This is a genomic window from Sphingorhabdus sp. EL138 (assembly GCF_945890115.1).
Lineage (GTDB): Bacteria > Pseudomonadota > Alphaproteobacteria > Sphingomonadales > Sphingomonadaceae > Sphingorhabdus_B.
Window position 1 is genome coordinate 1 of the sequence record NZ_CAMDCK010000015.1, and the last position, 57671, is coordinate 57671.

Genomic DNA, 57671 nt, shown 5'->3' on the forward strand with positions numbered 1-57671 from the left:
CCCGAACCGATGAGCAAGATATTCATGTCCGCAAATGACCCCTTTGAAACTGCCGACCCGCAAGTCGCTCGCCTGTTAGCCGAGGAGCGGCCCGGCGACAATGCCCAGGCGATGAGCGTGTCGGAACTGTCGCTTGCCCTGAAACGCACGGTTGAGGATAGGTTCGGCCATGTCCGCGTGCGGGGGGAGATTTCCGGCTTTAAGCGCGCGGCGTCGGGGCATATCTATTTTTGCCTGAAAGATGATAATGCACGGCTTGATGCTGTAATGTGGAAAGGCGGCGCGGCGCGCCTGCCCTTCGCGCCGGAGGATGGGCTTGAAGTCGTCGCCACGGGCAAGCTCACCACATATGCGGGTCGTTCCAATTATCAAATCATTGTCGATAGCCTTGAGGTGGCTGGCGAAGGCGCGATGATGCTTTTGTTTGAAAAGCTGAAAGCCCGTCTTGCGGCCGAAGGGCTATTTGCGCCCGAACGTAAGAAAAAGCTGCCGTCGCTTCCCCGCACTATCGGCGTGGTTACATCGCCCACAGGCGCCGTCATTCGAGACATTTTGCACAGATTGGCCGACCGCTTCCCAACGCATGTCATCGTCTGGCCGGTATTGGTACAAGGCGAAGGATCGGCGGCCCAAATAGCGCGGGCAGTGAACGGATTTTCCGCGATGCCGCAAGATGGCCCGGCCACGCGCCCCGACCTTGTGATTGTCGCGCGCGGTGGCGGGTCGATTGAGGACCTATGGGCTTTTAACGATGAAGCCGTGGTCCGCGCGGTCGCCAATTGTGCGATACCGATTATCTCTGCAGTCGGGCATGAAACCGATACCACCTTGTGCGACTTTGCCGCTGATCTGCGCGCGCCTACGCCGACCGCTGCCGCCGAAATCGCGGTTCCGGTGCGCAGCGACCTGTTGCAACGCGTCGGGCAATTGGGTCTGCGCATGGCAAACAATGTACGCAAGCATGTGGACCTGGCGGCGGAACGGCTTGAGGCGCAACGGCGGCTGATGCCACGCCTGTCCGACCTTGCCGCACCGCATCAGCAGCGCACAGATGACCTTGCCGAACGCCTGCGCCAGTCTCTGCGCACGCGCGTCGGCAAGGCGGAGATCGCTTATTCGGGGCCAGCGATGATGCTGCACCCCCGCCTTTTGACCCGCCGTATCGAACAAGGCCAGCAACGGCTGGATGGGCTTACCCGCCTAGCCGACAGCCTGCACCCCGAGGCCCCGCTAAAACGCGGCTTTGCCCGTGTGACAGATGCAGAGGGCAAAACGATTATGTCGCGGGCGGCTGCCGTGACGGCGGGCGACGTGACCCTGCGGTTCGTCGATGGTGCAGTCGGCAGCGTCATCAATGGCTCTGCGCCGCCGCGATCTGCGACACCCAAACCAGCGCAGCCGACGGTTAATCAAGGCAATCTGTTCGACGGCTGACGCGACGCATTGCCCATTGCGCATCGATGCGCCATAATGCCGCCATGCTAATGTCTTCGAAAAACAAAGTCGCCCGCCTGCATTATATGGCCAATAGCTTCCGTATACTCACCGCAGGCGACCATGTCATATGCGCGGTGACTGGCCAAGCGATTGCCTTGGAGGAGCTGCGTTACTGGAGCGTTGTCAAGCAGGAGCCATATGTGAGCGCAGAGGCATCCACCCGCGCAGCATTGGCCAAGGGCTGAACATTTGATGCGCACCAGCCGGGTTTTGCGCGCAAACATCACGGCCTTCCTCGGTCTCGCCTGTGCGGTGCCTCCAGTTTCCGCGCAGCCACAGCTTCCTTCCCAAAACCCCCCAGCCGCATTCTGGATGTCCGGCGCTGCTGTTCAAGGTGGCTTGCTCATCGGCCGCGCGCCTAAAGGGACACGCAGCGTTTTTTTAGACGATGTGGCGTTAGAGCTTAGTCCGGACGGCTTCTTCCTGATCGGTTTTGACCGTGACGCACCGATGCAGGCACGGTTGGTCGCTATGCTGGCTGATGGCAGCAAGATGGAGCGCAAGATCGCCGTCGCCTTGGGCAATTGGCGCATCGAACATGTTGCTGCGAACATCACCGGCGGCGCGACAAGCTCCGTCGAATTTCAGGCACGGCGCAGCGCAGAGCTTGCACAGATTGCGTCCGCACGCGCCGTCCGCAGCGCTAGTGAAGGCTGGCGGCAAAGTTTCATCCGCCCCGTATCAGGCCGCATATCGGGTCTATTTGGCGCGCAACGCATTTATAACGGCATGCCGGGCAGCTATCATAATGGCATGGACATCGCCGCTGCCCGAGGCGAGGATTTCGTCGCGCCCGCCGACGGCGTCGTCACCCTTGGCGCCAATGATGCCTTCACCTTGGAAGGCCATTTGCTGATGATTGACCATGGCATGGGTTTGAACAGTGCGTTTTTGCACGCGTCCGAATTGCTGGTCAAACAAGGCGACGTTGTGCGGCAAGGCCAGGTCATTGGCCGCGTCGGGGCCACAGGCAGAGCAAGTGGGCCGCATTTACACTGGGGCATGAAATGGAACAGCGCGCGTATTGATCCAAAGCTGTTGTTGCCATCTGGTTGACCCGGAACGATCGGCAATCGAAGAACAAAACAAAGCACCCCGACGGTTAGGCCGGGGTGCTAAGAAGCTGGTCTAGAAAGGGGAGGCGACCAGCTGGTCAACATTTGTTTTTACCCATTTGCTGACCTTAAAACATCGTTTCGAAAAGCAAACTGGAGTTTCCCGACATTGTTCCCAAAAATCATGCCGCTTTTGAGTTTATGTCGGCATCCCGGTGCATCAGCAAAGCTTGGCCAATGGTGGCTATCACAGTTTCCGGTTCAAAAGGCTTAGTGATAAGATAGGTCGGTTCGGGACGTTCGCCCGTAAGCAGGCGTTCCGGAAAGGCTGTAATGAAGATCACGGGCACCGTTTGTTCAGCCAATATATCCTTCACAGCATCGATGCCGCTCGATCCGTCGGCCAGACTGATGTCGGCCAATATAAGATCTGGCCTTTCGTCCCGCGCTTTAGCCACAGCTTCTGCCCGGGTGCGGACAATGGCAATTGTCTCATGGCCGAGGCTTTGCACGATTTGCTTAATGTGCAGCGCGATGATCGATTCATCTTCAATGATGAGCACGCGCGCAGATAGCGCATCTTCGATCGCGCTGCGTGCAGCCTGAACATGTTCGTGCACATCGTCTTGGCCCATGCCCAAAATCACGGCCACATCGTCGACCGTAAATCCTTCAACCGTGGCCAGCAGCAAACTTTGTCGGCGCTTGACTGGAAAATGCGCAATCACACCGCTGCGACCGCGCGATTCGAGTGGTGCAATCATTTCGCTTTTCCAGATCCGGTGAAATGTCCTGAACAACTCGGTTTTGGCTGGGGCATTTTCATCCCATTCTTCAGGCGCTTCCAATAACGCTTCCAATGTTTCGCGTACAGCCGCATCGCCCAGTGACTGTGACCCAGTCAATGCCCTTGCGTAACGCCTAAGATATGGCAATTGTGATGCCAGTTGCTGTCTGAATGACATAGTTGCTCCCTTTGCTAGCGAAACTAAAACGTTCGAACTGCAATTTTGTTCCCGTCGGATGGAACAATATCATCTTTGGCGGCTTAATCGCCTATGATAAAAATCTTCGCCTGCCTGAATTATGGTATTGAGCCATGGGCATAACGACAGAATATGGTCATCCCGGGTCCGACATTTTGCAGGGCGTCTGGAATGATGGAGGGGGTCAATTGGGTAATAATAAAGGCAAAAGGCACGCGGGGGAGGCAATGGACCCGGAATTTGATTCCCTCACTGCAGCCTTACGCCAGATGCATGACAGCATCGCCAATGAACCTGTCCCCGACGATTTTCTGGATCTTCTGGACCAAATTGATGCCAAAATAGCGGCCTCCAAGAAATTGTCGTGAGCGCCTTGCCTGTGGAAACGCGCCCCATCTCTGAACGGCGCGATGCATCGGATGATTTTCGAGCCCAGATGGTTGCACTTATCCCGTCGTTGCGCGCTTTTGCACGCGGACTATGTGGCAATAGGGAACTTGCGGACGATCTTGCGCAAGAGGCTATGATGCGGGCATGGGCTGCGCATGCAAGTTTCACCCCGGGAACCAACTTCCGAGCGTGGATGTTTATGATATTGCGTAATCAATTTTACACCACGATGCGCAAAAATTCGCGGATGACGAGTTGGGACCCCGAGGCCGCCGAACGGCTGCTGGTGGAGGCGCCGCCGCAGCAACATCATATCCACATGACCGATGTTGAAAAAGCGTTGCGAAAGCTACCTGCTGAACAACGCGAGATACTGATGCTGGTTGGCGCAGGCGGCGCCAGTTATGAAGAGGCTGCGGTGATTACAGGCTGCGCCATCGGCACCGTCAAGAGCAGGCTAGCACGTGGCCGCGTGGCATTGGCGGCGTTGATTAACGGTCCCGATGAGGCCGTGTTGAAGAAGCCTGCCAGATCGAAGTCGGTTCGGGGCCCATTGGCCAAGCACCCTAATCCGACGCCAGGCATATGACGGTGCATTACCTGCCGCTGGGGAGGAGGCCGTGGACCCATATTTATTCCCTTCGCGGCACCGAAATGGCATCGAACCGTGAGAATTGCATTGATGGGTCCACTGGCTAAATGGTGTTTTTGCGACCAATGAAAATGCGAAACGGGCTTATTCTGATCGTGTTCGCCGCCTTGCTGCCTGTGACTGTTGTAAGCTTCATCCAAGGCAACGTGACTATGAAAAATACGCGAAATTTGGCCTTTGATCGGTTGCGCGATACGGCACGTGCAGTCGCCGAACGGCAACGCGACCCTTTCGTAATTGCACAGCATCTATTGCTGGCCCACACAACGAACAGGGACGTGGTCCGCATGACCGCCGATTGCGATACGGCGCTGCGCATATCTTTAAGCAATTATCCGCCCGTTACCAATATCGCCCGAACAGCAGCAGATGGCACGGTGCGTTGCTCTGCCATTCCTCTTTCCAAGCCAGTCAATTTTGCGCGCGAAGGTTGGTGGCGACGCGGAGTCAATGCAAAGGGTATGACCATTACAAAAGCGCCCGTTTTCGGGCTCATATCCCAAAGGGACGTGTTGTTCCTGATCTTACCGTTGCGCACCGCCGATGGTCAATCGGACGGCACAATCACTGCGGCCATTGACGTCAAATATCTGCGCGACGGGTTGCGCCAAGCCGCGCGCCGCAGCGCGGGCGCATTAGCCATCGTGACTCGCGACGGCGCGAAGGTGGCAAGTGGCGACCGGCCCTTGCCCTTTACGCCTGACGTCACAGCGCGCCAGAACCAACCCGTCGAGATCCGCGATAACAAAGGCACATTATGGATTTACACGCTGCACAAGCTCTACAGTTCTGACCTGTTTGTCGTCTATGCCGAACCACGCGATACGTTAATGGCCGCAGCGGTATCGCAAGTGCGCATCAGCATTTTGCTGCCTATAATTTCCATATTGCTTGCATCGCTTGCCATCTGGGTCGGAACGCACCGTCTGGCCTTGATATGGTTACGCGAATTGCGTGCCGTTTCAGGGCGCTTCGCCCAAGGCGACTTTACCGCAGACAGGCACAAGTTCGACCGCGCGCCCGAAGAAATCGCTGCATTTAGCGCAGATTTACACAGCATGGCCGATGCCATTGACCGCCGTAATACCGACCTGACGCATGCGTTGGAGGCGAAAACGCTGCTTACCCGTGAAGTGCACCACCGAGTCAAAAACAACCTGCAAATCATCAACAGCCTACTGACATTACAGTTGGGCCGTGCGCACGAAGGCGCCGCAAAAGAAGTGCTGGCGCAAACCCTAGCGCGGATAAGCGCTTTGGCGCTTATCCACCGGCTTTTGTACGAACAAGATAATGGCTATGAACGCGGCGAAGTGCCGATCAATAACCTGATGGCTGAGCTATGCGCGCAGTTGCGCGGTGCCAACCGGTCCATGACTCACGTTCAGTTGACCTGTCAGGCAGAGAGTTTCCCGGTGCCCATCGAATATGCTGTACCATTGACATTGTTCGTGGTGGAAGCGGTCACCAACGCCTTTCGCCATGCATTCCCCAAGGGCAGGCATGGGGCAGTAATCCTGCGGTTCAATCTGGATGGCGCGCGTGCCATTCTGGATATTTCGGACAATGGGCAAGGATATGTCGTCAGCGACGCAGCCGCGCAAATGGGTACCGAATTGATGCACGGCTTTGCCACCCAAGTGGACGGCGAATTGTCGATATCAAGTCGCACAGGGAGCGGAACGCAAGTTGTGCTGAAATTCCCGCTGGCTAGGGTCACGACCTAGGGTCAGGACATAGGCTCGGCACAAAAGAGGGCGCGTCAGTTTCCGGACGCGCCCTGATTATCATACAAAGACGGGACTATTTTTTGTCCTGTGCGTCTGCATTATCTTCCATGGCATCGGCCGTGGCGTCTCCTTGTTCGCGGACGGCTTCAGCTTTATTTTCAACGGCGGTTTCAGCCGCTGTGTCCTTGCCATCTGTCTTGGTGTCCATGGCATCAGCCTCAACTTCCATGATGTCAGCTTGCACTTCAGCATTGTCGCGGACGGCGTCGGCCTTTTGCTCTTGTGCATTTTCTGCACCAGAGTCGCAGGCACCAAGTGTCGCCAAAGACACAGATGCTACGAGAATTAAAATCGACTTTTTCATAAATTTTTCTCTGCGTTAATGATTAGCGGACACTGCCGCGGCGGAACATATTGACGATCGCCAACAGAACGACTGCACCCAAAAATGACGCGACCAACGAGCGGAGATCGAAATTGCCACTGGTGATTAGCGCGCCACCGATCAGGGGAGTGATGACAAAGCCAGCCAAAAAGGCGCCTACGATGCCAACAATAACGTTCAAGAAAATGCCCTGCTGTCCGTCCGTGCGCATCACGATGCTGGCCAGCCAGCCCAAAATGCCACCGACAATCAGAATGATAATGAGGTTCATGCTATTTCTCCCTTTCAGAGTGCGAAGGAAAACATCGCTCGGGCCATTTGGTTCCGATTTTGCTTAGGCCACTGCCTAATCCCCGTTCAACCGAGCAATTTGACAGCTGTTCAGAGGAACCATGCCGCACCCTTCGTCGTTACCTTTGCAGAATTAAACTTCGAAAAATGACGAAAGTGAGAATGACATGACGCAGTCAGTAAACCCCAAAAAAAATATGGCTAATGGGAGCGCAAAAAGTGCGAACGGATCAGCCCGGGCCAGCGCGAAGCCCGCTGGGAAGTCGAGCCCAAGGCCCATGCAGGCGCGTAAAGCGCAAGGCAGCCGCTCGTCTGCATATGCCGTGCCATCATGGCTTGGCGCGGTGGCCTCCGTCATTGGCGTCGGCGTTGCGATAGGCGCAGGACTATATGCGACGCGTGATCAATGGATGCCAAAGGCCGACAAATGGAAAGATGATTTTTCGGCCGCCTTTGCCGATGATGAAACCGATTCTGAGAATTTCGACCAAACCCGCCATGCCGGCGCGGCTTCTATGCGTGATCATCCGGGTAAGAATTGGAACAAGGTCGATGAGATGTCGGATGCGTCTTTCCCCGCCAGCGACCCGCCATCTTTCACGCGAGCGACCGCATCATGAATGAAGGTCAGAATGATGTCGCATTCCGATGGTGGCATTATTATTAATCTCTAAGGAAAAACGGGCTGTCCGCTTCATTGCTGACAGCCCGTTTTTTCTTCAGCAGCGTAATTCCGACGGGGGCGATTCCAATGGGGTTTCATCGGGAATGCGCCCAGGATAATCGGTATCGCCCAAATCACCCGGGGACACTTCGTCTGGACTAGTGCCTGGCACTTCGTTCGGCGGGCTGTAAGGCTTGGGATCGCGCTCGGCCCTATTGTGCATAGGCATCATTGCATGACTCCCCAATAGACGGCGACCATAGCGACCACCGCAAGAACCAATGATATTGCCAGAACATAGCGCACGCCCATGCCGGTCTTTCCGGCCCGCGCGTCTTGTGTGTCTATCTTCATGAAGCGTCTCCTTATGTACATTGTACAAAGGTAACGCCTGAAGCGCTGCTTGGTTCAACCGGCGCGGCACCGAAAGATTGCAGACCGCACCCTCGTTAGTGCACAGACGATATCCACCGCCACTTGCGCGGCAATAAAAAGGCCTCAGCACGCGAAGGTTAGATTTATGAGGTCCTGACCCTAATTGGGCGTTTCGAGATATGCGATTAGGTCCGCACGCTTTTGCGCATCTGGCAGACCCGCGTAGATCATCTTCGTCTGTGGAATGACGCGCTGTGGCTTTTCCAGAAACTGGAACAATTTTTCCTTGGTCCAGACGAAGCCGGCGCCCGCATTTGCCGCAGAATATGTAAATCCTGGAACTGTTCCAGCCGTGCGTCCGATAATATTATGCAAGGACGGGCCAATCTTGTTCACGCCAGCGTCGGTCACATGGCAGGTTCGGCATGCCGCGAATACCATCTTGCCATTGGCGGCATTGCCAGTGAAATTGGCAAAACTGGTGCCGTCAAGCGTGCTAACGTCAGTTGCAGCAAGGGGCCCTGCAGGTGCAGCTGGGGCAGATGCATCTGGCTGTACGGATGTATCCGTTTCGCCTTCCGAACCACCTGAGCATGCGGCAAGCATTACCGATAAAGCCACGAGGCCAGCTCTAGCTTTTGTGTTGACCATAAATTCTCCCATCGTGTCTTTATTGGCCACATAGCCAATGCCTTGCATCCGCAATTTCGTTGTAACTTTAGTCAACAACTACCCTCATGAAAAGGCCAATATGCAGTGATGTCAGGGCTTTTCGGTACGTTCATTTTCCGCGCCGCTTTCCATCAGCACCTTGTGCCTGAGGCGGTTTACCAAGAGGTAAATCAGCAACACTATGGGTAGGGTCACAGCGCCGACAAACATCTCGCTGATTGACCCGCTTTTGGTCGCGGCCACGCCCTTTGTCATATAGGCAATGAGCCCAACGAGATAATAAGCAGCCGCAATAACCGACAACCCTTCTACCAAGGTTTGCAGGCGAAACTGAAGCTGCGTTGAGCGCTCCATCGACCGCATCAGAACAAGGTTCTGTGCCTTTATTCGACTGTCAATGCGTACATCGAGCGTGTGCATGACGCCAGAGACGCGCTCGGCAATATCGCTCAGGCGTTTCCGGAATACGGAACATGTCCGCGATGCCGGGACCAGCCGTCGTTCCGTAAAATCGGTAAGGCTTTGGAAATTCAATATCGGCTGGACATCCAGCGCGGAAAGCCTGTCCGCCGCGACTTCGGCATACGCTGCCGTTGCACTGAGCCGGAAACCCGTTGCCGAACGAATAAGTTCAAGCTCGGACGAAATGGCCGCGAGATCATTGAGCAAGATTTCATCATCTTCATCTGCCGAGGCAACGCGCCGGGCATGGTCCGACAAGCGATGCTCCAACTGGTCAAGCTGAGGTCCATATTGCTGCACCACCGGGAACCCAAGCAAGGCAAGGTTGCGGTAATTGCCCAGCTCTTGGACCCGCTGAATGATGCGGCCACGCTCGCCCTCTCCTACATCACCTGCGGTGATGAGCAATCGGCCATAGCCGTCGCCATGAATACTGAAATCGGACCAAAGCCGAATGCCTGCGTTGATATCGCAACAGACCATTTCATCGGTCGAAATGCCGATTGCGGACAATTCCGCATCAATATTTTCTGCGCTGGGCACAATGCGTATTTGCGTCGCGCGCACAACGCCCCCGGGCCAATTTTCCAACCATTGAATATAATTATGACGAACGGGTTCAGGTGTTTTTTGCGGAAAAATAAGCGTTAACGTGCTGGCTTCGGTGTGGCGTTCCCACAGGAAGTGAATGCCGCCGAGCGTATGCCCCGAACCATGCCGTGGCGCGAGGGCCCAGTCATCAAATTCGGGCCGCGCGTTTATCAGCCAACGATCCTCCGCATTACGTTCATCTTGTTCGATGAGGCGCACAACCTGATAAACGTCGCTATGCGCGGTAACGGGGGCGAAACGACGCAACCGCATTTCGTCAACGGCCCAGCGGCGCAAGGGATGCTCAGTAAAGCTCATAGCTGAATATTCGCACATATTTGCCGAAAGTCCATAGGCTTGGACTACGGCGTAAAATAATCGCCAAACGCGGTTTTGCGCACGCGATTTTAGCGCATGCTCAATAGCGCGTTACGTGCTGCTGCCACCGTGCGTGCGACATCATCCGCATTTGTATTCCAACCGCACACGCTGATCCGCATCACCCGCTCTCCGTTCCAACTGCCGCCACTTAGGAAGGCTTCGCCGCTGGCATTGATAGACGCGATGACGGCGTCGCTGATATTTGCGCCGTCTTTCGCATCGAAACGCAATAAGCCCTGATTCATGGTCGGACGCGCGATGCCTGTGGCACCCTCAAGCTCTGAGATACCATCATAAATGGCCGCGGCATGATCGCAGCACCGTTCAATCATCGCGGCAAGGCCGTCACGGCCAAGCTCCATCAAAGCCGCCAGGGCAGGAATGGCTCGGGCGCGGCGCGACCATTCTGGCGTAAAGTCCATGGGGTCGCGCACCGGCCCGCCATTGGTCAGATAGGCAGCGGTCATACGCATCGCAGCCATATGCGCACTGGTGTGGCGCGTGATCGCCATTCCACAGTCATACGGCGTGTTCAGCCATTTATGCCCGTCGGTGGCCCAACTGTCGGCCAGTTCTACCCCGGCAACCAAAGCGGACAGACGTGGGCTGGCATTCGCCCAAAGTCCAAAAGCGCCGTCCACATGCACCCATGCGCCAGCCGCATGGGCAATTGGGCATAATGTCGCAAAATCGTCGCACGCGCCAATGTTGAGATCACCCGCGTTGAGAATGACGATCGTCGGTGCATCGGGCGTTTCGGCCAGCGCGGCGCGCAGAACGTCTGGCCCGACCAAACCGGGCCCGCCCCCATCCAGCGGCACAATACAATCGCTACCTAAACCCAAAAGGCGCAATGCTCTGGTCACCGAAGAATGGTGGTGGGCATTGGCGAGCACGCGGATCGCAGGCGCGCCTTGAAGCCCCTTCGCCTCAACATCCCACCCCTTTTGCGCCAGAACGCCGTGCCGCGCAGCAGCCAGCGCCGTCGCATGCGCCATCTGGCAGCCAGTGACAAAGGCGTAGCTGGCATCCGCCGGTAACCGCAAAGCGTCCAGCAGGAATCGGCCCGCGACCTCCTCAAGAACCGCGCCGGCGGGGCTAGTGGAGGCAAGTACCGCGTTTTGGTCCCATGCCGAGCACATAATGTCCGCCGCCAAAGCAGAAGGGAGCGCGCCGCCTTTCACCCAAGCAAAAAAGCGTCCGCCCGCATTGCCCGTCAGCCCGGGTTCAGCAGCCGCCGCAATGGCGCGCACCACATCATTCGCAGGCATTCCGCGCGCGGGAAATTGCGCGGGCAAAGGCAAACGCATCTCGTCCGGCGTCCCGCGCGAGGCGACGGGCCGTGTGCCAAGTGAATTGAGAAAACGGCGGGCTTCGGCAAAAGCGATATCAAGTGTGTCCATGACGCATCGGTAAAAGCTTTGTCAAAACGAGTCTATGTGGATGTTACTTGATGCATCCCCAACCGAGCGAGCCAGCTTACGGCAACGGAACGCTTGGGATTGTGGACGTCTCCGAATATTCATCTTCCGGCTCGGCGAAAAACACTTCCGAACCGACTGGCACGTCGGAGAGGTTGGCAAAGGCGCGGCTCTGCGCAATCGCTCTTCCAGGCGTTGCACTGATCACCGTTAGTCGGCGCGGTTCGATCGAGCGTTCACCTGACACCAGCACCGCTGCGCCCATGGGGATGATCGGCGGTCCGTAATTGAGCGCGATCGAACGTCCGTCGTTTGCGGTCACCCGTAAAGGCTCAAAATGAAACAGAACCTGACGGGCGACGGCAAAGCCAATTTGTTCCTGAAGCTGCGAAAAGACCGTCCGTCCTGACTGTGAGCTCTGGAAGGTTGAACGGCTGGTTTCGACCGCAGTGTCGGTGTTGAACCGCTTGGTAAAGGATCCACCGTAGACAACGTTGCCCTTCGCGTTTTTCACTTGGTAGGTAACGCTTGCAAGGATATAGCCATTTGCTTCGGCGACACTCGCAGACCCATAGGACGTGCTTTCGTAGCCAATGTCAGTCAGGAACCCGTTGACGGTAAATGTGCCATCGCCCGGATTGAACGAGCCGGAGGATGCCAGCGCCGAAGCCATGGTGGAACGGATACGTGGAAAGTTCTGGGAGCAAATCTCGTTCAGTTCGGTGCCCCATTCGCGCAGATAGGCACTGCTGGCTTGGCTTGAGGAGCGCCGCGCGCCTGCCGCACCATAGGGATTGGCAACCACCGCACTTGATGCGCTTGAAGAACCCGTTGCAACGGCAATCTCGCGCTCCCACTCGGTGACGTAAAAGCGGCAGCTTTCCTCCGCCTTGAAATTGCCGACTGACAGCGACCCTGCCTCGGCGGCGGTTGTGCCTAACATGGCAGCAGCCACAAGGATGCCGTGGTGAAGAAAAATTCTCATGATCTACATCCCTTCGATTTGTCTGCGGGCCCCTGGTGTTCATCAATGCGGGCGAAGCCCCCGGCTATCCAACTCTTGCCCGCTATCGCGATGACCGTTTTTGGTTTTCATCGATCCGGGCAATCGAGCCGATGGGGACCGCGACCGGTTTTTTCCCCTCCATCCTCGCGAGTGCTGCTTCCGCGTTAGCTTCCGAAACACGGGCGCGCCCAAGTTCAGAGCCAAAGCCGCCAAATTCGCCCGCCGTCGCAGGGCTAGATATCTTCACATAAGTGCCAATCGGAAGGAACGCGCTACCATAGTTCAAAACTATGGAACCGTCAGGCCGCACTGCCATAACCTTCATTGGGAAAACTTCAGCTGCAAACTTGAAAACAAGCTCGTTTGAAACTTCACTTGTGAGAACAGCCATGTCAACTAATTTGCAGCTTTTCTTGTAGCTTTTCGTGATCGGGGTCGCGTAAAGAAACTGGCCATTGCCATCTCTTACAGTAATGTTTACAATGATTGATACTGACTCAGTCCTACATGGCCCGGGATCGTAACCAAAAAGAACGATACCTGGTGTTTCCTCAACAGTTCTCGATGCAGCAGTGATCGAACCTTCGATTGCATAATCGACAGCTTCAAACTGCACGCTCGAATTGCTGGCATTGCGAGTTGTTTTTCCAGCACGACGGAGTTGCGCTTCTTCTTCGGCTGAAGAAAAATCCCGGGAGAAAACGCTAAATTTTTTGGTGTTCACCAGAGCAACTTGTAACTGTTCACGAAGCTGAAGGGCAATCCCGGAGTCTGTAGGATCCGTAAGCTTATACAAGGCCACTTTCGGCTGGCCCTGCGCCTGCGCTTCATCGCCCGCCTGCATCGCCAGCAAAGCAGCCACGCCGAGGAAAATGCTAAAAAACCCTCGATTCATGCTCGATTCCCCCAATGTTTCAATCATGTGAAGCAATGACACGGTGTTCGCCCCCGAATCACTGCATGTTCATTAGCTAGATCGTTTAAGTTAGACGATTGATGAACGCTAGCAACTGTCATCGCCGCATTCGATCGTGAAATCTTCGTCCTCATCGCCGGAATTGCGTCGCGGACGGCGCGGCGGTTCGCGCGCTGGGGCTACCGGCCGAGGAGGCGTCCCGGCACGGCGCTGGGACGGCACCACGCGGATGCGGCTTCGCTCGGCCTCGCGCGCTGCGGGCGAACGATCCGGGCCGCCATCCTGCACAAACGACCCTGCCGCCGCTGCCGCCGATCCCGGCGCTTCGCGCGGCCCGGTCGTGCCAACCCGACTGGCACGCGAACCACCGGGCAGCCCCGCCTCACGCAGCAGGGCCGTGCGGCGCGACAGATCGATCTGCTGGCCATCGTCGCCGCGCAACTTGCTCGGCACCAACGGAGCGCTCGTGCCGCTGGTCGCCGGGCCTGACGTTCCCGCGGCTCCGGGGCCAGTCTGGCCGGAGCTGCCCTTGCCTGCCCCGACGCGATCGGTCCCCGCCGCTGGCCGCATCAGACGATCAGCGGCCATCGCGCGCAGCATGAAGGCCTGCCACAGCCGCGCCGCCGCCTCACCGCCCGACATTCCATCAATGGCCGCTCCGCTATCATTGCCCAGCCACACCCCGACCACCAGTTCGCCGGCGTAACCGATAAACCATGCATCCCGGTTGTTCTGGGTGGTTCCGGTCTTGCCATAGGCTGGAACCGGAAGCTGCGCCGCCCGCCCAGTGCCATCGGTGATGACCCGCGCCAGCATTAACCGCATGTCGCGCAATGCCCTTGGATCAAGCGGTGCGGCGATGTCTTCGTCAACAAGGTAGCCACTTGTGGGCCCTGCTGACCGAGGAAGACCGATTGGGTCAATGCGCGCACGTCCGGCGGCGATAGCCGCGTAGGCTGCGGTCATTTGCAGCAATGATGCATCCGACGTGCCAAGCGCGAGTGACGAATTCATGTCCATCCGACTGCTGACGCCAAAAGCCCTCGCAGTATCAACCACCGCATTGGCCCCAACCTTTTCGAACAGACGCACGGCGGCGACATTACTCGAGGTGGCAAAGGCCTTGGCGAGGCTTATGGTATCGCCATAATTCCCGTTCACGTTTGTCGGCCGGTAATCACCTTGGGTTATCGGTGCATTGGATATGACCGTCTCTGGCCGCATACCATTTTGCAGCGCAGTAAAGTAAGTGAACAGCTTGAACGTCGATCCGGGCTGGCGACGCCCGGATACGGCAATGTTAAACTGCTTGCGCGCATAGTCTCTGCCCCCGATCATGGCGACGACTTCGCCGTTGGGGCGCATCGCCACCAGCGCGGCATCAGCACCAAACGGAGACTGATACCGGACAACATCTTGTGCGGTTATTTGCAGTTGGCCGTCCAAGGTGGTTCGGATCCGGTTCTCGACATAGCCTTGGCCGATGCGCGCCCGCGCCTCATCCATCACCCAGTCAGAAAAGTAGAAACCTGTTCGCAATGGCGGCTCAATTCTTATGTCCAGCTCTGCAATCTTCGGCAGGTTATCGGCACCATCAGGCAAATAGCCTGCATCTTGCATGGCTTTACTGACACGTACTACGCGCGCACGTGCGCGTGCCTCGTTTCTGGTGGGATCATAGCGGCTTGGAGCCTGCACCAAACCCGCAAGCATTATTGCCTGCGGCAAGGTCAGTTTCTCCGGCTGCCGGTAGAAATAATGAAGCGACGCCGCTCTTAAGCCATAGGTGTTCTTGCCAAAGAGGACATTCGAAAGATAGCGTTCGAGTATCTGATCTTTTGTCAGCCAAGCCTCCAGCCAGAAGGCAATAGCGATTTCGCGCAGCTTGCGGGAGTAACCTGGATAGGGAGCCCCAGTTTCCGGATCGATCAGGTATACATTTTTTGCCAGCTGCTGGGTAATTGTGCTGCCGCCTTGTTGGCCGCCGCCGCTCACGTTGTTCAACAGGGCACGCCCGATTCCGACTGGATCGACGCCAAAATGATACTCGAAGCGCCTATCTTCTATGGCGTAGAATGCCTGCGCTACGTATGGCGGCAAATCCTCAACCGCCACAGGAGCACGCATTCGGGGACCAGCAGCCGCAAACGGCACACCTTCACGGGTCAGTAAAACGATACGCGCAGGCACCAATGGTAAGGCTGATTTGTCTACCGGGATGTTCCACCAAAGCCATGCTGTGACAAAAGAAACAACCAACAGAAATGTAACACTGAAGATCAGAAGCGAACGTCTGATAAGGCCGGGAACCTTCAGGTAAAAGTTTTTCATCAAATTACCCCGGCCCATGGCTCTACGAATCGTCTCTCGGAAGTTTTAGTCTGCGCTTGTTGTTGCTTCACTTTATTTTGTAAAAAATACAATATGGTGACAGGTAATTACGGTGTAATTACGCCAACAGGTGCGTCATCCCCGAAATAGCTTTGCTTTGCGTCCACCTTTGTCTTGATGCGTAACATAATGCGAAGTCCCCCGGATCAACTGTGACAAAACACGCAGGATAATAACGGAATTACGGTGACAGGTGCACCTTCCCCGAAATAGCTTTGCTTTGCGTCTGTCTTTGTTTGGCTGCGTAACATGATGCGAAGTCCCCCAGATCAAATGTCAAGAAAACACGTTCGATAAGAGCAGGTTAACGAGATTTCGATATATGTCAATTTGGGGGTTAATGCACTTAACACCGCAACTCAGGCGCGATGTGAAACGCGCAGAAATTAGGAAGGGCCCTTTAGGTCCGTGCCCAGATGCCGCGGTATAGGGACAATATGGTTGGAGGCCCGAGCCGGAATCGAACCGGCGTGCAAGGATTTGCAGTCCTCTGCGTCACCACTCCGCCATCGGGCCCCTGAACAATAACCTGCCTGAACAGCAATGCCATTATGTGGTGAAGGCGGGCGTTTAGCGGCTTGACCAATTCAATGCAACCGGCAATCTGACGCCTTGTGCCCCGTCCGCCACAAGCGGCGGAAAAAGTTGTTATTTGCAACCTGAAATAGGCTGTTTGTCTGAATCTCGCTTGGCGTAAAGGACAAGGCTGGCTAGAACCAGAATCAAGGTCTGTATTGTATTTGCAATACAGTTGTGCCAGTTGGCCAGCAAGTTAATGGAAATATTTCCGATGGAAGCAGTGAATTTTCAAGAGATGCGGCGGTCCATGGTGGATAGCCAGCTGCGTACCAGTGGCGTAACCGATGCATGGGTGCTGGCGGCGATGGGCAGCATCCCGCGTGAGGATTTCGTTCCGCTCATGCACCGATCCACGGCGTATATGGACCGGTCGATTGCGCTGGAGGATGGATCTGTCCTCAACCCTGCCGTGTCTTCTGCGTTGCTGTTGCAGGCGGCGGATGTGCGTGCAGACGATCCTGTTTTGTTAGTTGGTAAGCCGGACGGGTATGTCGCCGCGATTTTGCGCGCGCGGGTCAGCGCTCTCACGACGGTAACGGCGGACAATGTTGCGGCAGCCCAATCGGCGGCGCCATATGCATTGATCATCATTGACGGCGCGGCAGAAGAGTTGCCCAATGCGTTGGTGAATCTGGCCGCCGACGGCGCGCGATTGGTGACGGGTGTTATCGAAGGCGCGGTAACGCGGCTGGCCAAGGGCTTTGTCCATAAGGGAAAAATAGCGTTGAAATCATTTGAGGATAGCGAGATTGCCCCACTGTCGGCTTTTGCCCGCAAACCGGAGTTCGTGTTTTGAGTGCGCGCCATTTGTTCATGGCCGCCTTGCTGGCGTCCACCGGATTGGTCGCGCCTGCTTATGCGGACACTTTGCGGGACGCTCTGGCGTCAGCCTATGAAACCAACCCCAATCTAGCCGCAGCACGTCAGGGACAGCGCGCAACCAACGAGGGGGTTCCTTTGGCCAAGGCCAATGGCCGCCCCGATATCACATTGCAGCCAACTTTTTTCGAAAATATACTTCAGGACAGCGGCGGTTCGGTGGTGCAGGCACGCGGAATCAACGTCAACGGCACGGTTTCAGCTCCCTTATACGCCGGCGGTGGCATTAAAAATGCGGTGCGCGCGTCGGAAAACCGGGTTGAGGCCGGCTTTGCCAGTCTGCGTGGTACCGAAAGCGCCATTTTTTCGGCGGTGGTCGGCGCCTATATGGATGTCATCCGCGATGAATCGATTGTCGATCTGAACCGCGCGCAGGTTGGCGTTCTAACGGTTAATCTGGATGCAACGCGTGACCGTTTTGAAATAGGCGATTTGACCCGCACCGACGTCGCGCAGTCCGAAGCGCGGCTTGCGCTGGCAACCAGCAATATGGAAACGGCGCGGGCCAATCTGATCCGTTCAAAAGAGATTTATATTCAGTTGGTCGGGCGCGAACCCGGGCAGTTGGAGGCGCCGCCGCCATTGCCCAATTTGCCATTAACGCCAGATAGCGCTGTGACCGTGGCGTTGGAAAGCAACCCGGATTTGATCTCGGCGCGCGAAACGCGTGAGGCCGCGCGTTTTGATCGCCGCGCTGCGAATGCGTCGCGCTTGCCCACCATAAGCGTCTTTACGTCCCCATCTTACTCCAATGCTTTAAATTCGATCTCATCGAATATTCCAGGCTTTGTTGCGGACAACAGCGCGTTAAATGCGCAAGCGGGCGTGCGTGCGACTATACCCCTTTATCAAGGTGGGCAGCCCGCCGCGCAAATTCGTCAGGCGCAGGCCCGGCTCGGCCAAGCGCAGGAACTCGAAATCGCCGCCGAGCGTGAAGTGATTGCCCAGACCCGCGCCTCTTACGCAAGCTGGCGCGCGGCGCTTGATGTCATCGCCGCCTCCGAACGCGCCGTGTCGGCAAACGAATTGTCGCTTGAAGGCACACGCGCCGAAAATGGCGTTGGCAACCGCACCATATTGGACATATTGAACGCGGAGCAAGAATTGCTGAACAGCAAGGTTCAACTCGTCGCCGCGCGCCGCAACGCCTATGTCGCCGGTTTCACTTTGTTGGCCGCAATGGGTAAAGCCGAAGCGCGCGATTTAGGCCTTGAAGGCGGCGCATTATACGATCCCGTCGCTGACTATCAAAAGGTTGATGGCGCGTGGAACGACTGGTCGTCACAGCCGGATCCCGTTGCAAAATCGACCCGTACCGTTGACACGGCCGCGCAAAAAGCCGAGATAGAGCCAATTGTTACCGACGGTAAAATTCGGTAATTTACGCAAGGGCTGAAAATATGGCTGACGGCCGGAACGAACCTTCGATGGATGAAATCTTGTCCTCGATCAAACGCATCATCGCTGATGATGACATTAATCGCCCCGTTACGAAGCGGGCGGCGAAGTCTGCTGTGCCGGATGTCGAGCCAGACGAAGTTCTTGAGCTGACCGACACCGATGACAATGCGGGCATCGGCGAAGTTTTGCTCGATGATGATAAGGCGCAAAGCCTGCGACACAGTTTTTCAACACTGCAGACCCTGGCCGAACCGAGCGCAGCGCCGCACATCATGCGGTCAGACGAAACGTCGCTTGAGGGCATAACGCGTGACCTGTTGCGCCCGATGCTGAAAGATTGGCTCGACACCCATTTGCCACCTATCGTTGAAGCGTTGGTCGAACGCGAAATCATGCGCCTCACCAAAAAAGGGTGATGGTTGCCGTGCGCCTGTGGAGCCGCAATGCCGAACTGGGCGCCGCGCCCAAACCCAGTCATGCTGAACTTGTTTCAGCATCTTAGTTTAAGCGCTGTTCAAAGCCTTAGGACCCTGAGCCACGTTCAGGGTGACCGCCAAGTTGCTATAAGGCCGACCCAAATATTTTTGGCGGCGCTTTTAACCCTGACGCCCGCAACAGTTTTTGCCTCCAACCTCTACATTGCCACAGGCAGGCTCATTGACGTCCAAGCTGGCAGAGTCCTCACTAATCAATGCATCAGCATCAGCGGCGACAGGATAACGGCCGTTGCGCCCTGCGGCGCGACACCACAGGGCGCAAAACGGCTGGATTGGACTGCGTTCCATGTACTTCCCGGCTTGATGGACCTGCACACCCATTTGGCGGATGCAGGTCAAAGCGCGGACCTTGCGCTGCCCATCAAAACATCACCTGCGGCCACTGCCTTAATGGGTGCGCATCATGCCCGAATGACGTTGGAGGCTGGCTTCACTGCGGTCCGCGATGTCGGCACCTATCGGGGACTTACCGATATCGCGTTGCGTGATGCAATTAACGCTGGGCATGTTCCGGGGCCGCGCATGTTCGTTGCGGGTGCGTATATCACCCTGCCCAAGGGTGGCGGCGAGTTGAACGGTGTTGTGCCCAATGAAGAATTGCCCGCTGACATGCGGCTTGGGATAGCCAATACGCCGCAAGAAGCCGCAGCGAAGACGGCGTTCCTGATGGAACAAGGCGCTGATTTTATCAAAACCATCGCCACCGGCGCGGTGCTGGCCATCGGCACGGAGCCTGGCGAACCGGAGCTGAGCGAAGCGCAGATGCGTGCGGTCGTTCAAACGGCAAAAGCGAAAGGCAAATACGTCACCGCACATGCCCATGGCGCGGTTGGCATTAAAAACGCAATCCGCGCTGGCGTCCGGTCCATCGAACATGCCAGCCTGATTGATGATGAAGCGTTAAAAATGGCGAAAGCCAGCGGCACTTGGCTGGTGATGGATATTTATAATGGCGATTATATTGACGACATCGGGACGCGCGAGAAATGGCCTGAAGAATATCTCCGCAAAAATCGCGAGACCACTGATGTCCAGCGCGCGCGGTTTACAGTGGCCGTCAAAATGGGCGTGAAGCTTGCTTATGGCACGGACAGCGGCGTCTATCCACATGGGCAAAACGCCAAGCAATTTGCCTATATGGTCCGTTATGGCATGACGCCGATGCAGGCCATTCAAAGCGCAACGATCCGCGCGGCAGAATTATTGAGCAAGGAAAGCGAGCTCGGCAGCATAGCGCCGGGGCGCTTTGCTGATCTGGTTGCGGTCGACGGCGACCCTCTTAAGGATATCACTGTATTGGAAAATGTTGCGCATGTGATGAAAGGCGGCAACATCGTCCGCTAAATGCGGTGCGCTATTGCGCCGAATGAGGTGGGGGAAGAATATGACGGACATAATGCATAATGGGGCAGCCAAAACCCATGAAGGGGCGGAATTGTCGCGCAGTTTGAAGTCGCGCCATGTCTCCATGATCGCGATTGGCGGCATCATTGGTGCCGGACTGTTCGTTGGGTCTTCAACCACAATCAGCCAGGCTGGCCCCGCCGCTGTCTTCTCCTTTGCCATTGCCGGGTTCATCATTTTGCTGGTCATGCGCATGATCTCCGAAATGGCGATAGCGGTTGATGGGGTGCAGACATTCCCGGACTTCGCCCGCGCGGGCCTTGGCCATTTGGCGGGATTCATGTCCGGCTGGCTTTATTGGTATTTTTGGGTTGTCGTTGTCGCGATTGAGGCGATTGCTGGCGCGCAAATCTTGCATGGTTGGTTTCCTGCCGTGCCCGAACTTGGCATCGGCATTGCCCTGATGGCGATTTTGACCGCCGTGAACCTGATGTCCGCGCGGGCATATGGTGAATTTGAATTCTGGTTCTCGTCGATCAAGGTTGCCGCGATCATCGTCTTCATTCTGGTCTGCGCCGCATGGGCCTTTGGCCTCACCTCCGGCAGCGGTGCGACCTTTGGCAATTTGACGGCCTATGACGGCTTTGTTCCCAATGGTTGGGGCGTCGTGCTGGCGGCGGCAACATCGACCATATTCAGCCTTGTTGGCGCAGAAATCGCTACCATCGCGGCGGCTGAGTCCGAAGAGCCTTCCAAGGTCATTGGCCGCATGACCGTGTCGGTCACGATGCGCATCCTTATCTTCTATGTGCTGTCCATATTCCTCATCGTGTCGGTCGTGCCATGGACCGAGATCGTGCCCAAAGTTTCACCCTTTGCCACAACGCTTGCCTATATGGGCTTGCCAGCAGGCCAGTTGATAATGGAGGCTGTGGTGCTTGTCGCCGTGCTGTCATGCTTGAACTCGGGCCTATATGTCACCTCGCGTGCGTTGTTCGGCCTCGCCAAGCATAAGGACGCGCCTTTGTGGTTGGTGCAGGTCAACCATCGCAAAGTGCCGGCGCGCGCCATCCTGATCGCCAGCCTGTTCAGCTATTTCGCGCTCGCCGCCGACGCGGTGTCGCGCGATGTGGTATTCAGCTTCCTCATTAATAGCTGCGGCGTGACCATGCTTCTTTTGTACCTGATGACATCCGCTGCACAGCTAAAGCTGCGCCGCCAATATGAGACGGAGGACCCGAGCCGCCTGCAAATCAAAATGTGGTTCCACCCCTTTGGCACCTATATCGCGATAGCAGCGATGTTGGTGATCTTGGTCGCCAAAGGCCTTGATCCTTCCGCCTCGAAGGAATTGTGGCTGAGCTTACTCGTAGCGGGCGGCTTTGCGGCAGCGTTTTTCATCTTTCGGCGGCGGGTGGCGTAGCCGCACCCCTGTCACCGTGAACTTGTTTTGGCATGACGCGCCGTGAGGGTTTCCCTTTTTGGCTAGGCTCGTTATGGCACCAATCCATGACTATCGACAAGACTTTCGACCCCGCCGCGATTGAGGCGAAATGGTATGCGCATTGGGAAACCACGGGCGCATTCCGCCCCGATCGCCCCCATGCCGAGCCTTATACAATCGTGAACCCGCCGCCCAATGTGACGGGCAGCTTGCACATCGGCCATGCGCTCGACAACACCCTGCAGGATATCCTCATTCGCCATGCGCGTTTGCAGGGCAAGGATGCCTTATGGGTCGTCGGCACGGACCATGCGGGCATTGCGACACAGATGGTCGTCGAACGTCAGCTCAATGCCCAAGGGCAGAAACGCACCGATTTCACCCGCGACGCATTTGTCGCCAAGGTGTGGGAATGGAAGGCGGAAAGCGGCGGCGAGATTACCGGCCAGTTGCGCCGCCTTGGCTGCTCAATGGATTGGGAGAATGAACGCTTCACCATGGATGAAGGCTTTTCAAAGGCCGTCATCAAGGTGTTTGTGGATCTCTATAACCAAGGGCTGCTCTACCGCGACAAGCGCCTCGTCAACTGGGACCCCGGCCTGAAAACCGCGATCTCGGATCTTGAGGTCGAAACGCGCGAGATTAACGGCAAATTCTGGCATTTCAAATATCCGTTGGAAGACGGCAGCGGTTTCATAAGCGTGGCCACCACGCGCCCGGAAACGATGCTGGCCGACATGGCGGTCGCGGTGAACCCGTCGGATGCACGCTATGCACATCTTGTCGGCAAAAATGTTCGCTTGCCGATCACGGGCCGTTTGATCCCGATTGTCACCGACGAACATGCCGACCCCGAATTGGGATCGGGTGCTGTAAAAATCACACCGGGACATGATTTTAACGACTTTGAGGTTGGCAAGCGCGCTGGTTTCAAGGCGAGCGAGATGTTCAACATGCTCGATGGCGAAGGCCGCGTCGTGCAAACCGCCGATGGGCTTATTCCCGCAGAATATATCGGGCAATATCGCTTTGGCATCGAAGGCGAGCCGACCAACGCGCGCAAGATGGTGGTCGCGGCGATGGACGCCTTGGGCTTGCTTGAAAAGGTCGAAGACCGCGTCATCCAAACCCCCTTTGGCGACCGTTCAGGCCAAGTGATTGAGCCTTGGTTGACCGACCAATGGTATGTCGATGCGCAAACGCTCGCCAAGCCAGCCATCGACGCGGCCCGCAAAGGCAAGGCCAATGGCGGTTTCGACATTGTGCCCAAGTCTTGGGAGAAAACCTATTTCAACTGGATGGAGAATATCCAGCCTTGGTGCGTGTCGCGGCAGCTGTGGTGGGGGCATCAGATACCGGCGTGGTTTGCCGCCGATGGCACATGCTATGTCGCCGAAACCGAAGAGGGCGCACAGGCGCTTGCGGGCGCAGGCATCGAGCTCACGCGCGACCACGACGTGCTCGACACTTGGTTCTCGTCCGCGCTTTGGCCGTTTGGAACTTTGGGTTGGCCGGATGCTGTATCCTCTCCATCGACTTGCGATGGGGAGGTGGCAGCCGAAGCGCCAGCTTCGGATGACGGAGGGGCCTTCGACGTTGCAGTCCCCTCCACCACCGCTACGCGGCGGTCCCCCTCCCCATCGCAAGTCGATGGGAAGGAAAAGAGCCTCCTCAACCGCCATTACCCCAATGACGTGCTGATTTCCGGCTTTGACATATTGTTTTTCTGGGATGCACGGATGGCGATGCAAGGTATCCACTTCATGAAAGAGGTGCCTTGGAAAACGCTCTATCTGCACGGCCTTGTCCGTGCGGCGGATGGCAGCAAAATGTCGAAGTCAAAGGGCAATACGGTCGACCCGTTGGGCCTGATTGACCAATATGGCGCAGATGCCTTGCGTTTCTTCATGGCGGCGATGGAAAGCCAGGGCCGTGATATCAAAATGGATGAAAGCCGCGTTGCAGGCTATCGTAACTTTGCAACCAAGCTGTGGAACGCCGCACGCTTTGCGCAATCCAACGGCATCGGTGGATCGCACAGCGTGCACGCGCCAAAGGCCGAATTGGCGGTCAACCGCTGGATCATTGGCGAAGTTGTCAGCACAGTTGAAAAATTGAACAAAGCGTTTGCCGAATATCGTTTCGACGGCATGGCGGATGTGTTGTATCACATGGTGTTCGACCAGTTTTGTGACTGGTATCTCGAACTGATCAAGCCAGCGTTCATCGACGGCGAAAAAGGCGAAATGGATGCGGAGTCCAAAATCGTCGCTGGCTGGGCACTCGACCAGATTTTGGTGATGCTCCACCCGTTCATGCCGTTCATTACCGAAGAATTATGGCACGCTTTGTCCGATGCAGATCATCCTCGTGGCTATGATATCATCCACGCCCAATGGCCCGAGCCCAACGCCACAGTTGATGCAGAGGCAGTTGCCGAAATCAATTGGGTCATCGACACTATCAGCAAAACCCGTTCGTTCAAGGCAGAGTTGAACATAGCGCCGGGCACGCGCCTGACCGCCAATATAGCTGGCCCACAGGCCGCCACGATTGCCATAATCGAGCGCCAAGGGGCGGCTTTGTCACGGCTCGGCCGCATTGACGATTTTGTCTATGCGCCCGTTGAAACCAATAATGTCGCACAGATCGTTGTGGGCGACGACACCATCGTTTTCGCGCTTGATGGCGTCATCGACCTCGACGCAGAACGCAGCCGGATCAGCAAAGCCATTGAGGCTGCCACTAAAGAGCGTGACGCGCTTGCCGGCCGTCTGTCGAATGCGGCATTTGTGGAAAAGGCCAAGCCCGATGCCGTGGACAAAGCGCGCGCTGACCATGCCGAAAAAACTGCGGAGGCCGAGCGGCTAACTGCGGCGCTAAAGCGGTTGGGGTGACTATCGTCCGAACCGCCAACACATTTTGTCATTCCCGCGAAAGCGGGAATCTATCGCCTGCGCGCGTGTTCATCCTTTCGGGGAGTTCACAAGAAGCGGCGGCCCCATGGATTCCCGCTTTCGCGGGAATGACAAATGCGGGCTCTTATGAAGCGGGCGTTTCAACATGACTACCCCCGCCCATCAACGCGACCTGACGGTCGGTCCAGTGGCTAAGACTTTGTTCCTGTTCGCGCTGCCCTCGCTTGGCGTGAACATTCTCCAGTCGCTGAACCATTCCGTCAATTCGGTGTGGATCGGTCAATTTTTGGGCGAAGAAGCGCTGGCCGCATCGGCCAATGCAGGGCTCATCATGTTTTTGATGTTCTCCACTTTGTTCGGCTTCACCATGGCGACGACGATCCTGATTGGTCAGAATATGGGCCGCCGTGATGTGGAATCTGTCCGCCGTATCATGGGGACGGCATTCGGTATTTTCCTTGCGGCAGGCCTTGTCACGGCGGCGGCTGGCTGGATATTTGCGCCGCAAATGCTGCGCCTTATGGCAACGCCGGAGACGGTCTACCCGCTGGCGCTTGCCTATTTGCGCGTCATTTTCCTATCCATGCCAACCTCGTTCGTGATGGTGCTTGTTGCATCCTCGCTGCGCGGCGTGGGGGATTCGGTGACGCCGTTTTGGAACACAGTGTTGAACGTGGTTCTCGATATCATCTTGAACCCGATTTTCATCTTAGGCTTAGGCCCCATACCCGCAATGGGTATCGCTGGGTCGGCGCTTGCAACCATCCTTGCTGGGGTCATCAGCCTCGGTTTATTGCTGCATAAGGTCTATGCGCGTGACCTGACCATCCGCCTGCGCGGGCACGAGTTGAAATGGCTTCGGCCCGATGCACGGTTCTTGAAACCGATTGCGCGCATGGGCCTGCCTATGGGCTTGTCGATGATCATCATGTCGGGTTCTGCCGTCGTGATGATTGGCCTCGTCAATCGTGAGGGCGTGAATACAACTGCGGCATTTGGCGTGATGAATCAGCTGTGGAGCTATGTGCAAATGCCCGCGGTCGCCGTGGGCAGCGCCGTCAGCGCCATGGTCGCCCAGAATATCGGCGCCAACAAATGGGACCGCGTTGGCCGCATCATATGGTCGGGCATTGGGATTAACCTGCTGCTGGCGGGTGTGTTGATCTTACTCATGACCGTGTTCGCTGCGCCATTGCTTGGCCTGTTTCTGTCAGGCGGCAGTCCCGCCATCGATATCGCGATTCACATCAACCACGTCATTGGCTGGACCTTCGTCCTGATGGGTGTGTCGGTTGTCGTGACCTTTGCGGTGCGCGCGAATGGCGCCGTCGTTGCGCCACTCCTGATCCTGATATTCAGTGCCGTTTTGGTACGTTTCAGTGTCGGCTTTGGCCTATATGACCGTTTTGGCGCAGATGCCATTTGGGGGTCGTTTGTTGCGACCGCGATTGCATCTTGCGTCCTGTCGATTGCTTATTATCTCCATGGCGGATGGAAAAAGGCAAAGGTAATGCCGTCTATAAGTGCGAGCGCCGTGCATGTGGCGCCCGAATAATCCGCTGTCTTATGCATGATGCATTGTGCCATTGGGAATAGCATGAAACGCAACGTCACCCTGTCGACAGAGTTTGTGAAGCCCAAGCATATCGCGTTGCGCATATGTCAGTTGCTGCTGGCGCTGTTTGTAGCGGGCAGCATGGCCCATGCGCAGGTTCCCACCCCTGCTGCACCCCAATATGTCCGCGCGTCGATGGAGGCGGAAACGCGCAACCCTGCGCCCGGTGATATTGTGACGGTCGCGATTGTCATGGACCCGAAACCTGGCTGGCATGATTATTGGGTGAACCCGGGTGATGCCGGAACGCCGCTTGAACTGGCGTGGACATTGCCCACTGGCGCACGTGCTGGCCCGATCCGTGCGCCCGTGCCCGAAACGTTGATCGTCAGCGGTTTTATGAACCATATTTACAAAATAAAGCACGCCTTTCTCGTGGATCTCAAAATCCCGCAAAGCGCGATTGTTGGGCAGAATTTAGATATCAAAGTCAATGCGCGCTGGTCGGCCTGCTCCGATTTGGTCTGCGTACCGGAAAGCGCGACATTGTCCGTACCCCTGACAATTGGCGCAGGGTCGATTGGCAAGTCCGACCGCGCGCGTTTCGATGCGTGGCGCAGCGCATTGCCCGTGCCGCTGGACCGCAAGGCGCTCTATGCCATTGATGGCAACCGCATTGACATCGCCATTCCCTATCCACGCAGCGCCGATGCAAGCCGGGTTTGGTTTTTTGCGCAGCGCGAAAATCTGTTCCGCTACGCTGCCCCACAAACTGCGCGGCGCAACGGCGATTGGTTGATTGTCAGCAGTGAAGTCAAAGCGCCCTTTGACGGCGAGATTGACGGGCTGTTGCGCTTTAACGATGCGCAGGGACTTGGAATACGCGCGACCCCCGGCATTGTCCCAACGGGCGGTGCAGCCATATCCGTTTTGGGCAAAGGCGCAGCGGCTGAGGGGGAAGAACCGCCGCTCGGTTTTGGCTGGATACTGGCCTTTTCGGTGCTTGGCGGCTTGCTGCTGAACCTCATGCCTTGCGTATTCCCGATATTGGGATTGAAAGCCTTGAGCCTTGCCAAAATGGGCGGGGATGAGGGCGCGGCGCGGCGTGATGCGGTTGCGTATACCGTCGGCATCATCCTGAGCTGTCTGGTGGTGGGTGGTATCATGCTGGCCTTGCGCGCCGCGGGCGAAGAGGTGGGCTGGGCATTTCAGTTACAGGATCCAGCGATTGTGTTGTTGTTGCTGCTGCTCATGGTGGCGGTCACGGCAAATCTGGCAGGGGTGTTCGAAGTCGGCGCTATCGGCGCAGGCGAGACGCTGACGCGCAAGGGCGGCATGTCAGGATCATTCTGGACAGGCGTGTTGGCGGCTGTTGTAGCCACGCCATGCACGGGGCCGTTTATGGCTGCTGCAATCGGCGCAGCTTTACTGCTGCCAACGGCTTTGGCATTGTTGATTTTTGCGGGGCTTGGATTTGGTTTGGCGCTGCCCTTCCTTGCCATTGCCTTCATCCCAATTTTGCGCAAGCGCATGCCGCGTCCTGGCGCATGGATGGTGCGCTTCCGTCAATGGATGGCGGTCCCGATGGCGCTCACCTCCTTGGCGTTGCTATGGCTGCTTTATCAGCTGGCGGGTTTTAGCGGTTTGCTCATTGGTGGTACGGCGGCGTTCATCATATTGTTGCGGCTGTTTCAACTGGGTCAGAAACAGAAAAGCGGGTCGCCGCGCAAAATCGTCATTGCGGCCATATTGGGCATAAGTGTTGCGGCATTGCTCATCATGGACAATGCAACCACGGTCGCGCCGGCCCCGCAGCCGATGAAAAACGGAAGCCTAGCTTTTGATGAAGCGCGGCTGGCCGCATTGCGTGCAGAGGGCAAACCTGTGTTTCTCTACTTCACCGCCGACTGGTGTGTGACGTGCAAAGTGAATGAGAAGGCTGCGATCGACCGCACAGAAACCAGCACGGCCTTTGCCAAAGCAGGCATCCAGACGATGGTGGGGGATTACACGCGCAGGGATGCCGATATCACCCGCTTTTTGGCGAAGCATGGCCGTTCCGGCGTGCCATTATATCTATATTATCCACCAAATGCCGACGCGCGGGTCTTGCCACAGATCTTGACCGTGAACGACCTGACGGCGCTTTCGAAGTAAAACCCGGGTGAATTTGCCATTTTAAAGTGGCGCTTACGGCCCCGCGCTGATGGGCTTTCGCGCCACAAGGTGCAACAAAAGCGGAGGTTGCGCGCCTAAAGCCTTTATCTGTGGGCAAATTGGCTGTATTGGCGGTGCCGAACATCACAAGGAGTATCGACTATCGCCACCCCGCCGACCCGGCGCGCTATGACCCCACCTGTAAAAAGTGGACCGCGCTACAATAATCTAATCGCCGTTGAAAAAGTGCGGGTCATTGATGATGACGGCGAGAATTTGGGTGTCATGTATACCCGCGAGGCGATAGCGCAGGCTGGCGAAGTTGGGCTCGATCTGGTGGAAGTTTCCCCGAACGCTGATCCCCCCGTGTGCAAATTTCTGGACATCGGCAAGTTCAAATATGAGGCCCAGAAAAAGGCTAATTTGGCCCGCAAGAGCCAGAAAACGCAGGAAATCAAAGAAATCAAGATGCGTCCAAACATCGATGACCATGACTATATGGTCAAGATGAAGAAGGTGGCTGAGTTCATCGAAGAAGGGGACAAGGTCAAGATCACGCTGCGTTTCCGTGGCCGGGAATTGGCGCACCAACAATTGGGTATGATATTGCTGCAACGCGTTCAGGCCGATACGACCGAGACCGCAAAAATCGAAGCGCATCCCCGCATGGAAGGTCGTCAAATGCTGATGGTGCTGTCGCCCAAATAGGGCGCAGTCACCAGATGGCTTGCCGAATCAGTTCGGCACCAATCAATACCATCAATAGACTGATGATGATGTTGAATCGCGCGGGCGAAACACGTTTGACTAGGCGCACCCCCGCCAATGTGCTCAAGATGGCAAGCGGCAGGAAGATCGCCGTCAACGTCATATTCTGCACGTTGAACTGCCCCAAAGCGGCATAAGCGGGCACTTTCAACCAGTTGATGATCGCAAAGAATATCGACGACGTGCCGATGAACACCAGATGCGGGAAATTACGCGACAGCGCCCAAATCTGAAACGGTGGCCCGCCGGCATGGGCAATCTGGCTGGTAAAGCCCGCTAAACCGCCCATGATCGTCCCTAGCCATTCCGGTGCCGGGCCAGAAAGCTTCACAGGGCGGCCAAGCAGGGGCAGCAGGCGATAGGTGCCAAAGGCCAAGGCAATGACACCTACAAAGCCGCGCACGGCGTCTGCGGGAATAACCGAGGCGAGATACCAGCCAAGGAATATGCCCACGACCGCGCCGGGCAAGGTGAACCATAATGTGCGGGCGTCGTAACTGCGCCGGAACGCCCAGACGCTGACAATATCTTGCACCATGAGAATGGGTAACAACATTCCGGCGGCAGCGACGGGGTCCATGACCAATGCTAGCAACGGGATCGCGGCCGCCCCCAGCCCAGCAAAGCCGCCTTTAGCCAGCCCCACCAAGATGACGGCGGCGCCAGCGACAAGGTAAAACAGGATATCCGTCGGCAGGTTCAAGACGCCTTGGTGCGCTTTCGAACCGCGAGGATGTAGATGATGGTCGCAGCGGCGGCAAAAATGAACCACTGGATGGCATATAGCAGATGGTTGTTGGGAATCTGGCGCGGAGATGGCTCCGCCAATATCTCCAAACCAGCGACCGCGTCTGTCGAAACCAGTTTGATCAGCTGCGCTCCGCTGGGCGCGATAATACCCTCAACGGGGCCGCCGTCCCATTTTGGTGATTGCGGCCGTTCGGACCAGCCAAAGGCCACTTTGGCATCAGGGCCGCCTGCTGCGTCAGTCCGGCAAGAGGCGACATGGGCAAAGCCTGCTTTGTCCGCAGCATTTGAACCCGATACGGTCTCAATCTTCACCACACGCACGCAATTAAGGCTGGAGCGGCGAAACAATGGCAATGCCGCAGGGTCGGGAACCGTTGGCCATGCCACGGCTGGCAATCCCACCGCCGATTCATAACGTGACAGCATTGCGTCTTTCTGTTCCTTGCGTTGCAATTGCCAGATACCAAGGCCAATCATCGTGGCAACGGCAAGGGCAACCAATAAGGTTGGAATGACGGGTAGGCGGTTCATAGCAGATCACTCTTTCCAGCTTCGCGCGCGCGGTTGCGATGCTCCGCCGCCAAAAGCGCGGCTTTCGCCATGCGCAAGGTTATGACGGTCAGCGCCGCTGTAAACGGTACCCAAATGAGGACATGGACCCAAAAGGGAGGCCGAAACACAGAATCGACGACCAATGCCAGTATGATGATCAACGTGCCAATAACCATTGTGAGTAACGCAGCGGGACCATCACCAACATTATAGCTGCTGAAATCAAGGCCGCAGTTTGCGCAACTGTCGGCGAACTGCCCCAGTCCAGCGAACAGGGTTTTGTGCCCACATTGGGGACAGAGACCAAAAAGGGCAGCCTTAGCAATGCTGGGCTGCCCTTCTATGGATTGTTCTGGCGTCATTTACGCGTGCACTGGTGCGCCCCAGCCACCCCAGATGTAAATGGTAATGAAGAGGAACAGCCAGACGACATCGACAAAATGCCAATACCATGCGGCGGCCTCAAAACCGAAATGCTGCTTGGGCGTGAAATGGCCTTTATAGGTACGCGCAAGGCACACCGCCAAGAAGATCGTCCCAACAATGACGTGGAAGCCATGGAAACCCGTCGCCATGTAAAAGGCCGTACCATAATTCAATCCGCCAAAAGGAAAGGGCGCGACGGCATATTCATACGCCTGAATCCCGCTGAACAACACGCCGAGCAATATGGTCGCCCACAGGCCTTTCTTCAGACCTTCGCGGTCGCCATGGATCAGCGCATGGTGCGCCCACGTCACGGTGGTACCGGAGCATAAGAGGATAAGCGTGTTGAGCAAAGGAAGCTTCATCGAGTCGAGAACTTCCAATCCCTTTGGCGGCCACTGCATCAACGCGGCAGCACCTTCTTGGCCGATCAGGTTAGTGACCGTAAACGCGTGCGTTTCGGGGTCTATGACGAGTTCCAGCGGTACCGGGAACAAGGCATAGTCAAACCATGCCCAGAACCAGCCAACGAAGAACATGACTTCGGACGCAATGAACATGATCATACCGTAGCGTAGGTGCAATTGCACCACGGGCGTATGGTCACCCGATTGCGCCTCATGCACAACATCTGCCCACCAAGCGTAGAATGTGTAGATAACGGCAATCAAGCCAACGCCAAAAACCAAGCTGCCATAGCTGAACTGTTCGGGATGCATCCACATCACCAAACCAAAAAACATCGTCAGGGCCGAAAACGATCCCAATATCGGCGTAATGCTTGGTGGCAAAATATGATAATCGTGATTCTTGGCACCCGCCATGGTCAATTCCCTGTAGTCTTATCGATTAACAAATGTCTTAGCTACCGTTCGCCGTCTGGTCCACCGTGTTTGGCTTCTCCACCGGATAGAAAGTATAGCTAAGTGTGATTTCTTCAATGTCTTTGGTTTCCGGGTCGGTCATAATCTTGGGATCGACATAGAATAAGACCGGCATACGGACCTGTTCACCCGGTTTCAGTGTCTGCTCGGTAAAACAGAAGCACTGAATCTTGTTGAAATACTGACCGGCAAGCGCTGGCGTCACGTTGAACGTGGCGGTGCCAGTGACTGGCTCGTTCGAGAGATTCTTGGCAATATAAATCGACATATCCTTCGCGCCGATGCTGACAGTGTCGGTCGGACGCTCGGGTTTAAATTCCCAAGGTAAGTCGCCCCGATGGTTAGCATCAAAGCGCACCACGATTGTTTTGTTGGAAACTGCAACAGTAGCCGCCTGCGCAGCGTCCACGCGCATGGTTGTGCCGCCAAAGCCAGTGACCTGACAGAATAAACGATACAAAGGCACCGCAGCAAAACCAACACCGACCATGGATACTGCAAGCGCCGCCGCCAAAAATCCGGTTTTTGCGTTAGAAATAGCCATCAGCCCCAGACTCCCACTTTCACCACAGTGATTAAGAAGAACAAGATGCACAATCCGACCAAAGCAACGCCCATGACGCGTGCGCGTCCCGCTTGGCGTTTGCGGATAAGTGCCGTTTCTTCGACGGTGTAAGCAGACGGCTCATTAGGGGTCATGATATTAGCATCCGGTCAAAGGCGAAAATGGCAAAAAGGAGAAACAGGTAAAGGATCGAGAAAGCAAAAAGTTGCTTTTCCGGCTTCATCGCGGCTGCATCAGTGGCCTCGTTTTTCCAGACGCGGTAGGCCAGACCCAAGAATAGGACGTTTAGCACGACAGCAGCGACGCCATAGACCCACCCGGTTTCAGCCAAAGCGAAAGGCAATATCGCCGTCGCCGCCATTGGGAAGCTGTAGCCGAATATCTGGTTACGCGTGACCCGTTGCCCCTTCACATTGGGCAGCATCGGAATTCCAGCAGCGCCGTAATCCGTTTTCATAAACAATGCGAGCGCCCAGAAATGCGGCGGTGTCCACAAGAAGATGATCGCGAAAAGCAGGACTGGCATCAGCGTAACGTCGCCCGTTACCGCCGCCCATCCGATGACAGGGGGAAATGCACCCGCAGCGCCGCCGATAACGATGTTCTGCGGCGTATTGGGCTTCAACCAGATGGTGTAGACAATCGCGTAAAAGAAAATCGAGAAAGCCAGCAGGCCAGCGCATAACCAATTGACCGCAACGCCCATGATGCCGACAGAAAAAGCCGCAAGGCCAATGCCAAAGTTCAGCGCAGACGCGCGGTCCATTCGGCCCGCAGGAAGCGGACGTCCCGCCGTCCGTGCCATTTTGGCGTCAATATCTGCTTCGAAATATTGGTTCAGCGCACCGCAGGCACCCGCCCCCAGAGCAAGGCAGAGTATCGCGGTAAAACCGATCACCGGATGAATGCTACCCGGTGCGGCCAATAATCCACAAAGCGCTGTGAACACGACAAGCGACATGACCCGTGGCTTAGTCAAAGCCCAGAAATCGCGCCACTCGGCTGGCAAAATGATGTCACGCGCTGCGGTTGTCATGCCTGTTCCCAAACGTTCGAGACGTTCAAAGCGGCGAACCGCCGCCGGTTACTTAATAACCGGCAGCGTTTCGAACTGGTGATATGGTGGAGGGCTGGTCAGCGTCCACTCAAGCGTGGTCGCACCTTCACCCCAATAATTGTCTTCTGCACGGCGGCCAGCGACCAACGACCAGATAACATTGACGAAGAAAATGAGCACACCAACGCCCATGATGGCATAGCCAATGGAAGCAACGCCGTTCCAATAGGCAAAGGCCTCTGGGTAATCTGGATAACGACGCGGCATGCCTGAATTGCCCAGGAAGTGCATTGGGAAGAACAGGACATTCACGCCAACGAAAAATATCCAAAAGTGCAAATGACCCAGGAATTCGTTCAATTGACGGCCCGACATTTTGCCGAACCAATAATAGAAGCCAGCAAAGAGCGAGAATACCGCGCCCAGCGACAACACATAATGGAAGTGGGCAACGACATAATATGTGTCATGCAAATTATCGTCGAGGCCACCATTGGCCAAAACAACACCCGTCACGCCACCAACAGTGAACATGAAGATGAAGCCCATGGCCCATACCATAGGTGTCTTGAAGCTAACCGAACCGCCCCACATGGTTGCAATCCAGCTGAAAATCTTAATGCCGGTGGGCACTGCAATCACCATCGTTGCCGCGGTGAAGTACATTTTCATATCGACGCTCATGCCCGTGGTGAACATGTGGTGCGCCCAGACAACAAAGCCAACGACACCAATCGCGACCATGGCATAGGCCATGCCGAGATAGCCAAATACGGGCTTGCGGCTGAAGGTCGCGACGATTTGGCTGATGATGCCGAAACCGGGCAAGATCATGATATACACTTCGGGATGGCCGAAGAACCAGAAAAGATGCTGATATAGCACGGGGTCACCGCCGGCCGACGCATCGAAGAACGCGCCGCCAAAGTTACGGTCAACCAAAAGCATGGTGATCGCCGCCGCCAAGACAGGCAAGGCGAGCAAAAGCAAAAATGCCGTTACCAACACCGACCACACGAACAACGGCATTTTGTGCAGGGTCATGCCCGGCGCACGCATATTGAAAATGGTGGTGATGAAGTTAATAGCGCCCAAGATCGATGCGGCACCCGCCAAGTGAAGCGAGAAAATGGCCATGTCTACAGCGGGCCCAACGGAGCCTGACGTCGACAGCGGCGCATAGACCGTCCAGCCGGTTCCAGCGCCAAGACCCGTGCCACCCGGTACAAAGCTGGAGCCGAGCAACATGATGAAGGCCACAACGGTCAACCAGAAACTGATATTGTTCATGCGCGGGAACGCCATGTCCGGCGCGCCGATCATCAAAGGCACAAACCAGTTACCAAAGCCGCCGATAATGGCAGGCATGACCATGAAGAACACCATGATCAGGCCGTGGGCAGTGATCAGCACATTCCACATATGATAGGCTTCGTCGAGCGACGCTTCCTTGCCGGCCATCATCGATGCCCAGCCTTGCAGATATTGAATGCCCGGAGCAGCAAGCTCCAAACGCATCAGGCCAGAAATCGCACCGCCCACAATCCCTGCGAAAATGGCAAAGATCAGATAGAGCGTTCCGATATCTTTATGATTGGTCGACATGAACCAACGGGCGAAAAAGCCCGGCTTATGGTCTGCGTCATGATGGTCATGCGCGTGAAGGTCAGTACCTGTGGCAGCAATGGTTGTCATCCGTCTAAGCCTTCTTAATTGGTCGGCGCTGCTGCGGGTGCAGCAACGGTTTCAGTGGGGGTTGCGGTTACAGCAGGCGCCGCAGGTGCAGGTTTTTCTTCGCCGGGCATTGTTCCGCCCTGCGCCTTCACCCATGCCGCAAATTGTGCGGGCGGAAGGGCTTCCACAACCAGCGGCATGAATGCGTGGCGGGCGCCGCATAGTTCGGAACACTGTCCGAAATACACGCCGGGCTTCGTAATCGTCACCGACTTCTCGTTCAGACGTCCAGGCACGGCATCAAGCTTGAACCAGAGCGACGGCACCGCAAATGCGTGAATCACATCTGCGGCAGTCGTTTGGATACGCAAAGGCACGCCCGCAGGTACAACCATCCGATTGTCGGCCGCCATGAGCTTGGGTCCGTCATTTTCGGTGCGAAAACGCTCGCCCTTTGCGACGTCGGCTTCCTCTTTCAGCATGTTCGAAATAACTTCGAACCCGCCATGGTCAGGATAGGTGTAGCCCCAATACCATTGATAACCCGTCGCCTTAATGGTCACGGCATTGGCTGGCGCTGGCTTAAATTGCTTGGCCAACAAATCGAGCGATGGGTAAGCAATACCCAAGAGGATGAGCACAGGGATTAGGGTCCACACAACTTCGATAAAGGTATTGTGCGTCGTTTTTGATGGCACTGGATTGGCGCGGCGGTTGAAACGCACGATCACCCAAAGCAGAAGGCCAAGGACAAACAGAGAGATGAGGGTGATGATCGGCAGCAGGATCGCATTGTTGATCCATTTTGCATATTGGCCGTTTTCGGTGAATTGTTCCTGAAAATCCACTTCCTTCGCCTTTGGCATGCCAACGCTATCTTCATAATTGGGGCGCATCGGCGTGTAGCCCGGCAACGACCCATCCATGGATTTCGGCGCAGCTTCGGCTGGCGCGGCCGCGTCGGCGGCGGGTGCAGCAGTCGGTGCCGCGGCAGGCGTCGCAACAACAGGCGCAGCCACTTCCTTCGTCAAAGGCGCTGGCGCAAGATTCGCGGGCTGCGCCATCGCCAATGACGGCATGGCCATTGCAGCAAAGACAACCAGTAATTTCTTAAACATATTCATCTACTTGGCCCCGTATCCTTGGTGCGGCGCAGAAACTTTGCGCATGTCTTGCTCACCCGTGGGCAGCCGGACTTGCGGGACCTATAGTCGCGCTAACCCGAACCCTCAAGCGGTCGATTTAATATTTTTAGCATTTAAATGCGTTACGTTTCTACCTATTTGCGATGCAATCCGTTAAACCGAAGATGCAAAAGACGGCATTGGCATAAAAGGAAACTTCTCCCCATCATGACTGAAGATGAAATACTGTCCGAATTCCGTAGCGTCGACGCGCTGCTTGAGGGGCACTTTGTGCTGTCCTCCGGCAGACATAGTCCCTATTATTTGCAATGCGCACGACTTTTGATGAACCCGGAACGTGCGGGGCGCATCGCGCTTGCTATCAATCAAAAAATACCACGCGAACTGCGCACGGAGATTCAGGCGGTCGTTTCGCCAGCCATGGGCGGGATTATCATAGGCCATGAAATGGGCCGCGCGCTTGGCGTCGATGCCATGTTTGTGGAACGTCCAGAAGGTATTTTTGGGTTGCGGCGCGGATTTACACTCGCGCCAGGCACTAAAATCCTCTTGGTTGAAGATGTGGTCACCACTGGCCTGTCTTCACGCGAAGCCATTGCCGCGATCGAAGCGGCTGGTGGTGTTGTTATCGCCGCGGCGGCTGTGGTGGACCGTTCGGCGGGCACCGTTGACCTCGGCGTGCCATTTTACCCGCTGATCCAGTTGAACTTTCCGACCTACGCGTCTCATGAACTGCCGCCTGAGCTAGCCGCGACAGAAGCGGTCAAGCCGGGTAGCCGGAAGTGAGGCCGCAAGCGCCCACGTCGCACCGCTTGCGCTTGGGCGTGAACATTGACCATGTCGCGACCATTCGCAATGCGCGTGGCGGTTTGCATCCCGACCCGATGCGGGCGGCGCACATGGTTGAAGCGGCTGGCGGTGATGGCATTACCGTACATTTGCGCGAAGACCGCCGGCATATTCGCGACGCTGACCTAGACGCGATTATGCGGGAAATTCGTTTGCCGATTAACCTGGAAATGGCGGCAACCGATGAGATGCTTGATATTGCTCTTCGGCATAAGCCCAATGCGGCGTGCATTGTTCCTGAACGGCGCGAGGAACGGACGACGGAGGGCGGGTTGGATGCCGCAGGGCAGCATAATCATCTGGCGCCCATCGTCACGCGGCTGAGGGACGCAGATATTCGGGTGAGCTTGTTCATTGAGCCTGAAGCGCGCCAGATTGAAGCGGCTATCCGCCTGAAGGCAGATATCGTTGAATTTCACACGGGCAAATATGCCCATCTGGAGGGCGAAGAACGCGAAATCGAATTGCGCCGCATAGCTGATGCTGCCGCCTTGGCTGCGAAAAACGGAATCGAACCCCATGCAGGCCATGGGCTGACTTTTGACAATGTTCAGCCCATTGCCGCCATTCCGCAATTTGCCGAGTTGAACATCGGGCATTATCTGATCGGTGAAGCCATTTTCATTGGTTTGGAAGAAAGCGTGCGCAAAATGCGTGCGCTTATGGATCTGGCCCGGTGATCATAGGGCTTGGTTCTGACCTGTGTAATATCGAGCGCATCGCCAAATCGATTGAGCGTTTTGGCGCACGATTTGAAAATCGTGTTTTCACCGACGTGGAACGCGCCAAGGCTGCCAAGCGCCCTTTTACCAAAGCCGGAACCTATGCGAAGCGCTTTGCCGCCAAAGAGGCCTTTTCAAAGGCCGTAGGTACGGGTTTCAAACATGGTGTGTTTATGAAGGATATTGGCGTCGTCAATGCGCCCTCGGGTGCGCCGACGCTGGCGCTTACGGGCGGGGCAAAAGCGCGTCTCGACGCCATGATTCCTTCGGGCTATGAAGCGCATATTCATGTGACGCTGACCGATGACCATCCGTGGGCACAGGCATTTGTCATTATAGAAGCGTTGAGATCGCAAAAGGCATGACCAGTTTGACCACCGACGACAATATTCCGGCAACACCGCCGACCCCTGCACCAGAAAAGCAAGGTTGGGCTTCTGCCGCTTGGACCGAGTTCAAAGGCATGTTCTGGCTTCTGCTCGCCGTGCTTGCATTCCACAGTTTCATTGCAAAGCCATTTTATATCCCATCGATCTCCATGATGCCGACCTTGCTGGTCGGTGACCGGCTGTTCGTCAGCAAATATCCTTATGGATGGAGCCATGTGTCGCCGACGATACCGAATCCCGTCGCGATATTCCGCTGGCTGGTGTTGCGCGAAGAGATAGACGCCTTGGCCGTGCCGTTACCCGAGAGCAACACGCGTATCTGGGGCAAAATGCCGGCGCAGGGAGACATCGTGATATTGACGCCAAAGGGCAGAAATCAGGATTGGATCAAGCGCGTCATTGGCTTGCCCGGCGATATCATCGCATTGCGCGCGGGCCAGATTTTCCTGAATGGAATGCCCGTGAAACAGGAAACCCAGCCGAACCTCATTTTGCCCGTAGATGCCAACAACGCTTGCAATGACTATGACTTTCCGGGCGCATTGACGCGCGGTGATGACGGCGCGCTGACGTGCCACTTGCCTATCATTCGCGAAACCCTCCCCAACGGCGTGCAATATGACATCATTGACGCACGCAGACGCGATACCGACGATATGGAGCCTGTAAAAATCCCTGCCGGTCATGTGTTCCTGATGGGTGATAATCGCGATAACAGCTCCGACAGCCGCGTGGCAGCGGAACTTGGCGGCCTTGGTGGCCCCGTATCATGGGACCGCATCGGCGGCCGCGCTGAAATCATTACATTCTCGGTCGACGGCAGCACTGGCCTTAACCCCGCCAGCTGGTTCAGCGCACTACGCGGTGATCGCGCTGGCGACAGCTTGCGTCCAAAAAAGGTCGATCAAGGTGAGTGATGGCACCCCCCTTGCGCAAAGCAAGCCACGCAGGACGCGGAAAAAGCCTGCCGCGCAGGTAAAAGAGAGCTTTCGCGAAGAGGTCGGCCCAACCGAACTTTACGACCCCCTCATTCGTTCAGAGATTAAGCGCGCTGCGGTATGGATTGGCATGGCCAGCTTGGTTGTTGCCTTCATCTGGCTTGCGCAGCCTATTCTTCTCATCATTGGCGGCATCGTTCTTGCCGCGATGTTTGACGGCGGCGCGCGGCTTCTTGGCCGCGTATTGCCCATCCCGCGCGGCTTCCGCCTGACCATTGTCGTGCTGGCCGTGTTTGGTTTTATCTATTGGACATTTGTTTTCACAGGGTCTGAACTCGCCGCGCAAGCCGCAAGCCTTCAGGCCATTGTCGAAAGACAAATTGAAACAATAGGCAATCGGATTGAAGCCGCAGGGTTCAACATTTCTGCAGAGGATGTGAAGGGCCTTGGGTCGCAGATTTTAAACTCTGTGGGCCGCGTGACAGAAGCGGTATCGTCCGTTGTGGGGACCGTCACAAACCTTGCGATGATGCTGGTTCTCGGCATCTTTGTTGCCGCAGAGCCCCGCTTATATGAACGCGGTGTCGCGTGGATGCTGCCTTTGGCAGAGCGCACGCATTTTTATGGCACCGCCGAAAAAATGGGTAGCGTCCTGCGCCGTTTGATGGCAGGTCGCCTGTTGGGCATGGCGGTTGAAGGCGTGGGCACATGGGCGTTACTCAGCCTTGGCGGCGTGCCTATGGCAGCGTTGCTTGGTGTGTTGACGGGCCTGCTGGCATTCTTACCGAATATCGGCGCAATTGTATCTGGGGCCCTTATCATCCTCGTTGGATTTTCGGCCGGGGTTGATGTCGGGCTCTACGCCATTTTCGTGTATTTCGTCGTGCAGACGGTGGACGGTTATTTGATCGTCCCGATGGTCGCAAAACGTGCGGTCGATTTGGCCCCGGCTTTAGTGCTCGGCGCGCAGATCCTGTTCGGTGCATTGTTCGGCATCTTGGGGCTTGCACTGGCTGACCCCATCATCGCGATGATCAAGGTTGCGCTGGAGCGCCAATCGGAGCGCAATGAAGCGCGTGGTATCCGCGAAGGGCCGTGATGCAAATCCTATGTTTCTAACCATCTGCTTTATATTGGGCATAGCCAATTTTTCTATGCACAAAGCGGTGGCAGAATCTGGGCACCCGATCGTCGAAGAGACCAAGCGTACTTTCGGTCGGCATTTCGGCCCTTATGGAAGCTATGCCATTGAACTGGCGTTGCTCATCGGCGCGATGTGGTTGGCGCATGCAGGATCCTTATCGGTATTGCTCCTCTACACCGCCTACACCGCCATAAACGGCGTTGCGACTTGGCTGCTGCTGTCGAACAAGGCGTGATGGGCCTTTGTGCTTTGCCCTAAAATAACTATATGGCCCCTGTGCCGCCATTAGACCCCACCCCTGATACAAAGCCGGATTTCGCCGTCATGCGGCGATTCTTGCCGTATTTATGGCCGAAAAACGAAACGGGTTTGCGTGTCCGTATCGTCTTTGCCTTATTGCTGGTGATTGTCTCAAAACTCATCCAGCTCAGCATGGCATGGCTTTACGGCCAAGCCATCGACCGCATGGTGCCGGGCATGGAAGACGGCGTCGCCATCGCCGTCGCATTGGTCGCCGCTTATGCGGGTGCCCGTTTTGGCGGAGTGTTATTCGACAATTTGCGCAACATCGTGTTCGAACGCGTCGGCCAAGAAGCGACGCGCCGTCTCGCCGAAAATGTCTTCAGCCATTTGCACGATCTGTCGATGCGGTTCCACATGAACCGCCGCACCGGCGCCGTGACAAAGGTGATTGAACGCGGGACCAAGAGCATCGACATCATGCTCTATTTCCTGTTGTTCAACATCGCACCTACCCTGCTAGAGCTGTTTTTAGTCTCCGTTTATTTCAAGATTTCATTTGGCTGGGGCATGGTCATTGCCACGCTGATCATGGTCGTCAGCTACATTGTTTACACGACGCTGATCACCAACTGGCGCAACAAATTGCGCGAGGAAATGAACGAGCTCGACACGCAAACCGTTGCCAAGTCCGTCGACAGCCTTTTAAACTATGAAACGGTCAAATATTTTAACGCAGAGAAGCGCGAAACCCGCCGCTATGCTGAGGTCGTGCATCATTATGCCAATGCCGCCGTCAAATCGGAAAACTCGCTCGCTGCGCTGAACATCGGGCAATCGCTGATCACCAACCTGATGATGGCCGGCGCGATGGGTTATGTCGTGTGGGGTTGGTCGCGGGGTCAGTTCACAACCGGTGACGTTGTCACCGTGAATACATTATTGGCGCAGCTATTCCGGCCATTGGACATGTTGGGCATGGTGTATCGCACAATACGCCAGGGCCTCACGGATATGGCCGCGATGTTTGCACTTATCGATACGCCCGCCGAAATCACCGACAAACCAAATGCGCCCGCGCTGGCGATCCATGGCGGCGCGGTGGTGTTTGACGATGTGCATTTCGCTTATGATGCCGAACGGCAAATATTAAAGGGGGTCAGCTTCGACATAAAGCCCGGCCACACCTTGGCCGTTGTTGGCCCATCGGGCGCGGGCAAATCGACCATCGCGCGTTTGCTCTATCGATTTTATGATATCACCGGCGGGCGTATCACCATCGATGGGCAAGATCTGCGCGATGTCACCCAGTCCAGCCTGCGCAGCGCCATCGGCATCGTTCCGCAAGATACGGTGCTGTTCAACGACACCATTGGCTATAATATCGGCTATGGCCGCGAAGGCGCCAATCAGGACGAGATCGAAGAGGCCGCGCGCGGGGCATCGATCCATGGCTTCATTGAATCGCTGCCCGACCAATATGCCGCCAAGGTTGGCGAGCGCGGCTTAAAACTATCCGGTGGTGAAAAGCAGCGCGTGGCGATTGCCCGCACCTTGCTGAAAAATCCGCCGGTGCTGATCTTGGACGAAGCGACCAGCGCCTTGGACAGCCGCACGGAAGCCGAAATTCAGGCCACGCTGGAACGCATTTCGGAACGCCGCACCACAATCATCATCGCGCACCGACTTTCGACCGTCGTGAACGCGGATCAGATCCTTGTGCTTGAAGCGGGTCGCGTGGCGGAGAAAGGCACGCACCTGCAATTGCTGCGCAAAAATGGTCTATACGCCGATATGTGGGCACGCCAGCAAACCGAAGCCGAGGAAGAGGCCATTCCCGCCGCGTAAAATCTCGCGCTATCCACAAGCGTCTTGAACCACAGGCATGTCGGCTCTGTCATTGGCACGTCGGTCACGCTAGGGCTTTCAAATGGCCTCCGTCGCTCCCTCCCCCACGCCAGCCGATGTTTTGCACCGCTTGTTCGGCTTTGCTGGCTTTCGCGGGCAACAGGAACAGGTGGTTACGCGCGTTCTGGCGGGTCAGCGGACGCTGGCGATCATGCCAACGGGCGCGGGCAAGTCGCTTTGCTATCAACTGCCCGCCGTGATCATGGATGGCACCTGCATTGTCATATCGCCGCTGATCGCGCTGATGCATGACCAAATGCGCGCCGCCGATGCCGTCGGCATTCGCGCCGCGACATTGACATCCGCCGACGACAATCGCGCCGAAACCATATCACGGTTCCGTGCAGGCGAACTTGACCTATTATATGTCGCGCCGGAACGGGCCTCAGGGCAAGAATTTCGCAGCCTGCTGCGCGAAACGAAGATATCCCTTTTTGCGATTGATGAGGCGCATTGCGTGTCCGAATGGGGCCATGATTTCCGGCCGGATTATCGTTTGTTACGGCCATTGCTGGATGACTTTGCCCATGTGCCGCGCTTGGCGCTGACCGCCACCGCCGACACCCACACGCGCGATGATATTGCCGAACAATTGGGCATAGCCAAAGATGGCGTCATGGTGGCCGGTTTTGACCGCCCCAACATCCGCTATATCGCCGAAGCCGCCCCGAACAGCGGCATCGCGGCATTGGTCAAAGGCTTGCAGGGTGCAGGCATTGTCTATGCCCAAACCCGCGACCGCACCGAAAAAATCGCCGCCCAGATTGCCCAGACCGGCCGAAGGGCTTTATATTATCATGCCGGCATGGAACCACAGACACGCGCCCGTGCGCAGGCCGAATTTGTGTCCTCCGAAGACATGGTCATGGTCGCAACGGTCGCATTCGGCATGGGTATCGACAAGCCCGATGTCCGCTTTGTCGTGCATGCTGGCCTGCCAAAATCGATTGAATCTTATTATCAGGAAAGCGGCCGGGCGGGGCGCGATGGGGACCCGGCGGTGGCGCATATGCTGTGGTCAGCAGGTGATTTCACCCGTGCGCGCGGACGCTTGAGCGAGTTACCGCCTGAACGGCGTGAAACGGAGTTGGCGCGCGTGGCCGCATTGTCGCATTTGGTGGAAACCCCCGGCTGCCGCCGCGCGGTGCTGCTGCGTCACTTTGGCGAAAGTCCGCCTGAATCTTGCGGCAATTGCGACAATTGCCTGCATGCGCCCGACGTGCACGACGTGACCGAACTGTCCCGCAAATTGCTCTCCGCCGCCTATCGGACGGGTCAAAGGTTCGGCATGGGGCATTTGGAAAAGGTCCTAACGGGCAGTACAGACGAGCGGATCACGCAATTCGGGCATGACCAGCTTTCGGTATTTGGCATTGTGAACAGGGACGAGGCCGCGATGCTGAAGCCTTTGTCCCGTGCCTTGCAGGCGCGCGGCGCTCTTATCGCCAACGAACATGGCGGCCTGAAACTTGGGGGCGATGCCCGCATCATCATGCGTGGCGATCAAAAGATTGAGATTGCTATGGTGAAACCCGGCAATAAACGCCGTGGTGGCCGCCCCGACAACCCCATTGGCAATCCGTTATTTGAGGCCTTGCGCGCCAAACGCCGGGCATTGGCCGAAAATGTCGGCGTGCCGCCTTATGTCATTTTCCACGATGCAACCTTGCGCGAAATGGCGCTGACTCGGCCAGCCGATATCCGTGCCTTGGGCCGGATCAGCGGCGTCGGCGCGCGAAAGCTGGAGGCCTATGGCGCAGAATTTCTGTCGGTAATTGCACAATTTTAGGACGGAAGTTTATCGCAGCATTGTCCCGCCTTGTCATCGATTGCGGATTAAAATATGGCAGGTAGATTATCGTCGGCTATGGCGATTTTATCACAGGACTTTTCAGATGTTTCGCCAACTTACAGACCGCATCCTTGTCGCCCCGCAAATTACAGTTGGTGACGTGATGGATGCTGCGCAAGCGGGCGTAACACTTATCATCAACAACCGCCCCGAAGATGAGACCGCCGATCAAACGCCCGGTGGAGAGATTGAAATCGCCGCGCGTGCCGCCGGGTTGGATTATGTCGCCATTCCGGTCACCCATGCTGGCTTTGCCGAATGGCAAGTGACCGCCATGGCCGAAGCGCTGGCAAAGACGGACGGTAAAATCTTGGCCTATTGCCGCTCCGGCACACGCTCGACGTTGCTTTGGGCCTTGGCGCAGGCGTCCAAGGGGGAACATCCTGCGGTGTTGGCCGAAAAGGCTGCGGATGCCGGTTATGATCTAACGCCTGTGACCGCGATGATGGATATGCTGCGCGGGCGGGCTTCGTGACGGCCGAATTGCTTAAGCTGGCAGGGTCCATCGCCGCGATTGTGTTCATCGCGTGGCTTGCGCGATTCTGGAAACTCGGTGGCGACGTCCGCATAGGCAGCGAAGAGCAAGCGCGCGCAATTGCGCAAGAAACTTTATGCGGATTTGATCCGGTGGAAATCGCCATTGATAAAGCGGGCATGGCCGCATTGATGCGCGATGCCGACGGTCGGCACCTTTTGGTACGGCGACATGGGGTGCAATGGGCCGGGCGGTTGCTGGACCATCATAATGAAGCGCGGCTTGACCAAAATTTTCTCACCATCAGCACGGGCGAGAAAAGCTTTGGCTCGGTGACGCTCCATCTGGGTGCGCAAGCATCGCATTGGGCGGCTGGCCTGCGCCATTTGAATATCGGACGTAATTATGCCTGAACTGTTCAACCCAATTGATTATGCCGTTCCGGCGTTCATCTTCCTGATCGTTGCAGAGATGCTGTGGGCGCGTCGGCGCGCGCCAGAGAAATATGAACCGCGCGATACGCTGACATCGCTTGCCTTGGGCACGGGTAGCACCGTCGCCGGCGCATTGACCGGCGCGCTGGTGTTCAGCCTTGCCATGTGGATATATGAACATCGCTTTTTCGATATCGGCTGGGTCTGGTGGGCATGGCCCTTATGCTTTGTGCTCGATGATCTTGCTTATTATTGGGCGCACCGGTCGGGGCACCGCGTCCGCTGGTTCTGGGCAAGCCATGTAAACCATCACAGCAGCCAGCATTACAATCTATCGACGGCTTTGCGCCAAACATGGACTGGCTTTATCGCGCTTGGTTTTATCTTCCGGATACCTTTGGCATTTCTGGGCTTTCATCCCGCGATGCTATTGTTCGTCGGCGCGTTCAATCTCATTTATCAGTTCTGGATCCACACCGAGGCAATTTACAAATTCCCGCGCTGGGTCGAATATATCATGAACACGCCCAGCCATCATCGCGTCCATCACGCGACCAACCCGCGTTATCTGGACCAGAATTACGCCGGGACCTTCATCATCTGGGACCGGATGTTCGGCACCTTTACCGAGGAAGTAGAAGGCGAGAAAATCCGCTACGGCATCGTCAAGCAATTGGGCACGTTCAACCTGTTGTGGAGCGTGTTTCATGAATGGATCGGCATCGCCCAAGATGTATGGTCCGCACCATGGCGGCATAAATTTTCCTATCTGTGGCGCCCGCCGGGCTGGAGCCATGATGGCAGCCGGGACACGTCGGACAGCATCCGTGCGCAATGGCTGGAAAGCCAGCAAGCCAAAGCCGACCCGACTGGGCACGCATAGCCTATTTACACCCTTGCCAGTAATTAATCGTCCGCTTAAACTCTTCGGTTAGAGGGAGCAGGCGATATGGACGAATTCGACATCATTGTTATTGGCGGTGGTTCAGCCGGCAGCGCAGCCGCCGGACGGCTATCCGAGGGTGGCAAATATACAGTCTGCTTGATTGAGGCGGGCGGCACGAACAATAACATGTTGATCAAGACGCCCGGCTTCATGCCGTTCATCCGCAATGGGTCCAATTATAAATATGAAACCGTCCCGCAAAAAGGGCTGAATGGCCGCACGGGTTACCAACCGCGCGGAAAGGGCCTTGGCGGATCCAGCGCGATCAACGCGATGGTCTACATTCGGGGCCATAAATATGACTATGACAATTGGGCTGCCTTGGGCTGCGATGGTTGGTCTTATGACGATGTCTTGCCCTATTTCAAACGCTGTGAAGATAATGAACGCGGCGCTGATGCTTTTCACGGGGCGGGCGGGCCACTGTCGGTTTCCGATCAACATTGGCCGCAAGCGGGCAGCCGCGCCTTTGTGGAAGCCGCTGCCGAATTGCAATTGCCTATCAATGCCGACTTCAACGGCGCGACGCAGGACGGCTTTGGCCTGTATCAGGTTACGCAAAAAGGCGGCGAACGCTGGACCGCCGCGCGCGCTTATGTCGAGCCGGCGCGTGACCATATGGAGATACTGACGGGCGCGCTGACCGAAAAAATCGTCGTCGAAAATGGCCGCGCCACGGGCGTGGTCATTCGTCAGGGTCGCAAACGCCGGACGATTAAAGCGCGCGGCGCCGTTATTTTATCGGCAGGCGCATTTGGCTCACCACAGATACTGATGTTATCGGGCATGGGTCCGGCCGAACATTTGCGCAGTGTTGGCGTGGACGTTGTCCATGACAAGGCGGCGATTGGTTCCGACCTGCAAGACCATATCGATTATGTTTCCAGCTTCAAAACCGAATCCAAAGATGATTTCTTCGGTGATTCGCTCGCTGGCACGGCCAAGATGGTTAAGGCTATCATCGAACATCGCCGCAAGCGCACCGGCGTGATGACAACTTGCTTTGCCGAGGCGGGCGGATTCTGGCGTTCGGACCCAAGCTTGCCAGCACCTGATATCCAATATCATTTCGTGCCTGCAATGTTGGAAGACCATGGCCGGTCCAAAGTGAAAGGCCACGGCTTTAGCTGCCACGCCTGCGTTCTGCGCCCTGAAAGCCGCGGCACTGTGCGTTTGTCCTCATCGGACGCCAAAGTTGCACCGGTCATTGATCCGGCCTTTTTAAGCGATGACCGCGACATAGCGACGCTGCGTGCCGGCGTGCGCGCGATGCACCGCATATTCGAAGCGCCGGCGCTTGCCGCCTATAATGGCCAGAATCGGCATCCGGTTGATATCAATGACGACGCTGCATTGGACGACCTGATCCGCAGCCGCGCCGATACGGTCTACCACCCCGTTGGCACCTGCCGCATGGGGCCGAATGACGATGATGTTGTGGACGCGCGCCTGAAATATCGGGGCATAGAAGGGCTATATGTGGCCGATGCCAGCATCATGCCGCGCCTTGTTTCCGGAAACACCAATGCGCCAAGCATCATGATCGGCGAAAGATGTGCAGAATTTGTCCGCGCTGATTTGCAATAATCTTGCGTAAATGTGGCGCTGCGGTTAACCGCGTAGCCGCTATGATGAATAACAGAACAGAATATATCAGCACACGCGGCAACGCAGATGTGCTTGATTTTGCAGGCGTTACGCTGACGGGCTTGGCACGTGACGGCGGGCTTTATGTGCCACGCCATTGGCCGCAATTTTCGCTGGACGAGATCGCGGCGATGCGCGGACTGTCTTATGTCGATCTGGCCGCGCGCGTCATGGCCCCATTTACCCAAGGGGTTTTGGATGAGGCGGAGCTGAAAAGCCTGTGCGCCACGGCTTATGGCTCCTTCGCCCATACAGCGGTGACGCCGCTGGTGCAATTGGATGGCCAGCATTGGTTGCTTGAGCTTTTCCACGGCCCGACCTTGGCGTTCAAGGACGTGGCGCTGCAATTGCTTGGCCAGTTTTTTGCACGCTTTCTGTCGGGTACGGATACAAAACTGACGATTGTCGGTGCAACCTCCGGCGACACCGGTTCAGCCGCGATTGATGCCGTTGCCGGACGCTCGCAAATTGAGATTTTCATGCTCCATCCACACAACCGCGTGTCCGATGTGCAGCGGCGGCAGATGACAACTATTCTTGCGCCAAATGTCCATAACATCGCCATTGGCGGCAGCTTTGATGACGCCCAAGCCATGGTGAAGCGGATGTTCAACGACAAGGATGTGAATGGTCCGCTGACCCTCTCTGCGGTCAATTCAATCAATTGGGCGCGCCTGATGGCGCAAGTTGTCTATTATTTCTACGCCGCGCTTCGGTTGGGCGGCCCCGAACGCAAGGTCGCATTTTCCGTACCGACCGGAAATTTTGGTGATGTGTTTGCGGGCTATGTCGCCGCGCAAATGGGTCTGCCTATTGAGCGCCTGATTGTCGCCACCAACATCAACGATATTTTGCACCGCGCGCTTTCAAAAGGCGACTATTCGGTGCTTGGCGTGACCCCGACAGCATCGCCATCGATGGATATTCAGGTGTCGAGCAATTTTGAACGTCTATTGTTCGATCTGGAGGGCCGCGATGGGGCGACCACAGGCGCGCGGATGAAATGGTTTGAACAAATGGGCAAGATGGTGCTGTCGTCCGACATGCGCAAAAATGCGGCGTTGCTGACCAGCGCGCGCACCGATGCCGAGCAGATGTCTGCGGCCATGCGTTGGGCCTATGGCGCCACCGACCAAATTATTGATCCGCACACCGCCATCGCTTTGCATGCCGCCCGTGCCGCTGGCATCCGCCCCGATGTGCCTGTCGTGACATTGGCGACCGCGCATCCAGCCAAATTCCCCGACGCGGTTGAAAATGCCACGGGGATACGCCCCGCACTGCCCGCGCGCGTTGCGCAATTATTTGACCGCGAAGAACGCTTTGACGTTCTGCCCGGCGAATATGACGCCGTGCGGGATTATGTGTTGGCGCGCGCCACGCGTTGAATATGGAGCGGGATTTCGTCACCCTGATCAGCGAGCCGCGCAGCGATTATACCCTGATCGATTCCGGTCATGGCCGCAAGTATGAATCTTATGGCGACCGCCATTTCATCCGCCCAGAACCGCAAGCGATGTGGGCGCCGGCCTTGGAAGAATGGCCCGCCGACGCTGAATTTATTCCCGGATCAGACGATGATGGCGGCGGTCGTTGGTATAACAACAAACCTGTACCCGTGGATGGATGGCCCTTGTCGTGGAATGACGAAGTGCATTTTACGGCGTCCTGCACACCGTTTCGCCATTTAGGATTCTTCCCAGATATGGACCCGGTATGGCGTTGGATGCGGGAGCAATTGGCGGGCGTTACCGACCCAGTTGCCATGAACCTGTTCGGCTATACCGGCGTTGGCACGCTCGCTTTGTCCGCCGCTGGCGCACAGATGGTGCATGTCGATGCGTCCAAGAAATCGGTTGGGCAAGCGCGGGCCAATGCCGAAATGTCTGGCATGGCAGACCGCCCTATCCGCTGGATCGTCGATGACGCCGCCAAATTCGTTGCCCGCGAAGTGCGCCGGGAAAAACGCTATGACGGCATATTGTTGGACCCACCCAAATATGGCCGTGGTCCCGAAGGCGAAGTGTGGCGGCTTGAAGTGGACTTGCCGGAACTGATCGCCAATTGCCGCAAGCTGTTGGATGCGGAATCGAAATTTTTGTTTTTAACCGTCTACGCCGTGCGCATGTCTGCGCTGGCATTGGGCGGGCTATTGGAATCGCATTTTGCCGACCTTGGTGGCAAAGTTGAATTTGGCGAACTGGCGGTGCGCGAACAAGGCAGGGGCAATTTGTTGCCCACTGCCATCTTCGCCCGCTGGTCGCGTTAAGGAGTGATATGAACGACAGTTTAATTCTTGAAGTGCACGATCTTGTTGTCCATGTCCTGACGGGTATTTACAGCCAAGAAACGCATCTGCCGCAACCGCTGCGCATATCGATCAGCACCACGCTGGATATTTTCCCGCATTATGCGCCGGATACGCCCTTGTCGGCTTCTAAAAATTATATGACGTTGAAAGAAGCGGCGACAAAATTGCCTGAAGGCGTGCACTTCACGCTGATTGAGGCGGTGGCCGACCATATCATGGACACTCTGTTCGCTGACGACCCGCGTATCAGCAACATCGTCGTCAAAATCGTCAAGTTGGCGATTGCCGAAGATAATGAGGCGATTGGCATTACCATGTCGCGGGGCCGCAAGTGACAGACAGACCGCTTGCAATCGTGACCGGCGGCAAGCGCAGGCTGGGCGCAGCGATTGCGGCGAAACTCGCGAGCGCTGGCTATGCGCTGGCTTTAGTGAGCCATATGGATACGCCGCCCGAGGCAGCTTTGGTAGCGGCGCTGCAGGCGCATGCAAGCGAATGGCACGCCTTCACTTTTGACCTCAGCACGGGCGATCCGGCCAAGCTTCTGGGCATGATTGCCGCTTATTTCGGTCGCACACCCGACCTTTTGGTGAACAATGCGGCGATGTTCGGGCAAGACGACTGGCAGACGATGACGCTGGCAACGTTGGAGGCGCATTTCCGGTTGAATGTGTTTGCGCCATTATTGTTAGGTCAGGCCCTTGTGCAAACCGCTGGCCAGCAGGCCCGCCCCGCCATCGTCAATATCCTCGATCAACGCGTGGTCAATCCGCACCATGACCAGATGAGTTACACTTTGTCGAAACAAGCGCTGGCGGCGTCGGTCCGGTCCATGGCCGCATCCTTCGCTGGGCGCGCGCGTTACAATGGCGTTGCCCCCGGTCTTGTCATTGCAACCGATGATTATACCGCAGAGCAAGAAACCCGGCTCGCGCAGATGATGCCCTTGGGCGCATTGCCATCACCATCGGCTGTGGCGGACGCTGTCGTGTATCTCGCCCAAGCGCAGGACGTTAGCGGGCAAGTCATTTTTGTTGACGGCGGCGCGCATTTGAAAAGTTTCGACCGCGACTTCATGCATCTTTAGCGGGCGCCTGCGACCGATTATTGCGCGAGCGGACAAATAACTTGCGTTTTCGCCGCAGTTTCGCCATAGGCCCCCCAAGCGCATGAGGCGAGCGGACAATACCGCCGCAGTTTTGGCAGCGTGAGGGCCTTGATACAGGCTCCGCCAAACGAACAAGATGCGTAAGCTTAGAGGCTTCCCATATCACGCAGGGTTGTTTCCAACGGGTCAGCATAAGCTGCGCCCGAACACCTGCTGTTGCGCCTGTGCGGTCCTGATGAAAGGACGCGCATGACGGGCCGCGACGACTATTTTGAAAGTATAAAAATGTCTTTTTTCCAAGACCTGGGCCTTGCCCAACCTATCCTTAAGGCGCTTGAGGCGGCTGGCTATGATACGCCAACGCCCATTCAGCAACAGGCCATTCCATCCTTGCTTGAGGGCCGCGATCTATGCGGTATCGCGCAGACCGGAACGGGTAAGACCGCTGCCTTTGCGTTGCCGTCACTCCACCATTTCGCCACCAAGCCCAAGGCGCGTCAGCAATATAGCTGCCGGATGCTTGTTCTGTCGCCGACCCGCGAACTCGCGGCGCAAATCGCCGACAGCTTCCGCACTTATGGCAAGTTTTTGGGCCTGAAGGTCGATTGCGTTTTTGGCGGCATGCCGATTTTCAGCCAGAAAAAGCGTCTTGCCGGCGGCGTCGATATTCTTGTCGCCACGCCCGGCCGCTTGATCGACCTGATCGAACAACGCACGGTGACGTTGAAGGACGTTGAAATCTTTGTCCTCGATGAAGCTGACCAGATGATGGACTTGGGTTTCATTCACGCGCTGAAGCGTATTGACCAATTATTGCCAAAGCAGCGTCAGACATTGTTCTTTTCAGCGACAATGCCAAAGGCGATTGCCGAGCTTGGCAACCGTTTCCTCAACAACCCTGTCCGTGTTTCGGTTGCGCCTGCAGCGACAACGGCAGAGCGCGTTGAGCAATTTGTGACCTTTGTCGAGCAACGCGAAAAGCAGACATTGCTGACGCTGAAATTGCAAAGCGAAGAGATTGACCGTGCGCTGGTTTTCACCCGCACAAAACATGGCGCGGACCGCGTTGTGCGTGGGTTGGCGGGCGCTGGCATTCAATCCGCCGCGATCCACGGCAACAAATCACAGGGTCAGCGTACCGCTGCGCTGCAAGCGTTCCGTGATGGCAAGATCAAAATCCTCGTGGCCACCGACATTGCGGCACGCGGCATTGACGTCCCCGGCGTGAGCCATGTGTTCAACTTTGAACTGCCCAATGTGCCGGAACAATATGTCCACCGCATTGGCCGCACGGCGCGTGCCGGCCGTGAAGGCGTGGCGATGAGCTTCGTTGCCGGTGATGAGCGCGGTTATATGAAGGATATTGAGCGTCTGACGGGCGTACGCGCGATGACGCTTGGCCTTCCCGAAGGCTTCCGTGCAGCCGTCGCAGCCTTGCCACCCCCCGTTGCCGATAAAAAACCGCAACAGGCCCGTGGCGGTCGCGGTGGTGGTCAGCCCGGCGGCGGACGGACGAACTATGCTGGCAAAAAGCTTGGCGGCAATAATGGCGGCACTGGATTGAACGGCGAAACCCGCAACCGCACGCACGCGCCGCAAGGGGGGTGGCAGCCCGCCATCGGCCCGCGCGACGGCAGTCGTGAAGGCAGGAGTGAAGGCGGCCGCGACGCCCGTCCATGCAGTGACAATGCGCCTGCGGGTGATCGTCGTCCCACTGCCGACCGCGCCTTTGCCGCACGTAGCGAAAACCGCCGCGACCCCGGCGCACCTGCCCGCAATTACGGCCCCAAAAAGGGTGGTAATGGCAACTATAAGGGCACGGTGAAGCGGGCTGGGTAAGCCTCAACCAACAGCATAGCCCTTGTCATTCCCGCGAAAGCGAGAATCCATGACCTGTTGTCTGTGCCTACGACAACATTATCGACTTTATTCGGATAAGATAGGCCATGGATCCCCGCTTTCGCGGGGATGAAAAGCTTTAGCTTAGATCGCCGATCAATGCCGAAAATGCCGCATGCCGGTGAAGACCATGGCCAAGCCAGCTTCATCGGCGGCGGCAATTACTTCGTCGTCGCGCATCGATCCGCCCGGTTGAATGACTGCCGTCGCACCTGCCTCGGCAGCGGCGAGCAGCCCGTCGGCAAATGGGAAGAAAGCGTCGGAAGCGACCGCCGAACCCACTGTGCGCGCGGCATCCCAGCCATAAGTTTCCGCCGCTTCCTTCGCCTTAATCGCGGCAATACGCGCGCTGTCGCGCCGGTTCATTTGGCCAGCGCCAATGCCCGCCGTTGCGCCATCCTTGGCATAGACAATCGCATTGGACTTCACATGTTTGGCGATCGTCCATGCAAAGCGGCAGTCCGCCAGTTCCTGCGCGCTCGGGCGCCGCTTACTAACGACAGTGAATGCATCATCGGCAACATGGCCATTGTCACGTGATTGCACGAGCAGCCCGCCGGTAATCGGCTTGATCGACAGGCCGCTACGTTTGGGGTCGGGCAAATCGCCCGTGAGCAACAATCGCAAATTCTTCTTCTTGGCGAACACCGCCTTGGCCGCGTCATCGGCGGATGGGGCAGCCACGACTTCGGTGAAAATTTCGGTAATCGCTTCGGCCGTCGCTGCATCCAACGGGCGGTTGACGGCCACAATACCACCAAAGGCCGAAACGCTGTCGCATTCCAGCGCCGCGCGATAGGCGTCGATCAATGTCGCGCCCGTTGCCACGCCGCAGGGGTTGGCGTGCTTGACGATTACGACCGTCGGCGGGCCATCGCGAAACTCGGCGACCAGCTCAAGCGCCGCATCGGCGTCATTGTAATTATTATAGGACAACTCCTTGCCCTGCACTTGTTCGGCCTGCGCGATGCCCGCAATGTGCGGTCCAATGGGCACATATAGCGCCGCGCGCTGATGCGGGTTTTCGCCATAGCGCAATTCGGCGGCGCGGTTGCCATTGACCGCAAGCATGTCCGGAAACAGTTGCTGTTGATCGGCAAAGGCGAACCACTGGCTTATCATACTGTCATAAGCCGCCGTGGCCGAATAGGCCTTTGCCGCACATTTGCGGCGGAAGTCATAGCTGGTTTTGCCGTCGCTTTCCTCAAGCTCGGCAATCAAGTCATCATAATCGGCCGGATCGGTCAGGATCGTTACAAAGGCGTGGTTTTTAGCTGCGCTACGGACCATCGACGGCCCGCCAATGTCGATATTCTCGATGATTTCATCACGCGACGCACCTTTGGCTACCGTCTGGGCAAAGGGATAGAGGTTGACCACCACAAGGTCGATTGCGCCAATATGATGTTCGGCCATCGCGGCGGCATGTTCGGGATTATCACGCACCGCGAGCAGGCCGCCATGCACCATCGGATGCAATGTCTTGACGCGCCCGTCCATCATCTCGGGAAAGCCGGTGAGCTCGCTTATGTCCTTTACCGTCAGGCCAGCGGCACGGAGCGTTTTGGCCGTCCCGCCCGTCGACACCAATTCGACATGGCGCGCCGCCAGCGCATGGCCAAGCTCCACTAATCCAGACTTGTCGGACACCGATAAGAGGGCCCGCTTAATGACGACGTCATGCATAATTCATCCTAAATGGCGCAAGTGCCAGCTAATATGGAGCTCGCCTTTACCCGTATCGGCGGCGATCACAAGTTGTTGGGTCGGGTGCGGTCGGCCATTTTGGTCAACCCATAAGCTATCATCGACAGACAATAGGCCGCCGGAGGTGATAAACGCCCAATTGCTGCCATCGGCCATGCGCAGCAGGGCGGTCTGCGGTTGGTCCGCGGGTGCAATCTCAATATCTGGGCCTAGATGAAAGCGGACATGCGCCATCACATCGGTCTGCGGCTTTTCCTGCGGTAACAGCCTATCTTCGCCCCGCAATTCCATGCCGTCGGACCGCAAGATGAGCAAGCGGCTATGACTATAGCCAAAGCTTTTCGCATAGCCGTCATGGCTTGCCTCTATCCGTGTCGCCTGATCAATATCCCGGCGCTCAAGGCCGACTTCCGTCACGCCCTTGCCCAATTGCCCACCCGGCAGGATGGCGGTTGAATTGGTGTCATTCAAACATAAGGTCGAATGCGCCGCCGTGGTTCGCAGCCCGCGTGCAAGCGCCGCCGATATGGTCGCACCGACCAGAGCCGCACCGCCGCAATTCACGATGATCCGCTGCCCATTATGCGACAATTCGAACGCCAGGGTCGAGGCGCAGCCCGACGCCGACTGGCGCGCAAGCGGCGGCGGCCCCGCGTCCAGCAAAAGTACAGATTTGCCAGCCGACACACGCTGATACCCCCAATCCAGTGCTTGGCGATGCGGGCGGGCGCGGACGTCACTGGCGGTTACAAGCGCGTCAATCCGATCTGCGGTCATATGGGCCGACCCCTGCCACGCGCCAAGCCCGCCATCGGAATGGGTCAGGCCCAATAAGGCAGGGACCGCGCGGCCCAATGCCTCCGTCAGGAAATCCGGTACCATCTCGTGTTGCGCAACATAGCATTGCTTCAACAGGCTCAAGAGGCCGATGAGCTCCATCAACTGGATTGGCGAGCGCGACACAACACCGCCATCGGGGAAAATTGTGGCGCGCAAGGATTCAGAAAGCCCGTCTTCACCCACGGCACGGCGGATTTTGCCTTCGGGCAATAATAACGACGCGGCAACGACGCCCGCCCAACCAACGGTCTTGGAAAAATGGCTTTGCGCCCTTGGTGCGGACTCGTCCAAATGGCGCGCCACCCGCGCAAAATGGTTGATGACGCGCGACCGGTAAATCGGGTCCGAACTGCTCAGCAAAAATGGTGATCCGGCGGCCATATTCAACAGCCGCCACGCGCAATTGTCGACACGCCAAGCCGGCTCGCGCGTCTTCATGCCATTGGCCAACAACCAAGCATCGGCAATACGCGCCGCGACGGGCGCGCCTTCGCCGCGATTGGTCGCCGCTGCCAGATCACGCAGCCAGTCAAAACGGTGAATATAATCCGTTAGCGATGGCGACAGATCAAGCCGATCATAATCCAGCGCATCAAAGGTTTGTTGTAAGCCCTGATAATGGAATTTGCCCATGCGCAGCGCCTGACCTCGCCCGGCATCGCCTTCCAAAGGGTCCTTCGGCACCGCCAGAAGGCGCAAGGGCACCTTGCCCTTCAACCGCTTATTGTGCAGCGGCGTGCGCCATGTCAGCTTGTAGAATTCGAGGGCCAGGCGCTCGAGAATATTTTGCCCCGCGCCTTTGGGTCTGACGATTAAGGCCGTCTGCCGTTGATCCCGATCGTCCTCAAAACCGCCGGTCATTCACCCCTCAGCGCCCGGATATTGGCAGCATAATGGCTCTCGCCGCCCTTGAATGTGGCCGTGCCAGCCACCAACGTGTCGGCACCAGCCGAAATCGCGAGTGGCGCGGTGTCGGTTGTAATGCCGCCATCGACTTCAAGCCGAATATCGCGGCCAGTCTTGTCGATCATTTTGCGAATGGCTTCAATCTTGCGCAGCTGGTTGGAAATAAAACTCTGCCCGCCAAAACCGGGGTTCACACTCATGACCAGAATGAGGTCAACGTCGTCGATGAGATAATCGAGCATCTTTGCCGGCGTGTGCGGGTTGAGAACGATACCCGCCATTTTACCAAGCGACTTTATAAGCTGCACTGTGCGGTGCGGATGCGGCCCGGCCTCGGGATGGAACGAGATGATGTCCGCCCCTGCATCGGCAAAATCCTGAATATATTGGTCGACCGGCGCGATCATCAAATGCACGTCGAATGGCTTATCACTATGCGGGCGGAGGGCCTTTACGACCGCAGGGCCGATGGTAATATTGGGAACAAAATGCCCGTCCATCACATCGACATGAATCCAGTCGCATCCAGCCGCGTCAATCGCGCGCACTTCTTCACCCAGCCGCGCAAAATCGGCGGACAAGATGGAGGGCGCAATGCGGACGGCGTTAGTCATATCATCCGCTTAGACGCTGCACTGCGGGCGGGCAAGGCGGCGGCGGGCGTTATACACAGCTTATCGTAAAATGCGCGGAGCGCGCCGATAGATAAGCAGGTCGCCAATGACATCATGCGATTCGGCAAATGTGGCAAAACCAAGCTTGCCCGCGACATTATGCGATGCGGTATTTCCGGTATCAATGATGCAGCGTATCTCGCCCAGTCCTTGGCCGTCCGCCCACTTCAATATCGCGGTCATCGCCTCCGTGGCATAGCCCTTACCCCAAGCGTCGGGCGT

Annotated in this window: 56 protein-coding genes and 1 tRNA gene (1 of these 57 running past the window's edge); 33 read left to right on the top strand and 24 right to left on the bottom strand. The window is 56.7% G+C overall.

The annotated features are described in order from the left end of the window. The first annotated feature begins 9 nt into the window (after positions 1-9). The 3 genes from xseA to Q0O07_RS08270 are packed head-to-tail and all read left to right on the top strand — an operon-like array spanning position 10 to position 2553. Positions 10-1434, top strand: coding sequence for an exodeoxyribonuclease VII large subunit (xseA, locus tag Q0O07_RS08260; RefSeq protein ID WP_295492534.1), 1425 nt, complete (start codon positions 10-12; stop codon positions 1432-1434). A gap of 44 nt (positions 1435-1478) precedes the next feature. Then, positions 1479-1682: a DUF2093 domain-containing protein gene (locus tag Q0O07_RS08265; protein ID WP_295492412.1), complete on the top strand. Its 204-nt coding sequence runs from the start codon at positions 1479-1481 to the stop codon at positions 1680-1682. Positions 1683-1689: 7 nt separating this feature from the next. Continuing rightward, positions 1690-2553 (top strand): M23 family metallopeptidase, encoded by an 864-nt coding sequence (locus tag Q0O07_RS08270; RefSeq protein ID WP_295492414.1) that lies wholly within the window; start codon positions 1690-1692, stop codon positions 2551-2553. A gap of 181 nt (positions 2554-2734) precedes the next feature. Here the strand turns inward: Q0O07_RS08270 and Q0O07_RS08275 are convergent, their stop codons facing one another. Further along, positions 2735-3517, bottom strand: coding sequence for a response regulator (locus Q0O07_RS08275; protein WP_295492417.1), 783 nt, complete (start codon positions 3515-3517; stop codon positions 2735-2737). 134 nt (positions 3518-3651) lie between these two features. Here Q0O07_RS08275 and Q0O07_RS08280 point away from each other — a divergent pair, with 134 nt between their 5' ends. The 3 genes from Q0O07_RS08280 (at position 3652) to Q0O07_RS08290 (ending at position 6307) form a co-directional block, all read left to right on the top strand. Continuing rightward, a complete protein-coding gene (locus Q0O07_RS08280) occupies positions 3652-3906 on the top strand; it encodes a NepR family anti-sigma factor (protein WP_295492419.1) in 255 nt (84 codons plus the stop codon). Continuing rightward, positions 3903-4517: a sigma-70 family RNA polymerase sigma factor gene (locus tag Q0O07_RS08285; RefSeq protein WP_295492421.1), complete on the top strand. Its 615-nt coding sequence runs from the start codon at positions 3903-3905 to the stop codon at positions 4515-4517. The genes Q0O07_RS08280 and Q0O07_RS08285 overlap by 4 nt, the downstream gene beginning before the upstream one ends. A 215-nt stretch (positions 4518-4732) precedes the next feature. Further along, a complete protein-coding gene (locus Q0O07_RS08290) occupies positions 4733-6307 on the top strand; it encodes a histidine kinase dimerization/phosphoacceptor domain -containing protein (protein WP_295492423.1) in 1575 nt (524 codons plus the stop codon). Positions 6308-6383: 76 nt separating this feature from the next. On the opposite strand, the gene Q0O07_RS08295 is transcribed toward Q0O07_RS08290, so the two are convergent. Further along, positions 6384-6674 carry a hypothetical protein gene (locus tag Q0O07_RS08295; protein WP_295492425.1) on the bottom strand — a complete coding sequence of 97 codons (291 nt, stop codon included), beginning with the start codon at positions 6672-6674 and terminating at the stop codon, positions 6384-6386. A 22-nt stretch (positions 6675-6696) separates the two neighbouring features. Next, positions 6697-6966, bottom strand: a complete 270-nt coding sequence (locus Q0O07_RS08300) for a GlsB/YeaQ/YmgE family stress response membrane protein (RefSeq protein WP_295492427.1) — start codon at positions 6964-6966, stop codon at positions 6697-6699. A 298-nt stretch (positions 6967-7264) separates the two neighbouring features. Between Q0O07_RS08300 and Q0O07_RS08305 the strand changes: the two genes are divergently transcribed. After that, positions 7265-7606, top strand: coding sequence for a hypothetical protein (locus tag Q0O07_RS08305; protein ID WP_295492429.1), 342 nt, complete (start codon positions 7265-7267; stop codon positions 7604-7606). A gap of 272 nt (positions 7607-7878) precedes the next feature. On the opposite strand, the gene Q0O07_RS08310 is transcribed toward Q0O07_RS08305, so the two are convergent. The 8 genes from Q0O07_RS08310 to Q0O07_RS08345 all read right to left on the bottom strand — a co-directional run bounded on the left by Q0O07_RS08310 (position 7879) and on the right by Q0O07_RS08345 (position 16381). Then, positions 7879-8004, bottom strand: coding sequence for a hypothetical protein (locus Q0O07_RS08310; RefSeq protein WP_295492431.1), 126 nt, complete (start codon positions 8002-8004; stop codon positions 7879-7881). Between the two features lie 180 nt (positions 8005-8184). Next, complete coding sequence (locus tag Q0O07_RS08315) at positions 8185-8751, bottom strand: cytochrome c family protein (RefSeq protein WP_295492433.1); 567 nt, start codon at positions 8749-8751, stop codon at positions 8185-8187. A 36-nt stretch (positions 8752-8787) separates the two neighbouring features. Next, positions 8788-10068, bottom strand: a complete 1281-nt coding sequence (locus Q0O07_RS08320; protein WP_295492435.1) for a DUF3422 domain-containing protein — start codon at positions 10066-10068, stop codon at positions 8788-8790. An 89-nt stretch (positions 10069-10157) separates the two neighbouring features. Further along, positions 10158-11534, bottom strand: coding sequence for a pyridoxal-dependent decarboxylase (locus Q0O07_RS08325; RefSeq protein ID WP_295492437.1), 1377 nt, complete (start codon positions 11532-11534; stop codon positions 10158-10160). Between the two features lie 76 nt (positions 11535-11610). Continuing rightward, positions 11611-12537, bottom strand: a complete 927-nt coding sequence (locus tag Q0O07_RS08330; protein ID WP_295492439.1) for a hypothetical protein — start codon at positions 12535-12537, stop codon at positions 11611-11613. A gap of 82 nt (positions 12538-12619) precedes the next feature. After that, entirely contained in the window at positions 12620-13480 is an 861-nt protein-coding gene (locus Q0O07_RS08335) for a CsgG/HfaB family protein (protein WP_295492441.1), read from the bottom strand. A gap of 81 nt (positions 13481-13561) precedes the next feature. Continuing rightward, complete coding sequence (locus tag Q0O07_RS08340) at positions 13562-15805, bottom strand: transglycosylase domain-containing protein (protein ID WP_295492443.1); 2244 nt, start codon at positions 15803-15805, stop codon at positions 13562-13564. A gap of 502 nt (positions 15806-16307) precedes the next feature. Then, positions 16308-16381 (bottom strand) — tRNA-Cys (locus Q0O07_RS08345). A 274-nt stretch (positions 16382-16655) separates the two neighbouring features. On the opposite strand from Q0O07_RS08345, the gene Q0O07_RS08350 reads away from it, so the two are divergent. The 9 genes from Q0O07_RS08350 (at position 16656) to infC (ending at position 29347) form a co-directional block, all read left to right on the top strand. Continuing rightward, the gene (locus Q0O07_RS08350) at positions 16656-17240 is read left to right on the top strand and encodes a protein-L-isoaspartate O-methyltransferase (protein ID WP_295492445.1); all 585 of its coding nucleotides are present in this window, start codon (positions 16656-16658) and stop codon (positions 17238-17240) included. Beyond that, positions 17237-18703: a TolC family outer membrane protein gene (locus tag Q0O07_RS08355; RefSeq protein ID WP_367271062.1), complete on the top strand. Its 1467-nt coding sequence runs from the start codon at positions 17237-17239 to the stop codon at positions 18701-18703. Before Q0O07_RS08350 ends, Q0O07_RS08355 begins: the two co-directional genes overlap by 4 nt. A gap of 20 nt (positions 18704-18723) precedes the next feature. Beyond that, the gene (locus Q0O07_RS08360; RefSeq protein ID WP_295492447.1) at positions 18724-19140 is read left to right on the top strand and encodes a DUF2497 domain-containing protein; all 417 of its coding nucleotides are present in this window, start codon (positions 18724-18726) and stop codon (positions 19138-19140) included. A gap of 168 nt (positions 19141-19308) precedes the next feature. Beyond that, entirely contained in the window at positions 19309-20565 is a 1257-nt protein-coding gene (locus Q0O07_RS08365; RefSeq protein WP_295492449.1) for an amidohydrolase family protein, read from the top strand. 40 nt (positions 20566-20605) lie between these two features. Then, a complete protein-coding gene (locus tag Q0O07_RS08370) occupies positions 20606-21988 on the top strand; it encodes an amino acid permease (RefSeq protein WP_295492451.1) in 1383 nt (460 codons plus the stop codon). A gap of 86 nt (positions 21989-22074) precedes the next feature. Continuing rightward, positions 22075-24906, top strand: coding sequence for a valine--tRNA ligase (locus Q0O07_RS08375; protein ID WP_295492453.1), 2832 nt, complete (start codon positions 22075-22077; stop codon positions 24904-24906). Between the two features lie 166 nt (positions 24907-25072). Continuing rightward, positions 25073-26482, top strand: coding sequence for an MATE family efflux transporter (locus tag Q0O07_RS08380; protein WP_295492455.1), 1410 nt, complete (start codon positions 25073-25075; stop codon positions 26480-26482). A gap of 42 nt (positions 26483-26524) precedes the next feature. After that, the gene (locus Q0O07_RS08385) at positions 26525-28639 is read left to right on the top strand and encodes a thioredoxin family protein (RefSeq protein WP_295492457.1); all 2115 of its coding nucleotides are present in this window, start codon (positions 26525-26527) and stop codon (positions 28637-28639) included. A 189-nt stretch (positions 28640-28828) separates the two neighbouring features. Further along, positions 28829-29347, top strand: a complete 519-nt coding sequence (gene infC / locus Q0O07_RS08390; protein WP_295492459.1) for a translation initiation factor IF-3 — start codon at positions 28829-28831, stop codon at positions 29345-29347. 7 nt (positions 29348-29354) lie between these two features. Here the strand turns inward: infC and Q0O07_RS08395 are convergent, their stop codons facing one another. The 9 genes from Q0O07_RS08395 to coxB are packed head-to-tail and all read right to left on the bottom strand — an operon-like array spanning position 29355 to position 36439. Next, complete coding sequence (locus Q0O07_RS08395; RefSeq protein WP_367271063.1) at positions 29355-30110, bottom strand: sulfite exporter TauE/SafE family protein; 756 nt, start codon at positions 30108-30110, stop codon at positions 29355-29357. Next, a complete protein-coding gene (locus Q0O07_RS08400) occupies positions 30107-30688 on the bottom strand; it encodes an SURF1 family protein (RefSeq protein ID WP_295492461.1) in 582 nt (193 codons plus the stop codon). Before Q0O07_RS08400 ends, Q0O07_RS08395 begins: the two co-directional genes overlap by 4 nt. Continuing rightward, positions 30685-31071 carry a DUF983 domain-containing protein gene (locus Q0O07_RS08405; protein ID WP_295492462.1) on the bottom strand — a complete coding sequence of 129 codons (387 nt, stop codon included), beginning with the start codon at positions 31069-31071 and terminating at the stop codon, positions 30685-30687. The genes Q0O07_RS08400 and Q0O07_RS08405 overlap by 4 nt, the downstream gene beginning before the upstream one ends. After that, positions 31072-31959, bottom strand: coding sequence for a cytochrome c oxidase subunit 3 (locus Q0O07_RS08410; RefSeq protein WP_295492464.1), 888 nt, complete (start codon positions 31957-31959; stop codon positions 31072-31074). 37 nt (positions 31960-31996) lie between these two features. Next, positions 31997-32563, bottom strand: coding sequence for a cytochrome c oxidase assembly protein (locus Q0O07_RS08415; protein WP_295492466.1), 567 nt, complete (start codon positions 32561-32563; stop codon positions 31997-31999). Next, positions 32563-32718, bottom strand: a complete 156-nt coding sequence (locus tag Q0O07_RS08420) for a hypothetical protein (RefSeq protein WP_295492468.1) — start codon at positions 32716-32718, stop codon at positions 32563-32565. Before Q0O07_RS08420 ends, Q0O07_RS08415 begins: the two co-directional genes overlap by 1 nt. Then, positions 32715-33620, bottom strand: coding sequence for a heme o synthase (locus Q0O07_RS08425; RefSeq protein WP_295492470.1), 906 nt, complete (start codon positions 33618-33620; stop codon positions 32715-32717). Before Q0O07_RS08425 ends, Q0O07_RS08420 begins: the two co-directional genes overlap by 4 nt. 48 nt (positions 33621-33668) lie before the next feature. Beyond that, complete coding sequence (gene ctaD / locus Q0O07_RS08430) at positions 33669-35336, bottom strand: cytochrome c oxidase subunit I (RefSeq protein ID WP_295492472.1); 1668 nt, start codon at positions 35334-35336, stop codon at positions 33669-33671. 14 nt (positions 35337-35350) lie between these two features. Beyond that, positions 35351-36439, bottom strand: a complete 1089-nt coding sequence (gene coxB, locus Q0O07_RS08435; protein ID WP_295492475.1) for a cytochrome c oxidase subunit II — start codon at positions 36437-36439, stop codon at positions 35351-35353. Positions 36440-36667: 228 nt separating this feature from the next. On the opposite strand from coxB, the gene pyrE reads away from it, so the two are divergent. From pyrE to Q0O07_RS08520, 17 genes are all read left to right on the top strand, one after another. After that, positions 36668-37246 carry an orotate phosphoribosyltransferase gene (pyrE, locus tag Q0O07_RS08440; protein ID WP_295492477.1) on the top strand — a complete coding sequence of 193 codons (579 nt, stop codon included), beginning with the start codon at positions 36668-36670 and terminating at the stop codon, positions 37244-37246. After that, a complete protein-coding gene (locus Q0O07_RS08445; protein ID WP_295492479.1) occupies positions 37243-37989 on the top strand; it encodes a pyridoxine 5'-phosphate synthase in 747 nt (248 codons plus the stop codon). Before pyrE ends, Q0O07_RS08445 begins: the two co-directional genes overlap by 4 nt. Continuing rightward, a complete protein-coding gene (acpS, locus tag Q0O07_RS08450) occupies positions 37986-38396 on the top strand; it encodes a holo-ACP synthase (RefSeq protein ID WP_295492481.1) in 411 nt (136 codons plus the stop codon). The genes Q0O07_RS08445 and acpS overlap by 4 nt, the downstream gene beginning before the upstream one ends. Then, entirely contained in the window at positions 38393-39337 is a 945-nt protein-coding gene (lepB, locus tag Q0O07_RS08455) for a signal peptidase I (RefSeq protein ID WP_295492483.1), read from the top strand. The genes acpS and lepB overlap by 4 nt, the downstream gene beginning before the upstream one ends. A gap of 112 nt (positions 39338-39449) precedes the next feature. Beyond that, complete coding sequence (locus tag Q0O07_RS08460; RefSeq protein ID WP_295492539.1) at positions 39450-40457, top strand: AI-2E family transporter; 1008 nt, start codon at positions 39450-39452, stop codon at positions 40455-40457. Between the two features lie 10 nt (positions 40458-40467). Continuing rightward, positions 40468-40737: a hypothetical protein gene (locus Q0O07_RS08465; protein WP_295492485.1), complete on the top strand. Its 270-nt coding sequence runs from the start codon at positions 40468-40470 to the stop codon at positions 40735-40737. A gap of 32 nt (positions 40738-40769) precedes the next feature. Further along, complete coding sequence (locus tag Q0O07_RS08470; protein WP_295492487.1) at positions 40770-42590, top strand: ABC transporter ATP-binding protein/permease; 1821 nt, start codon at positions 40770-40772, stop codon at positions 42588-42590. 82 nt (positions 42591-42672) lie between these two features. Next, the gene (gene recQ, locus Q0O07_RS08475) at positions 42673-44439 is read left to right on the top strand and encodes a DNA helicase RecQ (protein WP_295492489.1); all 1767 of its coding nucleotides are present in this window, start codon (positions 42673-42675) and stop codon (positions 44437-44439) included. Between the two features lie 106 nt (positions 44440-44545). Next, positions 44546-44977 carry a TIGR01244 family sulfur transferase gene (locus tag Q0O07_RS08480; RefSeq protein WP_295492491.1) on the top strand — a complete coding sequence of 144 codons (432 nt, stop codon included), beginning with the start codon at positions 44546-44548 and terminating at the stop codon, positions 44975-44977. Next, positions 44974-45390 (top strand): hypothetical protein, encoded by a 417-nt coding sequence (locus tag Q0O07_RS08485; RefSeq protein WP_295492493.1) that lies wholly within the window; start codon positions 44974-44976, stop codon positions 45388-45390. The genes Q0O07_RS08480 and Q0O07_RS08485 overlap by 4 nt, the downstream gene beginning before the upstream one ends. After that, positions 45383-46294 carry a sterol desaturase family protein gene (locus Q0O07_RS08490; protein ID WP_295492495.1) on the top strand — a complete coding sequence of 304 codons (912 nt, stop codon included), beginning with the start codon at positions 45383-45385 and terminating at the stop codon, positions 46292-46294. The genes Q0O07_RS08485 and Q0O07_RS08490 overlap by 8 nt, the downstream gene beginning before the upstream one ends. 66 nt (positions 46295-46360) lie before the next feature. Next, the gene (locus tag Q0O07_RS08495) at positions 46361-47944 is read left to right on the top strand and encodes a GMC family oxidoreductase (protein WP_295492497.1); all 1584 of its coding nucleotides are present in this window, start codon (positions 46361-46363) and stop codon (positions 47942-47944) included. 41 nt (positions 47945-47985) lie between these two features. Beyond that, positions 47986-49392 carry a threonine synthase gene (thrC, locus tag Q0O07_RS08500; RefSeq protein WP_295492499.1) on the top strand — a complete coding sequence of 469 codons (1407 nt, stop codon included), beginning with the start codon at positions 47986-47988 and terminating at the stop codon, positions 49390-49392. A 2-nt stretch (positions 49393-49394) separates the two neighbouring features. Further along, the gene (locus tag Q0O07_RS08505; protein WP_295492501.1) at positions 49395-50273 is read left to right on the top strand and encodes a class I SAM-dependent methyltransferase; all 879 of its coding nucleotides are present in this window, start codon (positions 49395-49397) and stop codon (positions 50271-50273) included. An 8-nt stretch (positions 50274-50281) separates the two neighbouring features. Beyond that, positions 50282-50650, top strand: a complete 369-nt coding sequence (locus tag Q0O07_RS08510; protein ID WP_295492503.1) for a dihydroneopterin aldolase — start codon at positions 50282-50284, stop codon at positions 50648-50650. Beyond that, positions 50647-51402, top strand: coding sequence for an SDR family oxidoreductase (locus tag Q0O07_RS08515; protein ID WP_295492505.1), 756 nt, complete (start codon positions 50647-50649; stop codon positions 51400-51402). The genes Q0O07_RS08510 and Q0O07_RS08515 overlap by 4 nt, the downstream gene beginning before the upstream one ends. A 306-nt stretch (positions 51403-51708) precedes the next feature. Then, a complete protein-coding gene (locus Q0O07_RS08520) occupies positions 51709-53262 on the top strand; it encodes a DEAD/DEAH box helicase (protein WP_295492507.1) in 1554 nt (517 codons plus the stop codon). A gap of 156 nt (positions 53263-53418) precedes the next feature. On the opposite strand, the gene purH is transcribed toward Q0O07_RS08520, so the two are convergent. The 4 genes in view from purH to Q0O07_RS08540 are tightly spaced (at most 60 nt apart) and all read right to left on the bottom strand, a layout consistent with a single transcriptional unit that may run on beyond the window. Continuing rightward, positions 53419-55008 carry a bifunctional phosphoribosylaminoimidazolecarboxamide formyltransferase/IMP cyclohydrolase gene (gene purH, locus Q0O07_RS08525; RefSeq protein WP_295492509.1) on the bottom strand — a complete coding sequence of 530 codons (1590 nt, stop codon included), beginning with the start codon at positions 55006-55008 and terminating at the stop codon, positions 53419-53421. A gap of 3 nt (positions 55009-55011) precedes the next feature. Further along, positions 55012-56730 carry a heparinase II/III family protein gene (locus Q0O07_RS08530; protein WP_295492511.1) on the bottom strand — a complete coding sequence of 573 codons (1719 nt, stop codon included), beginning with the start codon at positions 56728-56730 and terminating at the stop codon, positions 55012-55014. Next, complete coding sequence (gene rpe / locus Q0O07_RS08535) at positions 56727-57389, bottom strand: ribulose-phosphate 3-epimerase (RefSeq protein WP_295492514.1); 663 nt, start codon at positions 57387-57389, stop codon at positions 56727-56729. Before rpe ends, Q0O07_RS08530 begins: the two co-directional genes overlap by 4 nt. A 60-nt stretch (positions 57390-57449) precedes the next feature. Next, positions 57450-57671 carry the end of a GNAT family N-acetyltransferase gene (locus Q0O07_RS08540; protein WP_295492516.1) on the bottom strand. It continues 312 nt past the right edge of the window, so the window shows 222 of its 534 coding nt (coding positions 313-534); the start codon falls outside the window, past its right edge — the gene reads right to left on this strand; its stop codon occupies positions 57450-57452.

Excerpts from the sequence above, each read along its gene's own strand:
- Q0O07_RS08520 (WP_295492507.1), top strand. The coding sequence starts at position 51,709 with ATGTCTTTTTTCCAAGACCTGGGCCTTGCCCAACCTATCCTTAAGGCG.
- Q0O07_RS08375 (WP_295492453.1), top strand. The coding sequence starts at position 22,075 with ATGACTATCGACAAGACTTTCGACCCCGCCGCGATTGAGGCGAAATGG.
- infC (WP_295492459.1), top strand. The coding sequence starts at position 28,829 with ATGACCCCACCTGTAAAAAGTGGACCGCGCTACAATAATCTAATCGCC.
- Q0O07_RS08310 (WP_295492431.1), bottom strand. The coding sequence starts at position 8,004 with ATGAAGATAGACACACAAGACGCGCGGGCCGGAAAGACCGGCATGGGC.
- Q0O07_RS08295 (WP_295492425.1), bottom strand. The coding sequence starts at position 6,674 with ATGAAAAAGTCGATTTTAATTCTCGTAGCATCTGTGTCTTTGGCGACA.
- Q0O07_RS08360 (WP_295492447.1), top strand. The coding sequence starts at position 18,724 with ATGGCTGACGGCCGGAACGAACCTTCGATGGATGAAATCTTGTCCTCG.
- pyrE (WP_295492477.1), top strand. The coding sequence starts at position 36,668 with ATGACTGAAGATGAAATACTGTCCGAATTCCGTAGCGTCGACGCGCTG.
- thrC (WP_295492499.1), top strand. The coding sequence starts at position 47,986 with ATGATGAATAACAGAACAGAATATATCAGCACACGCGGCAACGCAGAT.
- Q0O07_RS08505 (WP_295492501.1), top strand. The coding sequence starts at position 49,395 with ATGGAGCGGGATTTCGTCACCCTGATCAGCGAGCCGCGCAGCGATTAT.
- ctaD (WP_295492472.1), bottom strand. The coding sequence starts at position 35,336 with ATGACAACCATTGCTGCCACAGGTACTGACCTTCACGCGCATGACCAT.
- Q0O07_RS08410 (WP_295492464.1), bottom strand. The coding sequence starts at position 31,959 with ATGGCGGGTGCCAAGAATCACGATTATCATATTTTGCCACCAAGCATT.
- Q0O07_RS08370 (WP_295492451.1), top strand. The coding sequence starts at position 20,606 with ATGACGGACATAATGCATAATGGGGCAGCCAAAACCCATGAAGGGGCG.
- Q0O07_RS08275 (WP_295492417.1), bottom strand. The coding sequence starts at position 3,517 with ATGTCATTCAGACAGCAACTGGCATCACAATTGCCATATCTTAGGCGT.
- Q0O07_RS08480 (WP_295492491.1), top strand. The coding sequence starts at position 44,546 with ATGTTTCGCCAACTTACAGACCGCATCCTTGTCGCCCCGCAAATTACA.
- Q0O07_RS08400 (WP_295492461.1), bottom strand. The coding sequence starts at position 30,688 with ATGAACCGCCTACCCGTCATTCCAACCTTATTGGTTGCCCTTGCCGTT.
- Q0O07_RS08415 (WP_295492466.1), bottom strand. The coding sequence starts at position 32,563 with ATGGCTATTTCTAACGCAAAAACCGGATTTTTGGCGGCGGCGCTTGCA.
- Q0O07_RS08405 (WP_295492462.1), bottom strand. The coding sequence starts at position 31,071 with ATGACGCCAGAACAATCCATAGAAGGGCAGCCCAGCATTGCTAAGGCT.
- Q0O07_RS08330 (WP_295492439.1), bottom strand. The coding sequence starts at position 12,537 with ATGAGAATTTTTCTTCACCACGGCATCCTTGTGGCTGCTGCCATGTTA.
- Q0O07_RS08270 (WP_295492414.1), top strand. The coding sequence starts at position 1,690 with ATGCGCACCAGCCGGGTTTTGCGCGCAAACATCACGGCCTTCCTCGGT.
- Q0O07_RS08425 (WP_295492470.1), bottom strand. The coding sequence starts at position 33,620 with ATGACAACCGCAGCGCGTGACATCATTTTGCCAGCCGAGTGGCGCGAT.
- Q0O07_RS08265 (WP_295492412.1), top strand. The coding sequence starts at position 1,479 with ATGCTAATGTCTTCGAAAAACAAAGTCGCCCGCCTGCATTATATGGCC.
- Q0O07_RS08350 (WP_295492445.1), top strand. The coding sequence starts at position 16,656 with ATGGAAGCAGTGAATTTTCAAGAGATGCGGCGGTCCATGGTGGATAGC.
- Q0O07_RS08470 (WP_295492487.1), top strand. The coding sequence starts at position 40,770 with ATGGCCCCTGTGCCGCCATTAGACCCCACCCCTGATACAAAGCCGGAT.
- purH (WP_295492509.1), bottom strand. The coding sequence starts at position 55,008 with ATGCATGACGTCGTCATTAAGCGGGCCCTCTTATCGGTGTCCGACAAG.
- Q0O07_RS08335 (WP_295492441.1), bottom strand. The coding sequence starts at position 13,480 with ATGATTGAAACATTGGGGGAATCGAGCATGAATCGAGGGTTTTTTAGC.
- Q0O07_RS08380 (WP_295492455.1), top strand. The coding sequence starts at position 25,073 with ATGACTACCCCCGCCCATCAACGCGACCTGACGGTCGGTCCAGTGGCT.
- recQ (WP_295492489.1), top strand. The coding sequence starts at position 42,673 with ATGGCCTCCGTCGCTCCCTCCCCCACGCCAGCCGATGTTTTGCACCGC.
- Q0O07_RS08325 (WP_295492437.1), bottom strand. The coding sequence starts at position 11,534 with ATGGACACACTTGATATCGCTTTTGCCGAAGCCCGCCGTTTTCTCAAT.
- Q0O07_RS08305 (WP_295492429.1), top strand. The coding sequence starts at position 7,265 with ATGCAGGCGCGTAAAGCGCAAGGCAGCCGCTCGTCTGCATATGCCGTG.
- Q0O07_RS08420 (WP_295492468.1), bottom strand. The coding sequence starts at position 32,718 with ATGACCCCTAATGAGCCGTCTGCTTACACCGTCGAAGAAACGGCACTT.
- rpe (WP_295492514.1), bottom strand. The coding sequence starts at position 57,389 with ATGACTAACGCCGTCCGCATTGCGCCCTCCATCTTGTCCGCCGATTTT.
- Q0O07_RS08340 (WP_295492443.1), bottom strand. The coding sequence starts at position 15,805 with ATGAAAAACTTTTACCTGAAGGTTCCCGGCCTTATCAGACGTTCGCTT.
- Q0O07_RS08490 (WP_295492495.1), top strand. The coding sequence starts at position 45,383 with ATGCCTGAACTGTTCAACCCAATTGATTATGCCGTTCCGGCGTTCATC.
- xseA (WP_295492534.1), top strand. The coding sequence starts at position 10 with ATGAGCAAGATATTCATGTCCGCAAATGACCCCTTTGAAACTGCCGAC.
- coxB (WP_295492475.1), bottom strand. The coding sequence starts at position 36,439 with ATGAATATGTTTAAGAAATTACTGGTTGTCTTTGCTGCAATGGCCATG.
- Q0O07_RS08510 (WP_295492503.1), top strand. The coding sequence starts at position 50,282 with ATGAACGACAGTTTAATTCTTGAAGTGCACGATCTTGTTGTCCATGTC.
- Q0O07_RS08280 (WP_295492419.1), top strand. The coding sequence starts at position 3,652 with ATGGGCATAACGACAGAATATGGTCATCCCGGGTCCGACATTTTGCAG.
- Q0O07_RS08465 (WP_295492485.1), top strand. The coding sequence starts at position 40,468 with ATGTTTCTAACCATCTGCTTTATATTGGGCATAGCCAATTTTTCTATG.
- Q0O07_RS08530 (WP_295492511.1), bottom strand. The coding sequence starts at position 56,730 with ATGACCGGCGGTTTTGAGGACGATCGGGATCAACGGCAGACGGCCTTA.
- Q0O07_RS08290 (WP_295492423.1), top strand. The coding sequence starts at position 4,733 with ATGAAAAATACGCGAAATTTGGCCTTTGATCGGTTGCGCGATACGGCA.
- Q0O07_RS08495 (WP_295492497.1), top strand. The coding sequence starts at position 46,361 with ATGGACGAATTCGACATCATTGTTATTGGCGGTGGTTCAGCCGGCAGC.
- lepB (WP_295492483.1), top strand. The coding sequence starts at position 38,393 with ATGACCAGTTTGACCACCGACGACAATATTCCGGCAACACCGCCGACC.
- Q0O07_RS08300 (WP_295492427.1), bottom strand. The coding sequence starts at position 6,966 with ATGAACCTCATTATCATTCTGATTGTCGGTGGCATTTTGGGCTGGCTG.
- Q0O07_RS08320 (WP_295492435.1), bottom strand. The coding sequence starts at position 10,068 with ATGAGCTTTACTGAGCATCCCTTGCGCCGCTGGGCCGTTGACGAAATG.
- Q0O07_RS08385 (WP_295492457.1), top strand. The coding sequence starts at position 26,525 with ATGAAACGCAACGTCACCCTGTCGACAGAGTTTGTGAAGCCCAAGCAT.